Raw genomic sequence first — 57671 nt, forward strand, 5'->3', positions numbered from 1 at the left:
TCGAGTCCACTCAGACGCACCACTTCTTCTCGAAAGAGATTAAAAGCCTGTTCGCAAGAGCAGGCTTTTTTGCTTTTTAATCACAGTTAAACTGTATGAGCTATCGACTAGCACCTACTTACTCCCGCTATTTATCGCGTCAGCGGGATCTTTCCTGTCCTATCATTACTCAATGACATTTATCACCGACATCGTTTCCGACTACGTGCACGAAGCCTGTGTATCCGAGATTAAACACATGGCAATGTTAAGTGCAAAAGTACCTGGCGCTGTTTCGCTCGCATGGGGACTCCCCTCTTTCAGAACACCGCAATATATTCGGGAAGGCGTCATTGAAAGGCTTAATCAGGATCCAGACGCAGGAAAGTATACCTTGCCCGACGGACTGCCTGAGTTTCGGGAACTTGTCGCAGCAAAACACCTTGCTGAAACTGGCATTCAGGTATCACCCGATGACAATATCATGATCACTGCAGGAAACATGCAAGGGCTCAACACCATGTTCCATACTATGCTTGATCCCGGCGATGAAATTATTCTTACCGATCCCTGTTTCCCTTCCCACATTCAGCAAATCATTCTATTCAATGGCAAGGCTGTTTACTGGCCTCTAGATGAAGCAAATAACTGGCGCTTAAACCTTGAAACATTACCAAGCCTAATTACAGACAAGACTCAGGCCATCGTGCTTGTTTCACCATCAAATCCAACGGGTAAAATCTTCACGAAAGAGGAGTTGCTTCTTGTCGGAGAAATCGCTTTTCAACACAATATCTTTGTCATCATCGATGACCCCTACAGCTCATTTACCTATGAGAACAAAGAAAAGTTCTTCAATCTGGCCAGTGTCAAAAAATACCAAGAGCACATTGTTTATCTGCACTCATTCTCTAAAGCTTATGCTATGAGCGGATGGCGATTAGGTTATATGATCATGCCTCAGGAGCTAAAGCAGGAAGCGATAAAGGTTCATGATGCTACGATGATATGTGCGCCAAGGATCTCACAACTGGCAGGTATTGTCGCACTCTCCTCCCCTTCACCACACAAAGAAGAATACTCGTCTATTTTGGCAAAACGACGAGCTCTAATGGCTGAAAGGCTTACTAATATCCCGCATATTTTTTCATGGCAAAAACCGGAAGGCGCTTATTACATGTTTCCCCAAATTGTGACTAACCATAAAAATTCAACTTCATTCGCCATAGACCTACTGAATAATGCAAAGGTGACAGTTACTCCCGGCAGCGCTTTCGGACCATCAGGCGAACATCATGTGAGAATGGCTTACTGTGTTGACGAAGACACTATTAATATTGCCTTTGATCGTATTGAAAACTACTTTTCCATAAAATAAAATTGTGAATTAATATCCAGAATAACCATCAATAAAATTAAATTCACAAATAAGCAATCAACTAAATCCATTAACCAGTGTAGTTAAAGCTAATACTATCCCCCCCTAAAAGACAGTGAAATTTTATTCACTCTAAACTGAATTAATTTCTCACTGACAATTAATTTTTGCTTATTCCAACCACCTCAAGCACAGATAAAAAACATTCCCCAAAGGTATTCCCCAACCAAACTTCAACAATCGACCAATGTGAAAATAATCACATTTTAAACAAAAAAGAAAATAACAAGAAAATTTATAAATCAATGACATTATTGACAGTTATCACAAAAACAAAAGCACCTTGTTGCAGTGATACATACGCAGTGTGATTATAAGAACAAAATAAACCACTCAATGTTACTATAGTAACAAACAAGGTCGCATAATGGACGTTAAAACGACTCATAAAACTGCTTTAGCGGTACTTATCTCCGCTATTTTCGCTGCTCCGTGCTTACAAGCTGCCACTATTTACCAAGATGATAATGGTGATTATCTGAAATTATACGGTGAAGTCGGTGTTGGTGGTCATTTCGGTGCTGATGTTGATTCTGGTGAATTCTATTCAGATGACAGCTACATTGATGACTCATTCGCAACAATGGGTATCAAAGGTAAAAACGGCGAAATTTTCTATCGTTTAGAACTGGATTACGAACGTGAAAACTGGAAAGGTGGTTCCGGTGATATGACCATGAGCATTGATAAAATGTTCCTGGGTTACCAATTAAATGATTACCACTATTTTGAAGTTGGTCTGACTGATACCGCGTTCGACGATTATGATAAATGGGGTGATTTTACCTTTGATACTACAGTTGAAACAGGCGAAGCCGGTGACCAGGATGCAACTGTAAAATACGAAGGCACTTACGGTGACTTCAAACTTGGCACATCTTACAGCTACAACGCAAAATCTTCTTCCGGTTCCCTTCTTGGTGATGTAGTTAACGGTTACTTCGGTTACTTCGGCGAACGCTTCTCTGCAGTTCTAGGTCTTGAGGGCCGCGGCGGTTCAGAAGGTGAATCTAAATATGGTGAACAATGGCTTGCCGGCTTTGGTATGCGTTTTGCCGTAACTGACAGCGTGCTACTGGGTATTAACGGTTATTACGAAGAAGAAGACATTGCAGATAGCAAAACTGTTGTTGATGTAAGTGATCCTAATAACCCTATTAGTGCTTATAACGATTACCAGAAACAGAAAAATAAAGGCGCATTGGTTTCAGCAAAATACATCTTCAACGAAAAGTGGGAAATGGTTGCTTCATCTAACTATGAAACCTATGAGAAATGGGATGAAACAAGCCAGCAGTGGGATACAAAACACCACAAATGGGGTAGCAGTCGTACCTGGGGTACGCTTGGTGTGAACTTTAAACCTACCCGCTCATCTGTAATTGCAATTGAAGGCAATGTCGGCGAAGCCTCACAAGATGCCTACGCTTACGCACGCGTTTATTTCTAATTCCACTCACTGAAAGACTCCCGCAAAAAACTCACAGTGAGCAATGAAGAGACAGAACAATGAAGAAAAAAGTAACTCTTTTATCCGCTGCGATTACAGCAGCCCTAGCCGCCCCTGCATTTGCAGGCATCAACGATATTATTATTTCTGAATATGTTGAAGGTTCGGATAATAACAAAGCAATTGAAATCAAAAACATTGGAGCTTCTGAATTTTCATTTAATGATGACTATGGCCTTTTTTACAACAATGGCTTACATAACAACATCATAGAAACTGACAAGAAAGTCTCTGTATTAAAAGACATCAAATTAAAACAAAATGAAGTTGCTGTCATTATTGATAAATCAGCAAGTGATGCATTAAAAAAAGCCGTTCGTGATAACATTAGCGACACTAAAAACATTATCGAAGCTGATACATATATCTACGATAATAAAAACTTTAATTCAATGAACTTTAATGGCGATGAGTCAATTTTTATCGCTGATAAAGACAATCATAATGTTAAGCACGATCTTATAGGAAGAGCCACCTATAAAAAATACTGGGGAAGCAATAAAACATTCCGTCGTATTGAGCAAGCAGAAAAGCCTAAAACCACATTTAGCACCACAGATTGGGTTGAAGAAGCAAAAGATACTTTCAGTGGCCTAGGTGACCCAACATTAGCTGATAAACCACCAGTTGAAACCCCTTGTAAGGATGCCGCAGGCACAGTCAATTCAAAAACTATTGCTGACATTCAAGGCAAGGGTTTCCACTCCCCTTTGATCAATAAAGATACCTTACAAAGTGATGAGGAATACCTTGTTACAGGCGTTGTAACAAATGTTACTACCACTTTAGAGAACGGCTTTTATATTCAAAGCTCTGATGGTGACAACGAAACCTCAGACGGTATTTTTGTTGCGACCAAATCCGGTGTCGATTCTGGCATGATTGGCCAGAAAGTTTGTGTTAGGGGGATTGTTAAAGAAGAATCAGATCGTACTCAGCTAGAACCAACCGATGATAAGTGGGAAGTTGTAGAAGCAAAAGCAACAGTTCCTGCCGCTGAGAAAATTGAGCGTATAGCTAAGGATGGTACTAACTTCAAAGCCACTTTAGAGCGCTATGAAGGCATGCTGGTTAAACTACCGAAGGATCTTGACCCCAATGAAGATGGTGCTCAAGATATGCGCGTTTCTCGTACCTTCAGCCGTGACTATGATGTAAGCCGTAACAACATGGTTTTGGCATATAAGCGACCAAACATGCATCCAAACCAGGACAATATTGCAGGTAGTATTGAATCAGCCCTTCAGGCGGAAGAAAACAAAAACTCTCGTTTAATCGTCGAAAGCGATGCATCACCAAGCGATGGTGTGATTCCTTATTTCCCTAAGTTTAAAGAAAAACCTAAAGAAAATTACATTCGAATTAATGATAGTGTGATCGGTCTAGAAGGTACACTGACATATTCAGACAATGAATATAGACTAATCGCAACCAATGAAATATCTGGAACAGTTAAAAAAGTCATTAATGTAAATGACGGCGATGTGAAAATTGTTCATAACCTTGATCGCACATCAAAGCCAGTGCTAAATGATAAAGTTGATTACGATAAATTTGCGCTGAGGATTGCAACTCAAAACGTACTTAACTATTTCAATTCACCTTTCGGTGGAGCTGAAAATAGTCATGGTGAAGACCGAGGTGCTCCATCTGATTTTGAGTTCAGTCGTCAACACGATAAAATCATAAAAGCAATAAATGGCCTTGATGCAGACATCATTGGGTTGATGGAAATCGAAAATAACGGTTTCGGTGACTTAAGTGCAATTTCTCAACTTGTCGATGGAATAAACATAAACTATCACAAAGATTACCTATCAGATAAAAAATATGCCTTTGTTGGTTTCGACTCAGATGGCAATGCGATTATTGACGAGAAAGACTCAATTGGTGGTGACGTCATTACTTCGGGTCTCCTTTATCGCCCAAGCAAAGTAACTCTTGAGTACTCAAAAGTCATCCCAATGCCATCACAACAAGCTCCGATTATTGCTGACGAAAATGGCTCACCAATTATTGAAACGGACAAATATGGTAACACTGAAGTTCGTGAAAACGGTAAAAATTACCAGCGGAACACTGTAACAGCGATATTCAAAGTTAATAATACTGGTAAAAAATTAACTGTTGCTGTTAACCACCTTAAATCCAAAGGTTCTACCTGCTGGGAGGACTGGCAAGGTTGGCAAGAGTGGAAAGAAAAGGAAGGATTCAACCCATCAAAAGATGAGGTAAAAAATGAAGATTTCCAGGGTAACTGTGAGAACTTCCGTATAGCCGCAGCAGTCCAACTCGGTGAAGAAATGGCTAAGATGGGCGGTGATCAAGTTGTAATGGGTGATATGAACTCTTACGCTAATGAAGATCCAATGCTGGTACTGACAAACAACCCAACAGGCAAGGCGCTAAAAGCAGCAAGCTATACATATATTGGTAAGATGCCTCAGTTTGGTCCAAATGGAGCAACAATTACTAAATCATATGGCTTCCTTAACACTGTCAGCATTAAAGACAAAGAAAAAGGCCACTCAAGCTGGAGTTATTCTTACAATGACGAAATTGGCTCACTGGATCATATCCTGATAACAAAAAGCCTAGAAGATAAACTGCTTGATGCTACTGATTGGCATATCAATGCTGCCGAGTCAAACCTGTACGATTACAAAGATGCGTATAAAGGCTATAACGGTAATGGTTTCTATGAAAAAAGCCCATATCGCTCATCCGACCATGACTCTGCAATAATGGCATTATCGTATAAATATGGTGAAACTGACGGTGCACCAATCCTAATTCCAAGCAAAAGCGGTGTTATTCAGGTTGCGTATCCAATTGCTAGTAAAAATGCTAGATCTGGTGACATTGCCGAAATTTCTTTCTCTCCAATGCCTGAAGATATGCAAACAGCTAGCTTGCCTCAGAAAGAACTTACTAAAGATGGTGCACAAACAGTCATGCTGGATGTTGCAGGCGTTACTCCTGGCATTTACACCGTTACAATGCAGTTGAAACGTCCGGTAAGTGTTAAGTCTGCAAACTCTGTAGTTCCAGATTCAACTGTAACTATGCAAGTTGAAGTTGAAAAGCGTGACTCACTGGCACCAAAAGCAACAGTTCAGCCTTACGATGGCACCGGTGGTTCATTCGGTATCTTCGGTCTGCTGTCTATGCTTGGTCTTGGCTTCCTGCGTCGTAGTAAGAAGTAAAGAATCAACATTGTAAAAAGCAATAAAGAAAAAGAGGCTTAATAAAGCCTCTTTTTTTAATTCGTATAAATTACCATTTTAGTGAACAACTATTTTGTACACCTTCTTTACCCAAATTAATATTAACAGCTAGAAATAGGCTTTATATTCCACAGGTAGTTCAGTGTCAGAAATAACCTGATGTATATCTGACAACTTACATACAAATGCTGACTTTACTTTTCCAAACTTAGAATGATCTGCAGCCAGTATTACATTTTTACCTTGTTTTATTGCCCGCATTTTATATGGTAATTCATGAAAAGAGTAACAAGTGATACCATGTTCAATATCAACACCTGCGGCTGAAAGAAATACTAAGTCAAACCGTATATTATCTATCTCACTGTTAACACCGAGCGGATAGAAGTTATTAAACCTGGGATCATAACCGCCCCCACACAATACTGCTTTGCAATTTGTTTTGCTCTTCAAAGCCAGAAAAACATTTAACGAAAAACAAACACCAGTAAAGCTGACTTTATCGTTAATCGCTTGAATTATGTGAACTATTGTCGTTCCATTGTCAAAAAAAACAGTTTGATTTTCAGCAATTAAGCTGGCCGCGTGACTGCCTATTTTTATTTTCTCATTTACGTTATTTATTGTTTGTTCATTAATTACATACTCACGTTCGGCTGTATTAACTTGCTTATTGATAATATAGCCACCAATAAGGCTGATAAAGGGGTTTGAATCGCTTAAATCGCGTCGAATTGTCATTTCAGATACAGAAAGACTATCGGCTGCATCTTTTAAATGTAACTTTTCGCGTCCAACCAAAAGCTCAGAAAGCTGTTTAAGTCTTTTATCTCTCTTTGTCTCAGACATCTATCTCCCTGATACTTAAACATTTAGCCATGAATTTAATAAGGTACTGATGGCATTTATATGCAATTACATCAGCATATGATTTTGTTCTATGAAAATAATAATATAACAGCTTATTTTAACCAGAAAGCCAACCAGTTCAATCTGGATAACAGTAGAATCTGGGATTAAGCACAAAATCACTAGCAAATAAAAAGCTCACCACAAAAGGTGAGCTTTATATTTGTATAAAATCACAAAACAGGGCTTACTCGTTAACCGCTTTCTGCTCTGGCTTCTTCTTCATATTTTTTGCAGACGCTTTCTCTTTCGGTGAAAGTTCTACCACTTGCTCTTTTTCTGCCGGGTGAGTGCTACCCAGGAAGCAACCACCGCGATCGATGCTCAGATCGTCACAGTAAATCGTACCCGTTACTTTTCCCTTATCCAGAATCTCAATTGCGTTAGCATAGCAAGTACCTTCAATCAGACCGTTTACCACGATCTTGTCGGCGTAAATCTCACCTTTCAGACGGCCAGAGTTACTAACGACCAAGGTTTTCTCCAAGCGCAGCTTACCTTCAATGATACCATCAACCTGAATATCACATGCTAGCTGGAGCTCTCCTGTGATGTTACAGCCCTTTGCGATGACAGTTGTAGTTGCGTGCTGACTCGTTGTTCCACCTTGTTTATTAAAGATACCCATTTTATTTTTCTCTCTTTTTCGAAAATATGTTCAAAGTTATCCATTCCCCAATCAACAAACGGGCGTGGATTTAATGGCCTGCCAACAAACCGGATTTCATAATGCAGATGCGGCCCGGACGACAAACCCGAATTGCCAGAGTAACCAATCAGATCGCCCTTATTGACAAAGTCTCCGCTACGGACAGCAAACTTCTTTAAATGTGAATAAGAAGATGTAAAGCCAAAAGAATGCTGAAGCCGGATGAAATTACCCGAACCTTTATTACTTGGACGAACAGTTTCAACAACACCATCAGCCGGGGCATAGATAGGGGTTCCGATATTGACCGCAAAATCTAAACCAGCATGTAAGCGAACCTTACCGGTAACCGGGTGCTTCCTTTTACCATACTGTGATGACTGTCGGGCATTTTTGACCGGAGCACCATTCGGTAAGCTCTCGAGCACTGCAACTCTGACTGCAGAATTAATGGCTGCGACATCTAACCGCGCTTCCAGAGGCGCTTCACCGTCAGCATTCACACCGAGCAAGTTTTCCAACTCCCCCAGCCTGTCAGAAACAAGGGTTAACCGAGACTCCCTTTCACCAAGATCATGTTCCAGCTCATCTTTTAGATCTTTAAGCTCATCAAGTTCTTCATTCAGAGAGTAAGAACGCTTTTCCAATTCTTCCTGTTTGATTTTGGCAAAATCGACCTCATTCATTAGATAGAAGATCGAGCCAAGGGTGACGAGTGATACGGTTACAGCAGCAGCCACGGCCCAACGAATCCCCTTTTGTGCTTTCAGCCCCAAATGGAAATGCCTGGATCCGTTAACCGTGGATACCGAAATAATGATACGTTCCTTCATGGAAATGCGTTTCTCTATAAATCTCTTCATAGATAGGCGACCACATCCTGATACAGCTTAAGGGCATTTTGTGAATCAGGATGTAAAGTTAACAATGCAGCCAATAAACGAGGCGATAAATTGCTATCATATTCAACTTCATAACAGCGCAGTTGGCATAAAAAATTTCACTCCTCCTGTGTAGCGACCAAAGATCCAACAAAATGCTGACAAGGAAAGTAGCAAATGATCCCATTCAAACAGACAATCTCACGAAACCCCTGGATAATTTCCATTTTTATCCTGCTTGCAATTGGTATTTGGTTGCTAAGTGGTATCAACAGCACTCCTGAACAGGAGCCCTCAGACTCCTCGGCAAACACCCAATCTACATCCTCAGCCCCTCTCGCAAAAGTTGTTATCTCTACCCTCGAAACCCAACCAATTAGCCGCTCGATTTCTCTTTACGGTCGAACAGCTCCGGATAGACAAGCTACCTTGGGAGCTGAAGTCTCCGGAAAAGTTGATGCATTGCGTGTGCGTAAGGGAGACAGAGTAAAAGCAGGTCAGGCACTGATTCAGCTTGATAAAGCTGACCGTCAACTTCAATTAAAGCGTGCCGAAGCACTGCTAACTGTAAGAAAAAAAGAACATAAAGCGGCAAAATCGCTCAGGGACCGCGGTTTGCAGGGCGAAGTCGCTTTCAGTCAGGCAGAGGCAGCACTTATTGAGGCCAAGGCAACGGTTCGAAACCTTGAGCTGGCGCTGGAAAATACCGTAATTACAGCTCCATTCGATGGCATTGTAGAGATCCTGCATATAGAAAAGGGAGATTTCCTTGGCATAGGTGATCCGGTTGCCACTGTAGTCGACCTTGATCCACTTGTAATCAGCGCCGATGTTAGCGAACGCCATATACTGCAAGTTTACAACGGACAAGAAGCGTCAATTTCACTGATAACCGGCCTGACGGCCTCAGGTATATTACGCTACAAAGCAACAGTTGCTTCTGAACAAACCAATACCTTTGCAGTTGAGATAGAAATCCCCAACCCAGAAATGAAACTCTCAGCCGGAATCAGTGCTGATGTCGCCCTTGCGCTGGATACACAGCAAGCAGTCAAGATCACTCCATCCATGCTGGCATTAGATGAAGCCGGCAACCTTGGAATCAAAACCATCATCAATGATAACGAAGTGAAATTTATTCCTATTTCCATCGTCAAGGTTGAACCTGACGGAGTATGGTTAGGCGGCGTTAAAAATCAGGTTAATGTCATCACCACAGGTCAGGGCTTTGTCCGTAACGGCGACCGTGTTATTCCGGTCAGAGACGCGGAGAGTAACTGATGTTTGCGATAATAGATGCGGCCCTCAGCCGCTCCCGAACAATGCTCACCCTGCTGGCACTCATCCTGACAGCCGGAATCGTGGTGTATCAGGTGATCCCAAAAGAATCGAATCCAGACGTCGCTATTCCGATCATCTATGCTTCTGTCACCCATGAAGGGATAAGCCCTGAAGACTCTGAACGCTTACTGGCGCGACCTCTGGAGAAAGAATTACAGTCGATTGAAAATGTAAAAGAGATGCGTACGACGGCAGCAGAAGGATATGCTTCCGTCGTCCTTGAATTCAACGCCGGAGCCAATCTGAACGAAGCGCTGACCGATGTTCGTGAAGCGGTGGATATCGCCAAAGCTCAGCTACCCGATGAAAGTGACGAACCCACAGTACACGAAATTACCATTGCCAGCTTCGACCCTATCCTGTCGATGGTTCTTTACGGTACCGTTCCTGAAAGGACCACAATTCAAATTGCCAGGGAACTGCAAGATAAACTAGAGAGCTTCAAGCAAGTATTGGAAGTCGATATTGCCGGTGACCGTGAAGATGTGGTCGAAGTGCTGGTTGAGCCTTTACTGATGGAAAGTTACGGACTCGACCAGAATGATGTTTTTAATCTAGTCGCCAGGAACAACCGGGTTGTTGCTGCCGGCTTTATCGATAGTGGCCACGGTCGATTCTCAGTTAAGGTCCCGTCGGTATTTGACTCGCTCAAAGACATCCTTGAACTGCCCATAAAGGTTGACGGCAATACTGTTGTAACCTTCGGCGATATAGCGACCGTTCGTCGCTCATACCGAGATCCAAACAGCTTTGCCCGCCTGAATGGTCAACCCGCTGTAGTACTCGATGTTAAAAAGCGCGCTGGTGAAAACATCATTGAAACGGTTGAAATTGTTAAAAAGGTTGTTGAAGAAGCCCAAAAGACATCAATGTGGCCGGATAACCTTCTGGTCGAATACACGCTGGATCAATCCAAAGATGTCAAAATTATGCTCAATGATCTGCAGAACAATATTTTGTCTGCAATCATTCTTGTGGTTGTGGTGATTCTGGCAATTTTAGGTTCCCGTACAGCTTTACTAATCGGCATCTCGATTCCCGGCTCCTTCCTGACGGGTCTACTGGTTCTGGCGATGGGCGGACTGACCATCAATATCATGGTGCTGTTCTCCTTGATCATGGCGGTCGGTATGCTGGTAGACGGGGCAATTGTTGTTACTGAGTACGCTGATCGACGGATGCAGGAAAGTATTCCTCGTAAACAAGCTTACCAGGAAGCAGCTAAGCGTATGGCATGGCCAATAACCGCTTCGACAGCAACGACACTGGCAGCGTTTGCTCCTATGTTGTTCTGGCCTGATGTTACCGGTGAATTTATGCGTTATCTGCCGTTAACCCTGATAGCTACGCTTAGTGCTTCTCTTGTCATGGCAATGCTGTTTGTTCCAGTTTTGGGGAGTGTTATCGGCAAACCTCAACATATCAGCAAACCGGAGCGACAACGGCGAATTGCCCTAGAAAGAGGTCACTTTGACCAGGCTAAAGGGCTGACTCGTATTTATCTGTCCACCCTTGCCGTTGCCATCCGTCACCCAGGGAAAATCTTGATTGGTGCCCTGCTCTTTGCTGCTGCCATCGGTTTTAGCTATTCAAAAGCCGGGCTTGGGATGGTGTTCTTCCCTGAAGTCGATCCCCCGTTTTTTACAATTAAGGCCCGATCTCATGGCGATTTATCTATTTATGAAAAAGATAAGCTCATGCAGAAAATTGAAAGCCGGGTTCTGGGTACAGAAGGTTTGAGCAGTGTTTACACCCGTACCGGCGGTGATGATCAGATCGGCTACATTGTTCTTAACCCATTAGACTGGCAATACCGCCCGCCAGTGAAAGAGATCATTGCTGAATTACGTGAAAAGACAGCAGATTTGGCAGGCGTTGAGCTGGAATTTAAATTCCCTGAAGCCGGACCGCCAAGCGATCATGATCTGGTTATTGAGATCAGCGGCACCAATACCGTGCAGATGTCGAGAGCCGTAAAACAGGTACGTCACTGGATTGAATCTCAACCGGCTTTTACCAATATTTCAGACTCAGACAACAAAGAAGGAATCGACTGGGAAATCAACATTAACCGCGATGATGCGGCACGCTTTGGCGGCGATGCAACATTAGTCGGCAATACCGTTCAGTTCGTTACCAACGGCCTGAAAATCGGCGAATATCTGCCTGATGATACCGATGATGAAGTTGATATCTTGGTCAGATACCCAAGCAACCAGCGTGACATTGGCCGTTTTGATGAACTGAGAGTCAAAACTCAGTATGGTTTGATCCCTATTACCAATTTCGCCACGGTTCAGCCATCACCAAAACAAGGAACTATCAGCCGTATTGACGGGAAACGGGTCCTCGAAGTCATGGCAGACATGGCTCCGGGCTATAACCTCAGTCTGGAACTACCTAAAGTACAGGCTGAACTGGAAAAGCTCCCACTTGGAGAGAACATCTCGTTCAAACTCAGGGGGCAAAATGAGGAGCAGGAAAACTCATCGGCGTTCTTATTCTCGGCATTTTTAGTCGCACTGGCCGCCATCGGACTGATCCTTATCACTCAGTTCAACAGCTTCTATCAGGCCTTATTGATTCTGAGCGCCGTCCTGTTCTCAACCATCGGCGTTTTCCTCGGATTGCTGATTTTCCAGCGTCCATTCGGAATCGTGATGTCCGGTATCGGGGTCATTTCCCTTGCTGGAATTGTTGTTAATAACAACATTGTTCTTATCGATACCTATAACCAACTAAGGAGAAAAGGCTACGACAAAACCCTGGCAGTCATGCACACCGGCTCCCAGCGTTTAAGGCCAGTGCTGTTAACCACTATCACCACCATACTTGGTCTAATGCCAATGGTACTTGAGATGAACATTGACCTTATAAGCCGTAAAGTAGAGTTCGGAGCGCCAAGTACCCAATGGTGGTCACAGCTGGCAACAGCCGTGTCCGGTGGCCTTGCATTTGCGACCGTACTTACGCTGATCCTCACCCCTTGCCTGCTGATGCTGGGGCGGGATAAACAGCGAAAAGAGCATATTCCGGAAAAATATCCGGCGCCAGAGACAGAACTGCAAAGAGAGAAACAAACGCAAGATGCAGACATAAAAGCAGAAGAAGTTCTATAAGAACTTGACCACTGTCTTTTGACTCATTCGCTCTAACTTTAGTCGGATCATATCCACTTATGATCCGGCTATTATTTTCCTTCTGATTTTAAACAACTGCATGCTCTCAGGCTGGAGACAACACCCAGCGTATTATCATAGCCAGCAGCAACACAGATAAGACACCGCCACACCATAACGCAATAAACCACAGCCATCGTTTAAAGCAGGGATTCATTAGTGATACCCCTCATCTTCATTCAACTTGCCGCGGAAAACCCAATAAGAATAAGCGGTATAAGCAATAATTAACGGCAGCAGAATCACTGCTCCGCTCAACAAAAATTTCAGGCTGGTATCGGGCGCTGCGGCTTCGGTATAAGTCAGGCTGTGCGGCACAATATACGGGAATGTACTTACACCGAAGCCTAACGAAGCCAGGAAAAACAAGCCTAAACTCGCCAGATAAGCTTTCACCGGCTTGTGCTCAATCAGGTCTTTAAACAGCAGGTAAACCAAATACGTTGAGCCCGCAGGAATTAGCAGGAACAATAAGGCCTGCGGAAATGAGAACCAACGCTCTGCAATCTGGCTGTTCCCCAAAGGCAACCAAATGCTGAGAACAACCACCATCACAACCATAATCAATGCACACTTTTTAGCTATTGAATAATAACGAGAGAGATATGGTGTAGGCAGCTTAATCAACAGCCAACAAGCCCCCAGCAAACTGTAGGCTGCGACAGTCACGAATCCACAAAAAACACTAAATGGTGTAAACCAGTCAAACCAACCGCCACTGTACTGACGTCCTGCAACCTCTATACCCTGCAACAAAGTCCCCAGCATCATCCCTTGGGTAAAAGTTGCCACCAGCGAGCCGATGAAAAAGGAACTGTCCCAAAGGAACTTTCCTCGTGTTGTCCGGAACCGATATTCAAAAGCAACACCGCGAAAGATCAGCCCGAGTAACATCATAGTCAGCGGCGCATACAAAGCAGGCATAACTACTGAATAAGCCAGCGGAAAAACTGCAAATAAACCACCACCGCCCAGCACCAGCCAGGTTTCATTACCATCCCAGACCGGAGCAACACTGTTCATCATCAGATCTCGTTCCTTTTCTGACTCTCCGCCCAGGAACAAGATGCCGATCCCCAAGTCAAAGCCATCCAGAATGACATAAGCAAATACAGCTACGGCAATTAAGATGTACCATATCAGCGCGTAATCCATATGGCCTCCTAAGGATTCAAGTGAGTAGTGGTGGTAATTCCTGGGCTGGCTTTGGCTGATTTACTATCCAGTGCCTCCTGATATTTCGTCGGCGACTTACGCATCAAGCGCAAAATGTAAAAGAAACCGGCGCCAAAAACACTGAAATAGACGACGACAAAAGCAGCCAATGACACACTGACAGCAGCAGCGTCAACAGGAGAAACCGAGTCCGCCGTTCTGAGTAAGCCATATACGGTATACGGCTGACGACCAACCTCTGTTGTTATCCAGCCACATAAAATGGCAATAAAGCCGGCCGGTGCCATCGCCACACAAGAGCGATGGAACAGTTCGTTATGGTAGAGCTCATTTTTCTTTCGCAGCCAAAGACTATAAAGCCCTATAGCCAACATCAGGAAACCCAGGCCGACCATAATTCGGAAGCTCCAGAAAACTATAGTTACCGGGGGATGTTGATCTTCAGGGAAGGCATCCAGCCCCTTCACTTCACCATTCCATTCATGTTTGAGAATGACACTACCCAAGTGAGGTATCGCGATTTTGTAATCAACTCGTTTAGTCTCTTCATTCGGAATCCCGAATAAGATCAAAGGCGCGCCTTTCTGAGTTTCAAAATGCCCTTCCATCGCAGCAACTTTAGCAGGCTGGTGCTCCAAGGTATTCAAGCCATGTAAATCCCCGACGACAACCTGTATAGGCGTGACAATCGCCGCCATCCACATCGCCATCGAAAACATGGTTCTGGCCAAATGGTTATGCTGGGATCGCAACAGATGATAAGCAGCAACACCGCCAACAACAAACGCTGTTGTCAGGTAAGCAGCCAACACCATATGGACTAATCGATACGGGAAAGAAGGATTAAAGATAACCGCCCACCAATCCTCTGGAATGAATTGCCCCAATTCATTAACCGAGTAACCAGCAGGTGTCTGCATCCAACTGTTAACGGATAAAATCCAAAATGCTGACAGCAACGTGCCTATTGCGACGATCAACGTTGAAAGGAAATGCAATTTTTTACCAACACGATTCATGCCAAACAACATCACACCAAGAAAACCGGCCTCAAGGAAAAAGGCAGTAAAGACTTCATATCCCATCAGCGGTCCCAGTACCGGGCCTGTTTTATCAGCGAAAACGCCCCAGTTAGTACCAAACTGGTAGCTCATCACAATGCCGCTGACGACACCCATACCAAAACTGATGGCGAAGATCTTCACCCAGTAATGATAAAGCTCGATGTACTTATGTTTACCGGTTTTAAGGTAAAGGCCTTCAAGTACTGCAAGGTAACTTGCCAGCCCGATAGTGAAAGCTGGAAAGATGATGTGAAATGAGACGGTAAAAGCAAATTGAAATCGTGCCAGATCAATCGCGAGTTCATCCATGTCGGCTCCTTAACCCGCACCGATAAGGTCATAATGATGCGAGTGTAATCAATGCCAAACGCTAGCAATATAAACTACGAATAAAACAATTTAGTTAAAGATACGTTTAAGTATCTATTATGGTTCAATACTCACAACTCGGTCGAAGTTTAGTCCTTCTATAATCGAGAGATGACAAAATAAGCTTACTTAGCTTAAATAACTTCAACTTTATATTATATTTTCCACACAGCCTAATACCACACATTATTTAGTGTTATTACAGCAAAAAATACAGCACTAATAATGTGGTTATTGTCTTAACCAAATTAAAAACAGCGAAGAAAAAGCATTAAGAGCCTGAAGCTTAGACATAAAAACACAAGAAACACAAGAAACACATCAACTTGCAGTTACACTCACCAATAGAATAATTGAGTAATATTAACACCACATCTATATTTAAATTAACTCGCCTAAATGAACCACTCAGCCCCGACCTTCGTAACTTACAACAGTAATTTACATTGGTTAACTTCATACGCTTATTATTTAGTGTCTGATATGAGGGCTGTTAAATGGGACTTAAACGCACTCTTGAAAAAATGGAACCGGCTTTTGAGCCCGGCGGTAAATATCAAAAATGGTATGCCGTGTATGAAGCTGTCGCTACGATTTTCTATACTCCCGGTCAAGTAACATCCGGACAAACCCATATTCGCGATAGTGTTGATTTGAAACGCATCATGATAATGGTCTGGCTGGCTACCTTCCCGGCTTTATTTTGGGGAATGTACAATGTCGGTAATCAGGCTATTGTGGCTCTCAATAGCATCTACACACCGGAACAAATTGCTTCACTTATTGATGAAAACTGGCGTTATGCTGCAACCCTATCACTGGGCGGAACGTTGGCTGAATCTGCTGGTTGGGGAAGTAAACTCCTTTTGGGAGCTATGCATTTCCTGCCAATTTATATTACGGTATTCATTGTCGGTGGCTTCTGGGAAGTATTGTTCGCTGTAGTACGTAAGCACGAAATCAACGAAGGCTTCTTCGTCTCATCAATTCTGTTTGCCTTAATCGTGCCCCCTACTCTACCTTTATGGCAGGCAGCACTTGGTATCACCTTTGGTATTGTTGTCGCTAAAGAAATATTCGGCGGTACAGGCAGAAACTTTGTCAATCCGGCGCTGGCGGGACGAGCCTTTCTGTATTTCGCTTATCCTGCGCAGATTTCAGGCGGGCTGGTCTGGACAGCGGCAGATGGCTATACCGGCGCAACAGCCTTAACCCAATGGGCCGACAACGGATCAACCGCACTGATTCATAATGCCACCGGAGAAGTCATCACCTGGATGGATGCCTTTATAGGCAATATCCCCGGATCCATTGGTGAAGTATCCACTTTAGGGTTGCTCCTTGGCGGTGCCATGATCATTTTTATGAGAATCGCATCGTGGCGTATTGTAGTCGGCGTATTTATTGGCATGGTCGTCACAGCAACATTGCTCAACATTATCGGCTCGGATACCAACCCTATGTTTTCAATGCCATTCTGGTGGCATCTGGTACTCGGAGGCTTTGCTTTCGGTATGTTGTTTATGGCAACAGATCCAGTTTCTGCCGCTTTTACTGATAACGGGAAGTGGGCTTACGGATTGTTAATTGGTGTAATGGCGGTATTAATACGAGTTATCAATCCGGCTTATCCGGAAGGCATCATGCTGGCAATACTGTTTGCCAACCTGTTTGCGCCTTTATTTGATTTTGTCGTAACCAGATCGAATATCAAGCGGCGAATGAAGCGTATTAATCCGGCAAGTTAGTAACAAAAATAGGTATGGTTCAATGTGAACCATACCCGCGCTATTCGAGGTTTCCGGTTTTGAAGGCCGACATTAAGCCATGCTTTCGACAAAAATAACCGGATCCTGATAACTTATTGCCCAACCGTCATCCATCAGTTCCTCAATGACATCGTCATTCATATCTGTAAATGCTTCACTCAGAATTCCGCAGATCGCCTCGCCACCCGGAGTCAAAGCTAATGCAGAGAACCAAGGCATCAAACGAATATTTGCCTCAAGTAAGCGCAAGTGAAGATGCTTAAGGTCATTACGAGCAATATTAATGATTGTATTGGCTAAACTGGTGGCTATGCCCTGTCTTCTGAAAGAAGTTGAAACAAAAACAGTATGCAGAGACAACTCATAGCAAAGTTCACCACGATGAACCGGAAAACGGTGATCTTCAATATAACGACTGAATACCGCAGTCGCCACCAGTTGCTCATCTCGATAAACCATCAGGGCAATGTCATTCTCTTCATGGTAAGAACGACTGAATGGTGAAGCCAATACCTCAGCTTCTAAAGACTGAGTGAGCTCTTCTGCACCACAAAGCCTGTGGATTTCAGAGTAAGCATCTGCCAACGGCAGAACCGTCATAACAGCATTATCCAACATCAGAGGCTCAGTTACTCCCAGCAACGTCAGTTCATTGATCGGGGTTAGTTTTACTTGCTGGTACAATGAACGAGCCAAATGGCCATTACTGACTGGATGACCGCCCTCATCAATGCGAAATACATCTTCAGTATTGGTGTTGGCATCAGTGTCAAAAATATAAACTCGGGTGTTTAACTGAGTCTGCTTCGAAGATGCACAAGTCACCGCTTCCTGCCAAAAGCGGCAAGACTGGAAAAATTGATACGAAGTATCTTCCTGAACATAGATGTGATAACGATTTGATGGCATCAACAACGCTCCCTGCTTATAAACAAACCACAGCAATTAAGCCGGTTGCATAATAGCAGAATACTTTCCCCACAGCTGCTGTTCTTAAAGAAGTTGTGAGGCATTTGCTATTTGGTGATCCTGATCGCTTATTTTTAGCTCAATTTATTTGCTAATCTGTCGGGTTATTGGCGACAAAATAATGACAGCAAAAATTATTTTTTGACGGTTAAAAATTTATCAGATTTATATCAATGGATTGAATTTATGGTGTTTAATATTTAACCACCTTAGAACAAATCCGACCACAAAACTGGTTGAAAATTGTTCGGCCATTTATTAAAGTCAGCAATGTCAGAACGATGTCAAAACTTATAAAAGTCGCGATGACGTATCACTTTAATCATTAATCCAATGGACAAGGAACCATATGAATAAGTGAATTTATCCTCTGAATTATTTAGCAGTGTCACCCTATATATAAAACCTAAATAAAAATAAGTAGTTAATGAAAACCCTATTACTATCATTATTACTGGTTATTTCACAAAGTGTTTTTGCATTTAGTGACAGACCAACAGCGGATTACGTTCTGGTAAAAAAAGCTGAAAGGAAACTATTTCTAATCAAGAACAACCAAATATTTAAAGAATACAATATTAGTCTTGGAAAACAGCCAGTTGGGCACAAATTCAAGCGTGGTGACTATCGTACACCGGAAGGTGTTTATGAAATTGACTTTAGAAACAGACAAAGTAAGTTTCATTTGAGCCTTCATATTAACTACCCGAACCAACAGGATATTGAAAGAGCCAGAATGTTAGGTGTAGATCCGGGTGGAGATATTTTTATCCATGGCTTGCCTAATGGCAAAAATAAACCTTTACTTTATAAGGGTGTTGACTGGACCCGAGGCTGCATTGCAGTAAATAACCCACAAATAAGGGAAATTGCGCAATTTGTTCCGGATGGAACACCAATTCAAATATCTCCTTAGTCAGACTTCAATGTCTTACTAAAAAGACAAAATAACAATAATATTTATGTAAACCATTTGATGAGGGCTAACGCCCTCATTTTTTTATCTTTTATTTCTGAAGATAAGTACTTATCCCGATTGGTATTAACTTTCGAATGAAAGCTTTTCACCAAATGCGTTTTCCCAGTCAAGACTGAACTGCGAAACAGCAGGCTCAACCGCCGGGTGTCCCAACATCTGGCTCATCACATCAACTGGCAGGGTAATCGCACCAATGCCTAACTTCATCACTTCAGTGACCTGTTGAGTATTTTTGAAGCTTGCCGCCAGAATTTTGCTATTCAAACCGTGCCTTTCCAGCAACTGCTGCAAATCAGCAACTGCCTTTACACCGTCCGCTCCCATACCATCGATACGATTAACGTAAGGAGCAAGATAGTCTGCACCAGCCAGCGCCGCTAAGAATCCCTGATGTGCAGAGTAGATCGCGGTTGCCAGCACCTGAATACCTTCAGCCTTCATTTTACGGATTGCAGCAAGGCCTGTTTCTGTCGCAGGTACTTTAACAACCATGTCATATGGCAATTCGTTAATTTGTTTTGCTTCCTCAACCATGCCATCAACCGTCTTACTGACAACCTGCGCATGGAAACGTGCATCAGCACCTAACACTTCAGCCATCTCGGCCAGCACTTCATTAAGACCCTTTCCACCTTTCGCCAAAATTGTCGGATTGGTGGTGATCCCGCGTAACGGCAAACATTCGTTAAAACGTGCAACCTGCGCTACATCAGCTGTATCAAGATAAAACTCTAACATCGTACATACCTCACCTTGTTCTGTTGTTGCTAACTATAGCTGGCATGAGTTAACGACAATTTGATCAAAATCAACTCAACTTTCGTTCACAACAACTAAAGTTTCGATAAACGAAAGATGCCAATTTCATTTACCAGTTAAAAACCGCCAAAACTAAAAGGCCGAGGTGAACGTGTATTTCAATATTCAACGCTTCTCAACCCATGATGGCGACGGGATCCGTTCGATCCTTTTCTTAAAAGGATGCAGCCTCGCCTGCCCATGGTGTCAAAACCCGGAAAGCCGCAGCCCTGATCTGTCATTACTCTATGATCAAAGGCTTTGTCTTTCTGACTGCAATTTATGTCAGGACAAAAGCGATCATATCAACCGGGACGACAACGACGTTCTCACAATCGACCGTGACTGCCTGACAACCAATGACATTGAAAATCTCAGAGACGTCTGTCCGAGCCAGGCATTAACTGTCTGTGGCAAAGAAGAAACCGTTGATGAGCTGTGTGAACAGCTACTGAAAGACAAACCCTTCTATCTACAAAGCGAGGGCGGAGTAACATTTTCCGGTGGTGAGCCCCTACTCCAGCCGGATATGGTCAGCGCCATTGCCAGCCGCATGCACGAAGAAGGTATCAACACGGCTGTCGAAACCTGCCTTCATGTGCCGTGGAAGAACATCGAAAAGGTGCTGCCGCACATTGACTGCTGGCTGACCGACCTGAAACACACCGATAACGACATTTTTCTAAGCTGGGCACACGGCTCGCTGAAAAGGATTCATTCAAATCTTGAGAAACTGGCAAAACATGCCAAACGGATCATTATCCGTGTGCCTGTTGTTCCTGGATTTAATGACAATGAAGTTGCACTGAAAAAGATTATTGATTTTGCAGCAGGGCTGGACAACTGCGATGAGCTCCACCTGCTGCCCTATCACACCCTCGGCATCAATAAATACCAGCTGCTCGACATGCCGTATTTATGTGCCGACAAACCATTGAACAAACCGGAACTGCTGGAGACAGCCTGTTCGTATGCAAGCACACATCCAGTACAAACAATTAACGTGAAGATCAGAGGGTAACAAGATGAAACTGAACCATTTACCAGAGCGAATTCAGGCCCATAAACATGCGTTGATCAATATTGTGACACCGCCGATTTGTACCGAACGGGCTGAAGCCTATACAAGAGCTTATCAGGAAAACGAAGATAAGCCGGTTGTCGTTCGACGCGCACTGGCACTGGCCGAACACCTGCAAACCCGGACGATCTGGATTAAACACGATGAACTGATTGTTGGTAATCAGGCCAGCAAAGTAAGGGCTGCACCTATTTTTCCTGAGTACACCGTACGCTGGCTTGAAGCAGAAATTGATGATCTTGCCGATCGTCCGGGTGCTGGTTTTGCAGTGACTTCGGAAGACAAAGATGCCATCCACCAACTAACACCATACTGGCGAGGAAAAACAGTACAGGATCGTTGTTATGGCCTGTTTACTGATGAGCAACAAGCAATCCTGGCTTCAACCATTATCAAAGCAGAAGGTAACATGACATCTGGCGATGCCCACCTTGCCGTAGATAATGAAAAACTGTTAAAAATCGGCCTTAACGGACTGCTTGAAGAAACACGCCAGCATCGTTCTGCGCTGGATCTGGCTGACTGGAACGATCTGAAACGCGAACAGTTTTTGAAATCTGTCGAAATTGTGTTGCTTGCCGTTCAGCAACACATCCTGAAATACGCCGACCTTGCTCAAACGATGGCAGATCATGAACCCCGCGAGCAGCGCAGTAAAGAACTGCGTACCATTGCTGAACACTGCCGTCATATTGCTACTGAGCCGCCGCGTAATTTCTGGCAGGCATTGCAGCTTTGCTATTTCGTTCAACTGGTGCTTCAAATTGAATCAAACGGCCACTCTGTGTCATTTGGACGTATGGACCAATACCTTCACAGCTTCTACGAGCAGGATGTTAACCTTGAACAAACCATCAGTCGTGAGTTTGCTATCGAGCTTCTACAAAGCTGCTGGCTCAAACTGCTTGAAGTTAACAAAATCCGTTCAGGCAGCCATTCAAAAGCCTCTGCCGGAAGTCCGCTGTATCAGAATGTCACCATTGGCGGTCAACAACTTGATAATTTTGGTGAACCAAAAGACGCCGTCAATAGTCTGTCATGGGCAATATTGGAATCCTGTGGTCAGCTTCGCTCAACCCAGCCAAACCTAAGTGTTCGTTATCATGAAGGCCTGGATCAGGACTTCCTGATGGGCTGTATCGATGTCATCAAGTGCGGTTTCGGCATGCCAGCCTTCAACAATGATGAAATCGTCATTCCTGAATTCATCAAAATGGGTGTCGAACGCCAGGATGCCTACAACTACTCTGCTATCGGCTGTATCGAAACTGCCGTTCCGGGCAAATGGGGTTACCGCTGTACCGGTATGAGCTTCATTAACTTTGCCCGCGTATTGCTGGCTGCACTTGATGGTGGTCGTGATGCTACAACCGGTGAGACTTTCCTGGAGCACGATAAATCACTCAGCAATAACAACTTCCAAAGCTTCGACGACGTTATGCAGGCATGGCGTGACCAAATCAGCTATTACACCAGAAAGTCAATCGAAATTGACTGTGTGGTTGACTCCGTACTGGAACAACAGGCTCACGATATTTTCTGCTCATCATTGGTTGATGACTGTCTGGCACGCGGTAAAACAGTGAAAGAAGGCGGCGCAAAATACGACTGGGTATCCGGCCTTCAGGTAGGTATTGCTAACCTGGGTAACAGCCTTGCAGCAGTGAAACATATGGTCTTCGACCAGCCGCAAATCAGCCAGCCGGAACTGGCCGATGCTCTTGCTAATGATTTTGCCGACAGCGAGGGAGAACAGCTTCGACTTCGCCTGCAAAACTTTGCACCGAAATTCGGTAACGATGACGACACAGTGGATAACCTGCTGATTGAAGCTTATCAGGCCTATATCGATGCTCTGTCAAACTTCCATAACACCCGACACGGACGCGGCCCTATTGGCGGAGGCTACTATGCCGGTACATCCAGTATTTCGGCTAACGTGCCTTTCGGCTCCGCTACCATGGCAACACCTGACGGTCGTAAAGCGAAAACTCCGCTGGCTGAAGGCTCAAGCCCGTCATCTGGTACAGATATTAAAGGCCCGACGGCGGTATATAACTCGGTAGGTAAACTTCACACCGATAAAATCCTGGGCGGTGTTCTGCTTAATCAGAAACTGTCACCGGCTTCAGTCGAAAGTGAAAGCGATAAACTGAAACTAAGCATGCTGCTGAGAACCTTCTTCAACCACCACAAAGGCTGGCACGTTCAGTACAACATTGTGTCACGAGATACATTACTTGCCGCTAAAGAAAATCCAGAGCAATACCGCGACCTGGTTGTCCGTGTTGCCGGTTACTCGGCATTCTTCACGGCTCTGTCACCAGAAGCACAGGACGATATCATCGCCCGTACCGAGCATAGCCTGTAATTCTCAGGCGTTAAGGCACCCAAACTAAGCAAAAGAAAATCCCCGCCAGAAGCTGTACTCTCTGACGGGGATTTTCATTTTCAGGCAAATGAATGCTTTTGTATGGCTGAACTATTTCTTTATATAGCTAAACCGGCTTAACTCACCCACTTGCTGGCTAACGGCGAACCCAATGCCGCCTGCAAACACTCCTGCTGCGACATTGGCTGATAGAAATAGAAGCCTTGAAGCTCTTCGATTTTCAGCGCCTGAAGTGCCAGTTTCTGGCCTTCGGTTTCGACACCTTCTGCCACCGTTGAAAGTCCCAATGCCTTAGACATTCTGACTATGTTACTCATCAAAATTTCGCCCTGATGATCAATGCCGATGCGCTTCACAAAGCTCTGGTCTATCTTGACCACATCCAGCGGGAACTCACACAGTGAGTTTAGGGCTGAATAGCCGGTTCCGAAATCATCTAACGCCAGCTTAACTCCCATCGATTTAAGCGACTGCATGTGATGGATAACCTGATGGGTTGAACCTATCAACATGCTTTCAGTGATCTCAATGGTTAGCATATCAGGTCTGATATCGTAACGTTCAAGGCATGATTTCACGGTCGGTAACAGTTCAGGATCAGAGAAATGCGGACTCGACAGATTCACATGCATGGTCAAAAGCCCTAACCCGCATTCCTGCCGCATGCGATTGACTTTTGCAAGAAATTCGCAGGATTTCTCCAGAATCACACAACCAAGAGCAATGATTAGTTCACGAGACTCAGCCATTGGAATAAACTGCGCCGGAGACACTTCACCAAGCTCAGGGTGATGCCAGCGAGCCAACGCTTCAAAACCACAAATTTGTTCATCAGCGGCTTTTACCAGCGGCTGAAACTTAGGGTAAATGTCCCCGTCCCTGATGGCTCTTGCCATATCCCGCTGAATAACAATGTGACTTTTGAATTGCTCAGCGATTTTTTCGTTAAACAGCTGAATCCGAGATTTTTCATAACCGGCCCGATAAGTTGAATATTCACCGGCATTCATCATAGCTTCCGGTGTTGGGGTCATCTTCGTCTTTAATACAACACCAACCGACACCGACAAACGAACCTCAAGACCTTCAACCATCAGCGGCTGTTCAAGAGCAGAAACAATAGCTCTTGCATATCGGTACGGAGCAAACCGGCTATTCGTATTAAGGATAAAAGCAAATTCACTCTCAGACACCCGCCCTAATGTACCGATGTCAACAATCTGTTTTAATTCACTGGTCGCTGCGACTAGGATCTGTTCTGCCATATGATGACCAAAAGCGCCGGCCACGATATTAAAACGTTCAATACGGATATAAAGGAGAGACGGTGAGAACAAAGTGTCGTTTTTCTCACTCACCTTCATCTGTTCAGCCAGTTCTTCGAACAAAGTGCTTCTGTTCATCACACCGGTCACAGGGTCATGTTTCTCCAACTGTTCAATCAGGCCTTCCTGCTCTTTTTGCTGACTCTGATCTTTAATCGATAGCATTAAAGCATCAGAATTCTGCTGTTTAATCGGTGTAATCTCAAGCTTGCAGGGAATCAGGCTTGCGTCAGCCGCAAGCATTTCAACATCAAAATGCCGCTCTCCCTTTTCCGCAGCCCGGTAGAGCATCTCAATCGTACATGGCTTACTTCCCAACTCAGGGCAGAGATTTAGTAATGGCTGGCCAATCAGCACTGCTCCCGACGGATAACGCAAAATCCTGGCTATAGTGTCATTTGCATCGATCACTTTATCATCGAGAATCATTAACAGCCCGAGGTTACTGTTTTTATAAAGGGCTTCAAACTTCTCCGCTACATCATTCAGTGCTGAGTATGTATGTGACGATTTAGCCAGTATCTGGTTAATCACTTCACCTACCATAGAAAACTCATCGTTTCCCTCAACATTCATACGGGTCTTGTATTGCCCTTTAACAACCGCTTCCAACCCTTTTTCCAATTCGGTGAACCGCACTCCGACTTTCAGCCGGAAGACAAGCATAGTGATTAAACCGATCACAACAGAGGCAGACAGTATTGATAACGCTAACCAGGTGATCAGCTTGTTACCTTCAAGGAAAACAGTCCTTTCCTGTGCACTTTTCAAAACAGCTAAAGGCTTACCATTGAAGCCATCGAGCAAACGACAAGCAGTCAGGGATTGCCCACTGTCCTCTACCTGAACCAACGGAAATACCGTTATGTCTTTCACTTTTTCAGGCGAGAAAACAGACAGTGAACTTTTCGCAGCCAGGATTGATTCATAATGGCTTGGAAAAACCGTTGATAAATAGCGTCCCCAGACCAGCCATCCACCAACAGGGCTTTCGCCGAGACTATCCCGAATAGGCGTAACACTGATAATCCAGATATCTCCGTCCATCACAATAAGGCCGGCACGTTCGTCTGAATCGGGCACTTTCCCTATTACAAGGGCATCAACAAAAGTCCCTATACCATCATCTGACATCAGTTGATTTCTCAATGAAACAGGTAAGTCATCCAACTGATGCGCAGCCGAAGCCATTACACTTTCTACAATCTCTCCCTGATGATCAATGAATACCATCATGTCGAGATCAAGTGTTTTCATGCCTTCGTAATAAAGGTTTCGGTCTCTGTAAGCATCATCACCTACTGTTACCAATTGATAACTTTCATCCCATGTTGCCCAGTCATAAGCACGCTTTCCCTGGCTTTGAACCAAGATATTAATGACAGACTCAGCCTCACTGTTGTGCTGAAGGATCTGCTGCTGCTCGATATCATTCAGGTTCATCAGGAAAAAATAGCGGGCACTAAACAGGCAAATTGCAGAGATAGCAAACAGACCGACACCAAACAACAGTGCAGTAAGCGTACTAAGTCTATTTACCGGGGTTAAATCTTTTATTCTCATTATCGGCGACAACCAGGGACTCATTCCCATTAAGGATATCAATGTAACAACTTTTAGGGTAACACATCTTAAAAGGAAACAATTCTACTAACAATTAACACAATTGCCATCAGATATGATTAACCATCTGTTTTTGCCTAATAAAAAATTTTGAATGCGTTAATCCATGACTTTTTTACATTAAATCGTTAGTATTTCCCTTTCATAAGAAAGCTTATTGAAATTAAAAACGAAAGACTAAGATATATCCAACCTTATTTATCTCAAGGCGTATCATGAACCCTCGTCACAGTGAAATTCTTGAACTTGTTAATGAACAAAAACGTGTCCTTGTCGCTGAACTGGCCACCCATACTGGTGTATCAGAAGTGACTATCCGACAAGATCTTAGTCTGTTGGAAAAACAAGGGTATCTGAAGCGGGTTCATGGTGGAGCAACTGCGTTACAAAGCGATGACATGAATAACCGGATGAATATCCGTTTTGATGTTAAGCAACAACTGGCTAAACGTGCTGCTGAACTGGTTCAACCCGGTGAAACGGTGATGATTGAAGGGGGAAGTGCCAATGCGCTGCTCGCCAGAGAATTAGCAAACCGCAGCGATGTAACCATTATCACCCCAAGTGCCTACATTGCTCATATGATCAGGGACTGCAAATCAGACGTCATCCTGCTGGGCGGCATATATCAGCACCAGGGAGAAAGCCTGGTCGGCCCGCTGACCCGCCTTTGTATCGAGCACACCCACTTCAGCACGGCTTTTCTGGGTATTGACGGATTCCACCGAGATACCGGCTTCACCAGCCGCGATATGATGCGAGCTGATGTTGCTAATACCATCCTGAATAAGAACATGCGCAATATTGTACTAACCGACTCCAGCAAATTCGGGCAAATCTATTCCACCAGCATAGGGAGACTAAACCAGTTTTCGGTTCTGGTAACTAATAACGATGTCGATCCTGCCGATCTGGAGTGGATCAGAAATCACGACATTCAGCTGGAGCTGGTGGAAAGCTGATAACCATTACGGCCTGCCGATTTCACGTTATACAGCGCTTTATCGGCAGCCTGTAACATCGACTCCCAATTTTCCTGTAACGCTTCCGGCGTTTCGGACACTGCGGCACCAATAGAAACCGTTACCGTAATATCACCACCATTAGTTGTAAACTTTGAATCTGATACCAATAACCTTAAGTGCTCAAGAACAGATTCAGCTTCGGTTTTGCAAGTGTTGATGATCAGTAAAAACTCCTCCCCCCCCCAACGCACCACAAGATCGTCGCAACAAATGGTTTCTTTCAATCGCTGAGCCAAAATAATCAACACCTGATCTCCAACGTCGTGACCCAACTTATCGTTAATCGCTTTAAAATGATCAATGTCCAGCAACGCCAGAAGACTGGTCGGTTGCTTAAAATGTTTCGGCGCACTTTTCAGCCACAGCTGTAAATAGCGGCGGTTGTGTAATTTAGTCAGCGGATCCTGTATCGATTGAGTTGTCAGCTCTGCATTAGATTGCTCGAGAACTTCGTTATCACGTCGAACATCTTTGTACCTGCGATAAAGCAGATACAAAACAAACAAAATAAACAGAACGCCAACCCGAAGTGAGTTTTCCCTCGCTTTTTGCTCAGCAATGCGAGCCGAATTCAGTTCATTTTCAGTTTTAAGCAGCGTAATTTCCTGCTCTTTTACTTTTGCATCAAACCTTTCCTGAAGATCGAACAACTCTTTTCTTCTGACATCAAAGAGATACTCTTTATCATCATTGGCATAGGTCTTGTAGTATTTCAGCGCCTCTTTATAGTCCCCGGCTTCCTCGAAAATATCAGCAATCAGATTACTGATATAAATGTAACGTTTTCGGTCTCCAAGCTTTTGATAATTATCCCGGGCAAACGAAGTATGTTTCAGCGCGGCTTCAAGCTCACCTAACTTAAAATAAGCCTCACCTAAACTCTCATTGCAATATGCCACACCTCTTGGCTCACCAACCTTTTCAGCCAGGTTCAGACAAGCCATGGCGTTTTCCAGTGCTTTTTGCGGTCGATTTGCATCCAGATAAACGGCAGACAAATTCATCAACGCTGTCAGTTTTACCCGGTAAGAACTCGTTTTCGAAGCCAGCACCATTGCTTTTTTAATATGCTTAATCCGCTCTTGGGGCCGATTAAGGTATTTATCAATTACACTAACATTAATATAGAGAATCGCTTCAGCGAACGGGTTTGAAAAGTCATGCTTGCGATAGATATCAAGCGCCTGCTGAATATAAAAATCAGCCTTTGGCCACTCCTCCATTCGGATGTGAAGTGTCGACATATTGGACAGCACTTGAGCAACCTGTAATGTGTCACCACACTCAATAAACAGGTCATAAGCTTGCTGATACCGCTTCAGGCCTTCTTTATATTCAGAATGATCAATGTCGATGTTAGCTTGCCATTTAATCGTTCTGGCCAGCAATGATGCATATCCGAGCTCACGCGCATCAGCCTCAACTTCCATTAATAAAGCTGCTGCATCAGCATATTTTCGTTTATCAACCCACTCTACAGCTTGCAGAAATGACGCTTCTGCTTGTATCCATTTTATTTGGGTTTCCTCACCGAGCTTGTGCAGTTTACTGATATACCCCTGAACTTTAACATCATCATCCCCTTCCGCCTGTTCGATATTGTATTGAATCAACAGATAAATAGCCTTACGAAAGGGTGAATAGTCAGGTAACAGCATTTTGGTTACCTTAGGCAAGCGCTTTATGGCTTTTTCTGGCTGAACAGTAGATAACGCATACAACTCCAGATAGGGCTTATCCTGCTTTTGCGCTATCGATTTCAAAAAGCGTATACAAGGGAGCGGTGAGGCCGGATTAGCGACAACCTGCCCGGGAATGCAAATGATGACAAGAAGAAAGACTTTTGGCATAACGCCAAATATGTTGAGCAATTTAGGCATAGAATACCTGACTGATAATTAATAATTATATTCCTTCCCTGACGCCCATCCATCGAGAGCGTATTATTACCAGATATTCTATTATAAATACAAATATATATTAGCTGAGCCAGCGCACAACGTAAAAAATCGCTCACATGAAAAATCACAATAATACGACTAAATAAAAAATAAGATAAATACGAACCCAGTGTTTGATAAGCAGGGTAAATGCATGCGGTATCAGATTCACTTTCCTTTTTTACAACAAACCTTACTCTGCTTATCCGACACTAAATAAGAATCACTTATACAAGCTAAATTTCTTAGTAATTCTTTTAAGCGTTTCTTCGTTTCCAAATAAACATATACCTAAATATTCGAACTCTTCCTCTTTAGTTCGGCTCGTGACTTGTTGCTGAATAACAGACCCGCCCTCGATCATAGTATGTGTAAAATCAGTAAATTTAATCCCATGTTCAATGGCTTGCACTCTAGCCTTCCTGATTTTATTTGAATTATCTGACTTCAAAACAATAAAAGGATAATGAGACAGACTAGGGTGAAGACCACCATCTAAATCCAGATAATCAACAAATATAGCCTCATCCTCTTCGAGCCTGTTTGAGAGCCCGGCACTCAGATGACCAAGTACATTAAGTGCACGCCCTGTCTCAATTTTTTTGTTCAAAATTGCAACGAATCGTTTTTCAGTATCACCAGGTAAATATGCCATTGGGAGTTTCCTCTTGTTGAAATTGGGGTTTCGGCAGCAATTGAGATAATCTAACTTGGCACTCATACCATCATTAAGGTCGAGACAAGTAGCAACGCAGCCATACCATAATTAAAATATTTAGTGTTGCTTTGGCTGCTTAGAAGTAGTTGGCACCTTTCGCCGACAAGTGTCCAAACACTTGCTGCTGGGATGTTTATTGCAGCAAAAATCAGTGAAACAATAATGACACCCTGCCAACTATCTGAAATGTTATAAACACTTATGGCACTCAGAGCCATAGACCAAGCTTTTGGGTTAACCCACTGAAAGTTGGCCGCAGCCCAAAAGCTCATTGGTTTATAATCAAATTTTTGATTTTGTTCCTGCTTGCTTAATGCGATCCTTATCGTTAAATATAATAAATAGCCTATACAACTAACCTGTAAAATATTGTGAGTTAATGGGTAGCGGTTAAATACTTCTATCAAACCAAGACCGACTAAAACAATCATCAGGCTGAACCCAAAAACAATTCCAAATACATGAGGAATAGTGCGCCTAAAGCCCACATTAGCACCTGATGCCATCAACATAATATTGTTAGGGCCCGGTGTAATGGTTGAGACGAAGGCGAATGTAACTAAAGCTATAATTTGCTGTGCTTCCATATCAATTTCTTACCATACGTGATGAATTATTGATATTTTAATGCGCAATGAGGTAAATTTTGTTTCTATCTCAGCCATCAAACATGGGTTACTCACAACAAATCACACTTATGGATAGGTTTGACGAAAAGATATTGCGCGAGCTGGAATCGAACGGCCGCCTGACAAATGTAGAACTCGCCGATAGGATCGGTTTATCACCCTCTGCAACCTTGCGGCGAGTACAAGAGCTTGAACGCAGCGGCGTAATCAAAGGGTATCGAGCTGTTCTTGATAGAAATAAGCTCGGAATGGGCTTTGTTGCTTACGTTACAATTGGCCTCTCAAGTCATAGCAAGCAAGCTCAATTAGAGTTTGAAGAACACATAACCGATGCTAACGAAGTCAAAGAATGCCATAACATAACGGGGGCAAGTGAGTATCTGCTCAGGGTTGAAACGGAAGATTTAGTTGCATACAAACGGTTTCACTCCGATGTGTTGGGGGAAATACCGCAAGTAAACTCAATTACAACGATGGTAGTAATGGAAAGCCCCAAAGAAACAGGGTGACAAGCTTTATTAAGTATCCATGCCTTTCGGTACGATAACCGCCCCGTAATCATAAAAACAATGAAAACGAAAAAGCCACCTTGTTCATGTGACATTGATAAACAAGGTGGCTCCGTAGCTTAAATATTCTTTCAAACAGTCATAACAGGTTAGTTACCGTTAATCGTATTATTGTCCTTCAGGGATTACATTACCGTTTTCGTCATAAGCCTGAACATTGAAGTGGTGCTCAACGCATTTTTCATAGTCGCCTTTGAACAGCGCATTAAAGGCATACTGGTACGGTACTAACTTACACCTAAAGCTCTTGTTCCCCGGAGTGTTGGCATTCCAACCCCAGTCTTTATCCCATGTGATCATCAAAGCACCAGCCCCATCAGTATCAAATGGCTTCATGTTCGCGCAACCAAGCTTCTCGCCGCTGATATCCAGGTTTAGCTCTTTGGCAAACAACTTGTAATAGTCGATCCGGTTCTGTGCCAATGCCGTTTCTGCCCCCTTGTTGCACTCAAAAGCACCGTTGATGATCTGGATAGTTGCCCCGAAACCATGTTCGATACCGGCCGCTTTATCGGCAGCATTCGGTTTCCAGGTACCGTCGATAACATGCAACATACTTGGCTTAGGCGGTTGCGGGTAAATATAGAAGAATACCGCTGACGCCAGATTCAACCAGGTATCTGCCACCAGCGCCGGATTTTCCAACAGTACATTCTTATCGCCGAACATGGCTTCAGAGAACGGACCATAGTTATAGTTCCAGCTTAACTGTTTGGCACCTCGGCCAAAGTAGCTTTTACCCGGCGCACAAGGCCAGCGCTCACCCTGCCAACCACTGCACTTGCTGTATGTTTTATCCAGCTTATCTTCTGATTTATACATTTCCCGCAAGTAATAAAGCCCCTGACGCCACTCAGGTACACCTTTGCTGGTTTCCCAGCTTGGTGCATGAGCACCAGTCTCCTGCACGAAATGCGCGAACATGGTGGTAAGAGAGCGCTTACAGATGTCATCTGAATTTCTGCCATCAGTGTATGTTCGGCAGAATGCCGGGAACTTGGCGATAGCCTGTAAAAAGCGAGTATAGGTATATTTTTCATTGCGAAGCGGGAACAGGTATTCCCACATGGCTTCATCAACAATAGATTCTGCTCTGCGAACGTTTTCAGGGTTAGTCGCTTTGAGTGGAGCAACAGCTTCAACTGATGCATTATCAAGCGTGGCGATATCGGAGCGTACCAACTTAAACAGCTCGGTATTTGTCTGCTGTTCTTCAATTGCTTCCAGCTCGCTGCGCGGCATCAGGTATCCACCTTTACCGTCAGGAATGATGGTCAATTCGCCGGGATTTGGGTTCGGGTTCGGGTTCGGGTTCGGGTTCGGGTTCGGGACAGGATTACCGCTAGTCGGACAATCTACAACATCCCAAAACCAACTATTTGCTGATGGTGAATCCCAACTGCCTGGACGGTTTTTCGCCTTGTAACAGACCTCCTTAAACTTAACGATATCGCCATTACTTACCTGAGTCTTACCGGGCTCCCAGTTCACTACATCACCGGGCACTGCCATCGGTGAAGCCAGTGCGTAACTACTGGCACACAACCCGAGCACCAGCCCGGCAAGATACTTGCGTTTCGACCCTTTTGTTCTTTGAAACATAATTTTAGCCTCCTTTGTTTCCTCTCGGTATGAGGCTATTATTTGTTCAGGAAATTCAAAGGAGGCGAACGGTTTAACGGGTTTATTTCTTTCTATCGAGGCAATTCACACCGATACGAAATTTCTTTTCATGACAACAGATGAAAATGGATTCCGGTCGACACAACAAAACTTAAAACCAAAACTACAAATCACCATTTCAAATCAGGATCTTTGGTTGCGATAATTGCCCTGCTATTAACACCGTCACTTAACATCAGATCTATTACCAATGCCGACTCCGGTATCAACTTTTCTCCGCTCCAGTAATCAATCCAATACACGGGCTCATCAGCTTCAAGAATGACATCCCTTGCCTTCTGTCCGTCAAAATTAAACAACATATGAAGTTTGGCATCAGCTGCAATTTCAAGTTGAGCATGATGAAGCGATAGATCAGCAAAAGTCGCAGCGTTTTGATTTCCAGCTTGCCGCTTAATTAACTGCTTCAGGCTCTTGCGACTCTTTTTATGAAGTGAATACAAAGGATCACCTGATAACAGCAGACCACCACAAGCCAGTAAAACATCCCGGTGGAACTGATAGGCTTCCTCTGTCGTCTCCTGCCCCGGAATCGATACCAGAGTGGCGCAGTCTGGATCAATCTGCCACAACTTACGGTGCTGCCAGGAGCGATAGAAAGTCTCACGGGCAATCTGAGAAAAACGATGAGGCCGACGCTCTACATCATCTGATACACGCATAGCATCGACTAATCCCAGTGACGGCCACATAGGTGCATTACATCCCAGCAGCCAGGCAGAACCTGCACCTTCAGCAATTGCCTCCATCCCCATCCGGTAAGCTTCAACACCGGTCACATCCTTCCGGTAACGCTTCCCCTTCAGGGTTCCCCAATAGTTAGCGTCCAGCTTAAACAGCTCCACCCCCCAGTCATTACGCATTGTTTGCGTCACTTCTGTCAGATAAGCGCACGCATCCGGGTGACTGGTATCGAGAATGTACCAAGGCGTACAGCGCCAGCCCCCATACGTAATATCTTCGGCTTTCAGAAGCTCGCCATTATCATTGGCAACAAACCAATCCGGATGGTAGCGGAACAGAGCTGATTCCGACTGAGCAATAAACGGAGCCAGCCAGATCCCCGGCTTCTTACCTTTTTTCCGGATATCTTCAATAAGTGATTTCACACCACCGGAAAAACGTTCAGACGGTGTCAGCCAGTCGCCCATGAAAGCCTGATAACCATCGTCGAGCAAGACCCACTCAATATCATCAAGATCACCCTGCATTTCATCGACATTCTTCTGGATATCCTGAGCAGATACACCCGCATAATAGGCATACCAGGAACACCATCCGACAGGTGCCGGTTGGTTGATTGTTTCCCGGGACGGGTGATGACGTTTTATCTGCTCAGCATATTGAGAGAAAACATCATCTAACGAATCGGATTTAAGCACTACGAAAGATTCAAGGTTACAGCCTTTCTGTGAATCGTTAACTGCAACGCCTTCTCCGTCCAGAAAAGCAGAAATATAACCGTCGTGGCATTCAAAATAGCCGGCAAAACGACGACAGGAGGTAAATCCGAACAGACAGAATCTACCGCAGTCCTCAACAACCAAATAGTTGTAATAACGCTTAGGGTCATTCTCACCATAAATACGGTAACTATTGTTGTTATCCGGACATCGCCCGACATCAGCCGGTTCTCTGAGCGTACCAACTGTCTGTGCCAGCATCTGGAAACCATCACCATAGACCAGAGCTTTTGATGATGCTTCAAACAGAATGTCTGCAATGCGCATCCTTTCAGGAAAAAAATCAAATTCGGTTGCATCCAAAACAGCGGTAACTATTTCGCCATCCGGCACAAAAGAAAAGGGAGATGATGAGCTGGCGATAACGCCCGAAGGAAATGAGAATGACTGCATATACTTATAACTCCGACAATAGTACTCGGAGAATAAAACACGCAAGGGACTACAAAGCGTGCTGAAGAGCACGCTTTGTAATGAAAAACATCAGGTAACGGAAAATACCTGACTAAAGTTGGATTAAATACCGCCCATCAGCATGTACTTCACTTCTACGTAATCCTCAATGCCGTACTTAGAGCCTTCACGGCCAAGGCCGGATTCTTTCACACCGCCGAACGGCGCGACTTCTGTAGAGATAATCCCCTGATTAATGCCGACGATACCGGACTCCAGACCTTCAGCCACTCGCCATACCCTGCCGATGTCACGGGCATAGAAATAAGCGGCAAGACCAGATTCTGTGTTGTTCGCCATTTCCAGCACTTCTTCTTCTGAGCTGAATCGATAACAAGCCGCCACCGGGCCGAATGTTTCCTCATTGGCAATCAGCATTTCATGATCAGTATTGGCAAGAACAGTCGGCTCAAAGAAGTTACCGCCCAGCTTGCTTCGCTTACCACCGGTCAACACAACCGCACCTTTGGCGACAGCATCTGTAACATGGCTCTCCACTTTATCGGCAGCCATAGCGTTGATCAGCGGCCCCTGAGTTGCCCCGTCTTCAAAGCCGGATGCAACCTTCAGCTTATTCACCGCCTCAGCCAGCTTAGAAGTAAAGGCGTCATAAACACTATCCTGAATATAGAAACGGTTTACGCAAACGCAGGTCTGTCCGGTATTACGGAATTTAGATGCCATTGCGCCTTCAACCGCAGCATCAATATCCGCATCATCAAAAACGATAAAAGGCGCGTTACCACCCAACTCAAGCGACAGTTTTTTCACTGAATCGGCAGCCTGACGCATCAGCAACTTACCGACTCGGGTTGAACCTGTGAAAGAGATCTTACGAACCGCTTTGGATTCCATCAGCGCACCGCCGATAGCTGTCGCATCACCGGAAACAACGTTAAACACACCAGCAGGAATACCGGCTTTTTCAGCCAGCACTGCCAGTGCCATTGCACTGAGCGGTGTTTCTTCAGAAGGCTTCAGCACCATAGTACAACCGGCAGCCAGGGCCGGCCCCGCCTTACGGGTAACCATTGCCAACGGGAAGTTCCACGGTGTAATCGCACCCACAACACCAATTGGCTCTTTGGTAACCACAATGCGCGAATCGGCACGGTGAGACGGAATTACATCACCGTATATTCGTTTGCCTTCTTCTGCAAACCATTCGAAAAAGCTGGCTGCATAGCTGACTTCCCCCAACGCCTCAGCATAAGGCTTTCCCTGCTCCGTAGTCATGATCGTCGCCAGATCCTGCTGGTGTTCCATGATCAGTTCACCCCAGCGACGCACAGCCAGACTGCGTTCTTTGGCGGTTTTCTTACGCCACTGTTTGAACGCGGCCTTTGCGGCCTCTATTGCGGCCAGAGTTTCACTTTCACCGGCACTGGCAATTTCAGTAATGGTTTCGCCATTAGCTGGATTAGTGACAGCGTAACGGATGTTACTTTGCTGCCATTTACCGTTAATGTAAAAGCCTGTCTGCAATAGTTCTGATTGTTTAATATTCATCATCATTCCTGCTGAACAGTTCACTCGATGTGTTCACTAAATTTAGCTAGCAACACATCAATGTGCTATTCGATCGTACTTGTTAATTCAGAAACAGAGTAAGCTTTCTCTTCGTTAGTAAAGAGATAATCCACCTGTAAACAGATAAATCAATAACCCCCTGCCGCCACTCAATATACGCCGATTAATGCTGAACGCCAGTATCAAAAACCACACCATGTAATATCTGACCAAATATATTCCTATCATGCATTTAGATGAACAAACTCAAACCAGTGCGCATGCAATTTAAACACTGATTACCGAGAGACACAGCTTGTGCTTTAACAAATGACGATGAATTTAGGGTTGTGAAGCAGCTTTAGATAAATTTCAAACATTCAGGTCAAAATTAAAACTGTGATCAGGTGAACAGTTCTATATCTTTTATCGAATATTCACTGAATATTCGACTGGAAATCTATTCAGTCCCTACGAATGAATCATATAAAAATAATGGCAACACGCCTTGAATATTGATTTATGGCTGGATATTTAATCGAAGGGCTATTTTCATTTCATTCCATAACAAAATAAAGTGAATATTTTTTTTTGAAATTTGTCACATTTACAGAGCGTTTTTTTATTTAATCTAGCCCTGCTTTCCAAAGCAATCTTCAAATTAAAATTAAAACAAAACTCAAGTTAATCAAAGAATTAACTGTACCTTACTAGATAAAAGCACTCTTTTAAGAGGCGGAGATACGATCATGCGCATAGTACTAGCTCTGGGCGGAAATGCCCTATTAGCTCGCGGACAAGCATTAACTGCTGAAAACCAGAGAGAAAACATTGTTAAAGCAGCTGCAAGCATTGCTTCAATTGCCAAAGAACATGAAATTGTAATTGTTCACGGTAACGGCCCTCAGGTTGGTCTGTTAATGGAACAAAACAGTGCTTATCAGGAATATTCGCCTGAAACTACACCATACCCAATGGATGTACTGGGCTCTCAGACTTGCGGTATGGTGGGTTACATGCTGCAGCAGGAACTGCGTAACATCAACGCAGAACTGAATATTGCAACTCTGGTAACTCAGACTCAAGTCAGCAAAGATGACCCGGCATTTGCTAATCCGACTAAGTTTGTCGGTCCGGTTTACACCGAAGAGCGCGCTAAAGAAATCATGGCCGAGAGCGACAAGATCTTCAAAGCTGACGGTGAATACTACCGCCGTGTTGTTCCATCACCAATGCCAACAGCTATCGTTGAAAAACAGCAGATTGAAACCCTCCTGAATACTGGTAACGTAGTTATCGCTTGCGGTGGCGGCGGTGTTCCGGTTTGTGCTGAAGGCGACCGTCTGGTTGGTGTTGAATGTGTTATCGATAAAGATCTGACCGGTGAACTACTGGCAGAAACTATCAACGCCGATCTGTTCATTATCCTGACCGACGGTTCTATTTACCGTAACTTCGGTAAAGAAGATCAGGCAGAAATGAAAGTGGCAACACCAGAAGGTTTGTCTCACTTTAACTTCCCTGCCGGTTCTATGGGACCTAAAGTGGATGCTGTATGCAAATTCGTTGAAAGCGGCCGCGGCAATGCTGCTATCGGTTCACTGTTTGAATTAGACCGTATCATTACTAATGAAGCAGGCACACTGATTACCCAAGGTGAAGGTATCGAATATTATTAATAAAATCTCTTAATATTCTTTATCTTCAAAAAAATATAGCCTCCTTCGGGAGGCTTTATTTATTCATTTATATAAATTCAATTTATATGTTCGAATATTGAATTTATACCTATTATCTTCTCACTCTGCTGCGAGCATTAGCGGCAACAATAAGCCTGTTGACCAATACTTTCTTTTTCGTATCAGATGCCGAATTTAACTCCCGAATAACCCGGCTGATTTCAGAATCCAGATATTTTGCCGTTTTGGTTCGAATCATTGCACTGATAACTTTATTGGCATTATTCGGCAGTGGCTGACGGAGTGCCCATTGATAACTGTAATCTTCACCTTCGGTTTTAATAAAAGCCGCCGCACTTTTTTCCGGAGAGGCCTGCATGTCTTCGCCACGACCAAGACGTCGATAGTACTCTTCCACTACCGGAGATCGGGAATATGGCAGTTCCCCGTCTTCGTATAATTTAGGCCCCAGCTCTTTAGCCAGATCCACTTTTGCTTCCAACACAAACTTACTAGCATTCGTGGCCTTAACAGATTTCTTTTCCGGCTCGGTGTAGTAAATGGTGGCCAGTTCTTTTGCACGGGTCAGCCCGACATAAGCCAATCGGCGTTCTTCTTCAACATCAGCCGCAATACTGCCCGCCGCTTTATTCATGTAAGGAAAGGCATCCTTATCCCAGAATGGCAGGTGAACATGATTATATTCACAACCTTTGGCACGGAAGATGGTTGTCAGTTGGATACCATTACTGACTTGCTCGGCATCATGCCTGCTCGATTGCTGGGTATAATATTCAAAATACTGCAATGCTTTGTCGCAGTTCTGATCCATGCTCTCGAGTACCGTTGCGACACTGTCGAGCCTTTCTACCGCTTCTTCAACTTCTGTCGCCGTAGCTTCTGTCTTCCAGATCCAGTTATCCAGGCCGCTTTCATTACGGTACTGATTAAACACCTCAAGCGCCTTGAAGCTCCCCTTTCGTTGCAGGCGAACCAGAAGACCCAGCCGTTCAATCAGGTTGTCCAATTTTAGCGATTCGTTCGCTTTGTCATAGCGGGTGATAAATACCGACCAGGCAGATGATTCCATCCCGGCAAGCTGATCGCAAAGCGGTCTTAAGATCTTATTCGGCACATAACAGTGCGGAAAACTGAGCAAATTAAACAGCAATACGCACTTTTGTTGTTGTGGTGCCTGCTGATAGCGGCCGGTCGCCAACGCCATCAGTTCAATTAGTAGCTTCACTTCCCGGCTATTACCCAGCACCGACGGCACCGGCATCTGGTAAGGCAATTGTTTGCTAAGGAAAGCCAGTTCAAACAGCAGCGTCTGTGACCAACGGCGAACCAGAATCGCAACATCTGACGGGTCCCCACCATCTTTGATATAACGCTGAACCGACTGGGCAATTTCACCGACCTGCCGCGGCGTGCCCGACAGCTCAACACGGGTGTCCGACACACCCGGCTCGGAAATCGTCAGAAAGTCACTAAATCGCTGCTTGTTATTCGCAATCAAGTGGCTGGCAGAAAGCGCCAGGCTGTGACCAAAACGAAAGGTATGGGATAAGGTATAGGTGGTCGCCGGGGCAAAATCCTGCTCAAAATTCAGCATGAACTGCGGCGCACTACCCCGCCATTTATAGATACACTGGTCAACATCGCCCACAGCTAATAGTTGTGTCTGCGGGCCAAGCAACTGTTTAAGCAAACGGTACTGAGCGGTATTGATATCCTGAAATTCATCGACCACCACCAGCTTGCAATGCTGATGATAATGCGCACGAATGAGTTCTGAAGACTCCAGCAACTTCACTGACTCTACCAACCAGTCATCAAAAAACAGCAGCTTTTGCTGCTTACGCAACGTCTCAAACTGCTCAAAAGCATCAATGATAAAAAGGTAGTCACGGCTGATTTCCGACATCGAAAATACTTCGCGCGGCGAGAGCATGTAGGCTTTCACCAAACCGATAAAACTCAGTAACAGCTCAATGGTTTTCGGATCTTTGATCATTTGCTGGCGCTGGTAGGTCTTCTCCTGACCAGCAATTTCTCGCAGTACCGTTTTCACCAACGCTTTATCACTTTCACCGCTTTGATAATCAACCCGGTAGCCGGTTTCATTGAGGTAGCCTGTCTGATTCAACAACTTCAGACAGAAACTATGGAAGGTATGCACAGGCACCGGCTGCGCGATTCCCCGCTCCTGAAGCTTCTGCTTAAAGTCTGTACGGATATCTCGGTTAAACATCATAACCAGCATTTCCTGCGCCGGAACCTGAGTCAGCTTTTTCTCAATCAGACCGACAAGCGTTGTCGTCTTGCCGGTACCGGCACCGGCAATACAAAGCGCGTTGCCTGCCTGGTGATTGATAAATGCGGTCTGTTCAGGTGTGTACTGAGTCATTTTGTTTCCGGGCTGAAAATGAGAGTTGGACGATCTTGCCATAACTTAACGCGCCAGACTTAGTAAAATCATCGACTGTTTCCCGAAGCGGTTATCAATTCTCCGAAAATATTTACGCAAACGTTTGCCTTTCTTGCTGAAAGGGAAAAACAGTTCTGATATCATCAGCCGCAGTTACAGGCTAAGCGGCCTTTTAACAAGGTTTTTTAACGACAGTTTCAGCTTAGTCTGCATGGTTTTATCTTCACTTTGAAATAGGAATTCGCCATGAGCCTTGCTGATCAAGTTCTCGCTGTAAATGATGACCTCCCAATCCGTACCGACCAACCCGTTCACAGCGGTAAGGTACGTTCTGTGTACTGGTTGACTGAAGCTGACAGCCGCCGTCTGATCAAGGAAAAAGGCTACAATGTAAAACCGGATGCGCCACTGGCAATTATGGTGATCAGTGACCGCATCTCAGCTTTCGACTGCATCTGGCACGGTGAAGGCGGTATCAAAGGTGTACCGGGCAAAGGTGCAGCCCTGAATGCCATTTCAAATCATTGGTTCAAACTGTTCCGTGAAAATGGTCTGGCAGACAGCCATATCCTCGACATTCCCCATCCTTTCGTCTGGATCGTCCAGAAAGCCAAGCCGGTTAAAGTTGAAGCGATTTGCCGCCAGTATATTACCGGCTCAATGTGGCGCGCATATTCCAACGGCGAACGCGAATTCTGTGGTATTACGCTTCCTGATGGCTTAGAAAAAGATCAGATGCTATCGGAGCAACTTATCACCCCGTCAACGAAAGGTATTCTGGAAGGCATCCCGGGCGTTCCTGCGGTTGATGATGTCAACGTGAGCCGCAAAGATTTGGAAGACAATTTTGCCGCATTTAACTTCAACTCTGCGGAAGATATTGAACGTTACGAGACCTTATTGAAGCAAGGCTTCAATGTGATCAGTGAAGCGCTGGCAAAACTTGACCAGATTTTTGTCGATACAAAATTCGAGTTTGGTTACGTTTCTGATGCCGAAGGTAATGAAAAGCTTATCTATATGGATGAAGTCGGTACACCGGATTCATCACGCATCTGGGACGCGGCAGCCTACCGCGAAGGCAACATAGTGGAAAACTCAAAAGAAGGCTTCCGCCAGATGCTACTAAGCCACTTCCCGGATCCGGATATTCTGCTGAACAAAGACCGTATGGAAGAACGCTTCGCCCTTGCTCGTGATAACGCACTACCAGTAGAAGCTTTAATGGAAGTATCGAAAGTCTACACTGGCATTGCCGAGAAGATCACCGGTGAAAAGATTGTTCTCAGTGAAAATCCTAAACAGGAAATCATCGACGTGCTCCGCGACGGGTACGGCTTGATTGATTAACCTGACTCACGATTAAATCTTATGACAGAAGGCAGCCTCTCATGTGCTGCCTTTTCTTTTGGGCTCTCTAAAACAATTTCTGCGCAATCGCATTTATAAGCGAATATCACACCGAATGTATAAGATGAAAATATCGCCTATAGATTAAAAAACGAACGTTTATAACATCGAGACAAAAATATTTAATTTTTGATCACAAAGTGCTCAAAACGGTATTAACAAATCCCTCAGCATGCCGACAAAATGACCAGGACAATTACTACTATTCGTGTGCTCGTTGAGGTTTCAATCCATGAAGTTCAGTCACAAAATTGTAGCAACATCGTCGGCAATACTGCTTGCTGCTTTGTCGCTGTTATCTGCAAATCAGTATTTCAATACTAAATCCCAAATTCAGTCGCTGGTGATCCAGAGCATTGATGAAATCGTCTCTGGCATGAGCAATACCATCACCGCGGAAATAAACAGCCGTACTTCTCTTGCCAGCTATGCCACCAGCCTGGTCGAAGAAGACTTATCTGTTAACAGTATTAAAACCGTAATCAGCCAGGCCCCGCTTAAAGAAGCCTTCCTGCTGACAGGTGTCGGTTTTGAAAAAGATGGCAGACACACAAGTAACGACCCGACATGGCAACCGGGTGCCAGCTGGGATCCGCGCGCTCGCCCGTGGTACAAAGACACCAAACAGGCGAAAAAGCTAATCATCACCGCCCCTTATGCAGACTCTGTCACCAAAGAGATTCTGGTCTCTATTGCGACACCACTGTTTAAAAATGGTGAGTTTACCGGTGCCATCTTCTTCGACATGAGCCTGGGCGGCCTGGCAACGCTGGTAAATCAGGTATCGCTGTTTGATGCCGGTTACCTCTTTATCGTTGCCGAAGACGGAACTGTCATTGCGCACCCTGATAAAGAGCTTAACGGCAAACCAATGGCAGACTTCCTCGGTAACCTGCCAATTTCAGACAAGGTGGCAACCTCTGAACTAGACGGCGATACCGTAAAAATCTCGTTCACGAAAATTAAGGGGCAAGACTGGTATATCGGTGCCATCCTCGATGAAAACAAAGCCTTTGCCGCTGTCAATGAGCTGAAAAATGATTCCATCATCTACTCAATTGTTGCTCTGATTGCCGGTATTATTGCTCTGCTGCTTCTGATCAAAGTACTGATGCGTCCACTTCAGGACCTGAATGTTGCTATTCAGGATGTAGCATCAGGACAAGGGGATCTGACTCGTCGTCTTGATACCAATACCGATCCTGAGTTTGCCGAGCTTGCAAAAGGCTTTAATGCCTTCACCGAAAAGCTGCAAAACCTGATCATCCAATCTAAATCACTCAGCCACAGCATTTTGCAGGGCACGGAAAATACAGCGCAGGGTGCTCAGCACTCAGCCAGTGCTATGGCCAGCCAGCTACAGGAGCTGGAACAGCTGGCGACTGCGATGCATGAAATGGCAACCACTTCTGCTGACGTGGCGAATAACGCTCAAGGCGCAGCTTCTGCCGCACAAAATGCAGATGTCGCGGTACAGGAAGGCGGAGAAATTGTTTCGCACACAAGCGATGCGATTGCCGAACTGTCGGATCAGATTGATCATGCGGTAGACGTAGTGAAACAGCTTGAATCAGCAACCTCGAATATCGAAACGATTCTGAAAGTAATCAACGACATTGCTGATCAGACTAACCTGCTGGCACTGAACGCCGCCATTGAGGCTGCCCGTGCGGGTGATTCAGGCCGAGGCTTTGCCGTTGTTGCCGATGAAGTTCGAACGCTTGCCCAGCGCACCCAGGAATCTACCACTGAAATTCGTCAGATGATTGAACAGCTTCAATCAGGGGCAAGTTCAGCAGCAAGTGTGATGGGGCTGAGTAAAGAAACCGCCGGTAACACGGTAGTTAAGGCACAGGAAGCTGACGAAGCTCTGCAACGAATCAGCTCGGCGATCCAGCAGATCAACGACATGAACCTACAAATTGCTTCAGCGGCTGAAGAACAAAGCCTGGTTGCTGAAGAGATCAACACCAATACCACTAACATCAAGGAGCTATCTGTACAGGTTGCTGATGCTGCAAACATGGCTAACGATGCAATGGAAACACAAATCCAGAATGTTCGCGAGCAAGACAGCATCATGAATAAGTTTGTTGTGTAACAGGTACAACAATTAGACAAGGATACGCATACGAAACAAAAAAGTAATGGTCTAAGAAAAATGCCACCCTCAAATGAGGGTGGCATTTCTTTTTCTGACGAAGCCAACGAGCACTGAATCTCAGTACTCGCCTAACGCTTGCTTAGCTGAGCTTAAACTTACTGACAATGGCTGCAAGCTGCGTATTCGCAGACGCCAGTGTCTGACTGCTTTCCAGGTTATGACGACCGCTTTCTGCCAGCGTGTCAGCCATATGGCGGATGGAAGCCATATTCTTGCTGATTTCTTCCGAAACCGAGCTTTGCTCCTCTGCGGCTGTCGCAATTTCAACAGCAAGGTTGTTAACCTCATTAATCGAACTCGCCATCTTATCCAGATCCAGGTTCACTTGTTCAGTGTTGCTGGCTGTCTCGTTACAGCTTTCCTTAATGACGTTCATGTTGGTAACCAGCTCATCAGCCCCTGATGTCAGCCTGTTAAGCATCTGTTCGATCTCAGAAGTGCTTTGCTGAGTACGGGCCGCAAGGGCGCGAACTTCATCAGCAACTACCGCAAAACCACGGCCCTGCTCACCGGCACGTGCAGCTTCGATAGCTGCGTTCAGTGCCAACAGGTTGGTCTGTTCTGCAATATCACCAATCACTTTCAACACACCGGCAATATCAATGCTGTTACGGTTCATTTCGCTGATGCTTTCAGCCATTGACTCCACATCACCGATCAGAGCTGAAACAGAGCTAACCGCATTGCTGACAATGATCTTAGACTCCTGAGCCTGATCGTTAGTCTGATGGATATGTGATGACGTTTCAGCAGCATTGGCAGAAACATTCTCGGCTGTAATGCTCATCTCATTAATAGCGGTGACAACCTGATCGGTTTCATCGACGTGAGACTGAAGCACACCCGTGTTTTGCTCTGACTGCTGCCTCAAATCTTCAACACTGGCTGAGATATGGCTGGTCGCCTGTTGCACTTCCAGCATCATTTGTTGCAGGTTGCCGATAAAGATATTCACACTTTCCGCAATCTGGCCAAGATCATCTTTACTATTTACTTCCAGACGACGAGTAAGGTCACCTGTACCGGCAGAAAGATCCTGTACGGTTTCTTTCAGTGCCGTAATCGGGCGGTATAGCTGGTTTAAAACAAAAATGACAATCGCCAACGCAATAAGCAGCATAATGACAGATGTAGTCACCGCTTCTTCGAAAGCTTTTTCCACGTCAGCATACACAATTGATTTGTTCACACCGACATACAGGTACCATTTGTTGCCATCAACAAGCGGTATTTCAGTGAAGTAAGCTCGTTTATCCGCTCCGTTCCATTGGTAATCCGCCGCGCCTGTACCCTGAGTGGCCATTTCGCGCTCAAGATCTGGAAGACCAAATGCAACACCCAGTTCTTCCGTTGGATCCGTTGATGCCAGCTGAATGAAATCTTCGCTGAGTATTAAGGTCACAGCGCCCGGGAAGTCAACATGACCAATCGTTTCATTCAGGCTTTTCAGTGATATGTCACCAACCACAACACCTTCTTTGTTACTACTGATTGGTGTTGCCACACTTACCATCAGACTTCCAGTAGTCGCATCAGTATAGAAATCAGTCAGGATGGTTCGGTTCTTTGCCATCGCCTCTTTGTACCAACCACGGGTACGCGGGTCATAATCACTGACTTCAAACACCCCATCATTACCACCGGAATCACCGTAAGCTCGTCCGTCAGTGTAACCGGCTGTAAAACTGGCATAATCTGCCGCCTTGGTAATCAATCTGGCAACTTCCACATAATCGCTGTCCGAGTGCTCTCCTGCATAAAAGCCTTTTGTTGATTCCAGGGCATCAGCAGCCAGGTTCATTGACAGTTCAATTTCACGTTTCGCACTATCGACAATAAGCCGCGACTTTTGTTCGATCGTGGCAACTTTATCTTCTTTGAAATGCCGGTAGGAAAGCCAGTTGGTTATAGACAGAGCAACTGCCACCAGGATTGCAACGGTAAGGATAATCCGTTGTTTGAAACCTAAGTTACTTAATGAGAGGTTCATAGTTATCTTGCCTGAATCAATTTGAAATTGATGGATTGAGCAAGTCTAATCACGAGGGTTTCTATTGTGGAGTGTTAAAATTTTGACTCTTTCAGCCAATTTTTTATATCAAAGAAAAATTACTCTCTATTCCATTTCATACATTTTGTCTTCACTCGAAAAGACATATATTCATTTTCGCTACAGCTTTACTCGTTTTATCGCCTTTAACAATATCTTTCCCTATTCAACAAATTAGTTATATTGATGAAAAAAAAGTTAGATAAAGTGAATATGGCATCAAATATAAACCTGGCTAACACTTTCTTGCAATTTCCCAATTTATGATATGCATCACAATCAGATAGTTACGCACTCCTACACCTTCCACCTTTTTCTTACCCGGTTATATTTTAAAAGCTTTAATAACTGATTAAACAATTAAAACATTATGCTCAGAACAAAAATAAAGGGACCAATCCTAATGGCCCCTTATATTAACAATTATATTTTTATGCTGTCGGCTCTATCGGTTCACCAGAAAGATCTCTTGCACCTGATGATGACTTACCGAAAGACTTGTAACGTTTCTCCCAGTAGTCGGCATTCTTGATGCCAAGCTTCACAGGGTTGAATGTATACTCTTTCACGCCAGCTTGTTGCTGATTCTCGTAATCTTTCAAGGCAACCATTGCTGGTTTTGCCAGGAAGAAGATAATCAGAATCCCAACAATGTTCAGCCACGCCATCAGACCAACACCGACATCACCCATCGCCCAGGCCAGATTGGCTGCCTTCACCGTTCCGTAGAAAACCGCAACAGTAAGGATAATTTTCAGCACAAACATCATACCCGGAAGCTTTAGTGAGCGGCGAATATAGGCAATATTGGTTTCTGCAATGTAGTAGTACGCCAGAATGGTTGTGAACGCGAAGAAGAACAGAGCAAAGGCAATGAATGGCTTACCGATACCTGGCATTGCGCTCTCAATCGCCAGCTGAGTAAACATAGGGCCGTTAGCACTGATATCTGCCGACAGGTTCTGAACCAGGTAAGCGCCTTCGGCACCACCATGAACATTGTATGCACCGGTAATGATGATCATAAATGCTGTCGCAGAACAAACCAGCAAGGTATCAATATAAATCGAGAACGACTGAACCAAGCCTTGCTGTGCCGGGTGCTGGACATCCGCAGCAGCTGCTGCGTGAGGACCAGTGCCCTGACCGGCCTCATTTGAGTAAACACCACGCTTAACACCCCAACCGATTGCAGCACCGATACCCGCCATTGGTGTGAAGGCATCACCGATAATCATGGAGAACACAGTTGGAACCATGTTGATGTTCAGCAGGATAATAATGAAAGCAATAATGATGTAAGCCAAGGCCATAAAAGGCACAACAATCTGGGTAAAGCTGGCAATACGCTTAACACCACCAAAGATAATGAAAGCCAGAATAATTGATACGATGGTACCTGTTACGATTTTCGCCAGGCTGATCGTGCCAATTGTTGTTTCAATCATTTCACCGGAACCAAACGCTGCCTCAACCGCATTACCGATACTGTTTGACTGCACACCCGGCAGTAACACACCACAGGCAAAGATAGTGGCAATAGCGAAGATCCATGCATACCACTTCTTACCCATCGCTTTTTCGATATAGTAAGCCGGACCACCACGGAACTGACCGTCTTCATCTTCTTCTTTGTAAATCTGAGCCAGTGCCGATTCGATATAAGCTGTTGCTGCACCGAAGAAAGCAACCACCCACATCCAGAACACCGCACCCGGACCACCAAAACCGATAGCCGCAGCAACACCGGCAATATTACCTGTACCCACACGGCCTGATAGTGAAACAGCTAATGCCTGGAAAGATGAAATACCTTTGTCAGAGCTCTTCCCTTCCATCAGCAAACGCCACATTTCCCTGAAGTGACGGATCTGTACAAAACGTGTGGCAATGGAATAGAACAAGCCGGCACCTAAACATAAGTAAATCAGCACCGGGCTCCAAATGATTCCATTCAGAAAATCTACGAACGACTGCATTAAATTCTCCCTGTCATCTAGATTGTGATTAATGCGTGGTTCGTATAATAAGCAGAATGTAACTCGATTGTTAATTGTTTTATTTTGTCACTCAATTAACCGTGAGTGGCAGCACGATTCAGCAACATTACGATAACAGCTGGCAGTTTGGACTGGATTTTGAACAATTATGAGCTACTAAAGCCAATCGTGATTAAATTTTCATCGGTAAAATTTTCTAGCGATAGACTACATAAAGCCATTTTTATGCCAAAGATCACATAATTAGCAACATAAGCACCAATAAGAGCAGAGCAGTTAAGCAGCCTTTTCCAGAGAAGTAGATAAGTTTTGTTCTTAGAAAAAGCTAACAATAGAAGTAACAAGGAAGGGATATAGAATTTCTGTCATAACACAGGAAATACTATTCAAAGTAATAGATTGATTTGAGATAGGACAGCTCGAACACACAACTTCAGTTTATGAACACAAGCATCGATTTGAACTAAATTGCATTAACAATTCATTAACCACGAGTTTAAGAAAAAGCGCTAACAACCAACAATAGAGCGCTCTTTGCATAGTTCGCGCTCACGAAGTGCAAGCTAGCTACACCGCAGATAAGTTAACAAGCTGACGGGTATAATCCTGTTGAGGATCATTAAAAATCTGTTCTGTTTCACCCTGCTCAACCACCTTGCCATCTTTTAATACCAGTGTGTAATGGCACAAAGATTTCACCACACTGAGATCGTGGCTGATGAACAAGTAACTTAACCCATATTTCTCCTGCAGCGATTTCAGCAAAGTCAGCACCTGAAACTGTACCGTCCGATCGAGGGATGATGTCGGTTCATCAAGCAAAATAAACTCAGGTTTCAATACCAGAGCGCGGGCAATGGCTATCCGCTGACGCTGGCCGCCGGAAAACTCATTGGGGTAACGATGGCGGGTTGCAGGATCGAGCTCAACTTCACGCATCGCTTCACAAATCACCCGGTCTTCTTCTCCCTGTGTCAGCGACTTATGAATTTTCAGCCCTTCTCCGATAATTTGAGCAACCGACATCCGCGGATTTAATGCCGAAAAAGGGTCCTGAAAAACGACTTGTAGCTTACTTCGGTAAGGAAGCATTTGCTTACGGCTTAGACCAGATATATCAACACCTTCAAAATTGATCTGCCCATCACTATTCATCAGACGGAGGAGTGCCATGCCGGTCGTTGACTTGCCGGAACCACTCTCCCCTACCAAGCCAACACTGTGTCCTTTCCTAAGTACAAAGTTAACATCGGTCACGGCTTTTATATGGTCTTTTACCCGCTTGAGAATACCGCCGGTGATTGGAAACCATACTCGTAAATCACGAATATCAAAAAGTGGGGATGATTTAGCATTAACGGGAACCGGACTACCGCTGGGATCGGAATTAATCAGCTTAATGGTGTAAGGATCGGAGGGGTTGTTGAAAATCACGTCCTTGGTATCAGTTTCCACAATTCGTCCCAACTGCATAACGGCGACGCGATCCGCGATCCGTTTAACAATACTCAAATCATGGGTAATGAACAGCATCGCCATTCCCAGTTCTTGCTGAAGTTCTTTAAGCAGATCCAGTATCTGAGCCTGAACGGAAACATCCAATGCCGTCGTCGGCTCATCGGCTATCAATAGTTCAGGCTCATTAATCAGCGCCATCGCTATCATTACCCGCTGACGCTCACCACCGGATAACTCATGAGGATAAGCGGTTAAACGTTTTTCGGCGTTACGTATCCCGACTTTTTTTAGCCATTCCAATGCTTTTTCTTCGGCTTGTTTGGGGCGCATTCCCCGATGTATCGACAGCGTTTCAAAGAGCTGACGACCAATCTTATGCAGAGGATTCAACGACATCATAGGTTCCTGGAAAATCATCCCGATGCGATCGCCGCGCATCCGTCGCATTTCCCGTTCACTGCATGTCAGCATGTTGGTTCCGTCATACTCCACTTTACCGCCAAGATAATGAGTAGATGACTTAGGCAGCAAACGTAAAATGGCATTGGCGGTAACTGACTTTCCGGAGCCACTCTCTCCCACCAGTGCCAGCGTCTCACCACGCTGAATCGACAGACTGACATCATAAGTCACCTGATTTACCTCAGCGCCACTATGAAAGCCGACAGACAAATTGTCGATAGTCAGAATTGAATTCGCCATTGTTACCTCTGCTGATGGGGATCAAACGCATCCCGTACCGCTTCACCGACAAATACCAGCAGGCTCAGCATCACAGAAAGCACGACAAAGGCAGACAACCCTAACCATGGCGCCTGCAGATTAGTTTTACCCTGAGCCAACAGCTCACCCAGTGACGGCGATCCGGCTGGCAGGCCAAAACCAAGAAAATCAAGCGAAGTTAATGTGGTAACCGAACCACTGAGAATAAATGGCATCATAGTCAGTGACGCAACCATCGCATTAGGCAGCATATGACGGAGCATAATGCGACCATCACTCACACCTAACGCCTGCGCAGCCCGGACATAATCGAAATTACGACAGCGAAGAAACTCAGCACGAACAACACCCACCAGCCCCATCCAACTGAACAGCACCATAATACCCAGCAACCACCAGAAGTTGGGTTCAACAAAACTGGAAAGAATAATAAGCAGGAATAAAGTCGGCATCCCAGACCAGACTTCAATAAACCGCTGGCCGAACAAATCAATCCGGCCACCGTAATATCCCTGACATGCACCGACAATCACGCCAATAATGGTTGAGATAATAGTCAGTGCAAAACCGAACAACACCGAAATACGAAAACCATAGATGATCCGCGCTAGTACATCCCGTCCTTTATCGTCGGTTCCCAGCCAGTTAACCCCGTCCGGCGGTGACGGTGCAGGTCCATCAAGATCATAATTGATGGTGTCATAACTGAAGCGGATAAGCGGCCAGATCATAAAACCGTCGGCTTCAATCAAATCGACCACGTACGGGTCGGTGTAATCAGCTTCTGCTTCAAATTCACCACCAAATTGCGTCTCTGAATACTGCTCCACTATCGGAAAATACCAGCCGGATTTGAAATGAAGCAGCAAAGGTTTGTCATTGGCAATGATCTCAGCAAATAGGCTGAGTACAAAAAGCACAGAAAAGATCCAGAGCGACCAATAGCCTCGCTTATGTGCACGAAATCTGGCCCAACGTTCCCTTGTCAGTGGATTCATCGTCACTAGCGCGCCTCAAAGTCAATCCGAGGATCTACAAAGGTATAAGTGAGATCCGAAATAATGTTCAGTAATAGCCCCAGCAAAGTCATGATGTACAGCGAACTGAAAACAACCGGGTAATCACGCTGTATCGTTGATTCAAAACCGAGCAAGCCAATCCCCTCAAGTGAAAACATCACTTCAATCAGCATGGCCCCGGTAAAAAAAATACTGATAAAGGCGGCAGGAAAGCCAGCAATAATAATCAGCATGGCGTTTCGGAAAACATGGCGGTAAAGAATACTGCGCTCGTCCAGTCCTTTAGCCCGTGCCGTAACTACATACTGTTTGTTAATTTCATCAAGGAAAGAGTTTTTGGTCAGCATGGTCAGAGTTGCGAAGCCGCCTATCACCATCGCCAAAATAGGCAGGGTTAAATGCCAGAAGTAGTCACCGATCTGCTGATACCAGGTCAGTTGTTCAAAGTCAGAAGAAACCAGCCCACGCAACGGGAACCAGCTGAAATAGTTGCCACTGGCAAAAAAGATGATAAGCAGGATTGCGAACAGAAAGCCGGGAATGGCATAGCCTACAATCACTATGGCACTGCTCCAGATATCGAAACGGGAACCGTGTTTGATGGCTTTCGCGATCCCTAACGGAATGGAGACAAAATAAATGATCAATGTGCTCCACAATCCGAGGGAAATTGAAACAGGCAAACGATCGATAATCAAGTCAATGACATTGCCGCCTTTGAACAAACTATCCCCAAAATTAAAAGTGGCGTAGTTTTTCAGCATGTCCCAATAACGCTCAAGCAACGGCTTATCAAAACCGAACTGCTTTTTGATCGCCTCAACAACTTCAGGGTCTAAGCCTCTGGAACCTCGATAGCCACTCGAACTTTCACCGGGTTCAACCGCTGCTACCTCCTGCCCGCCGCCAGTAAAGCGTTCCATAATGCCGGAAGAATGGCCCTCCAGTTGGGCGACAGCCTGCTCAACCGGGCCACCGGGCGCAATCTGGATCACGAAAAAATTAATCGTAATGATTGCCCATAATGTCGGGATCACCAGTAACAGGCGACGGATAATATATGCAGTCATCTTCCCTGTACCTTATGATTGCACCTTCCCAAACACTTCTGGTTCATAATGGCTACCTGCGTTTATCTGGCAACTTTGCAGCTTTAACCGGATCAACCCACCAGGTATCTTTACCCAGGGAATACTTCGGCCTGACCTCCGGACGAGAGAATTTATCCCAACTGGCAACCCGGAATTTACTGATGTGCCATTGGGGGATAACAAAGAAATTCCACTGCAAAACCCGATCAAGTGCCCGCCCGTAATCCAGCAATACATCCGGGTTCTGTTGGTTCTCGACAATTTTCTCTGTCAGGTAATCAATAGCCGGATCTTTAACGCCAGCCTGGTTGTAAGTACTGTCGATAAACTTACTGTTCCAGGCAATCAACAAATTCGGATTCGGATAAGGGTTCGCTGAATACCCTGCCGAGACCATATCGAAATCACGATCCCGTACCCGCTTTATATATTGAGTGGTATCAACAGTACGGATCTTCATGTCGATTCCCATTAGCTTAAGATTCTTTTGCACCGGAATCGCCAGGCGTTCTGTCGTCGGGCTATATATAAGCAGTTCAAATGCGAACGGCTCACCAGTTTTAGTATTGGTCATCACCTTGTTTTTAAGTTCCCAACCGGCATCTTTCATTAACGCTATAGCTTTACGCAACTGGGTTCGAATACGACCGGAACCGTCCGAGACTGGTGGCTGATACTCTGTAGTAAAAACCCGTGGCGGCACTTTATCTTTAACCGGAGCCAATACGTTCAGCTCACCTTCTGACGGCTTATCTTTAGCTTCATAATCAGTATTTTGAAAGTAGCTACGAGTACGGGTGTACTGATTATAAAAGAGACTTTTGTTCATCCATTCAAAATCCATCGCATAGTTCAGAGCCTCTCGCACCCTGACATCGCTGAAATATGGACTCTGGATATTGAAAACAAAAGCCTGCATTGATTGAGGGATTTGGTGCGCGATTTCTTCTTTGAGAATATAGCCTTTATCGAAATTGGTTCCCTGATATAAGGTTGCCCAAAACTTAGCGACATTCTCCTCGCGGATGTCATACTCCCCAGCCTTGAAAGCTTCCAGCGTGACGGTTTCATCGCGGTAATAATCGTATTTAATATTCTGAAAATTATGACGGCCAACATTTACCGGGAGCTCTTTCGCCCAGTAATCATCAACTAATGAGTAGGTCACGCTCTGACCGGGTTTATAAGCGGTAATTTTGTATGCGCTGCTGCCGAGCGGAGGCGCTGTAAGCGGTTCACCTAAGTTTTTGTCTTTCCAGAAATGTTCAGGCAGAACATTCATACCTTTTACTAAAGCAAACAAAATCTCACGGTTTGGTGTCGCCATTTCTATACGTGCCGTCAGATCTGATTTAGCAGTTACCGATTTCACGTCTTTAAAATAGACCTTATATTGAGGCACTCCTTCTTTCATAAACTTACTGAAGGTAAAAGCGACATCAGAAGCTGTGATTGGATGCCCGTCATGAAAACGTGCCTGCGGATTAATATCGACCTCCATCCAGGAGAAGTCATCAGCGTAGCGAACCTTTTCTGCAATTAATGGATAATGGCTGTCGATTTCATCATCTGAAGAAAGGAATAAGGTATCGTAAATCGCATCTGCACCGGCTACGGATACCCCACGAGTCGCGTAACGGTTAAAACTGTCATAAGTACCAACCTGGGCATAAGTGACCAGTCCACCTTTTGGGGCTTGAGGATTTACATAATCAAAGTGAGAAAAGTCACTGCCGTACTTAGCTTCACCAAATCCGACCAGGCTGGTCGACTCAATGATATTTACAACTTCCTTTGCTTCTGTTTCTGCTTTTGCCGCAACTTCGTCTGCCAGTAACATCCCGCTGGCCAGCAGCATAGTTACAGTCCATGAGAGTTGTCTCAACATTTGCCTCTCCCTGCATCAGCGCAAAATCCATCTCTAAATTCTTTTTGTTTTCATTATTCTACGATAGGACAGGATCCAAGATTCGACAACGTAGCACGAGCAATCGCATTAACGATTTGATCAATACCAATAAGCATCTGCACACAAGAATGGTTCGACAAAGTCATTCGACTATAGCTTGCAGGGCACAATATTAGCCGCTAACATCCACCTCCCTCATCTCAGATGAGGGCACTTTTCTCCGGAACCGACTAAGGCTCTGGATACGCAATATTTAAGGTACACAGGATCAGGTTATGTCTAAATTTTTCTACAAAGGCCGCATAGAAAAAAAGCCAAAGCATGAAAGCTATGGCTTCAACACAAAACGTTCGGCTAAATTAGGCACCGAAGAAAACCCTCTACCTCTGACAGTTCAGAGCGAAACACGTAAAGCTGAAGTCGAGGCGACTCTGGCCGAAAACAAGCTGGTTGGTATTATTACCGTCAACGCAGACGCTGCTGAAAACATCATAGAGCTTGAAACACTGCTAAATAAGCCACAAACGACTGTTTTTGAAAAAACACCTAACCGAAATGACCCTTGCTCATGCGGAAGCGGTAAAAAATATAAGAAGTGCTGCGGCTAATCTTACTGATTTAACAATTGGGTTCTTAACCTATAAAAGAACCCGATTTACCGACTCTCCTCTAGCTCAATCTAGTCTCCCCCTGCATTCTTCCTGAAAAATCCGTATAATCCTGCCTCTTTTTAGATTTAGAAGATGTACAAGTTATGAACAAAGGTTATTCCTGTGTGGGACTTTTCAATCCCAAAACGCCTGAAAATGTTGGTTCAGTCATGCGCGCGGCTGGTTGTTACGGGGTAAATTCAGTGTTTTATACAGGGACGCGATACGACCTTGCTAAGAAGTTCTGTACTGATACTAAAAATGTCTACCAGGATATCCCACTGATTGGCGTACAGGACTTAAAAGAAATCATCCCACACGACTGTGTGCCTGTTGCCGTCGATTTGATTGAAGGTGCCAAACCCCTACCCAATTACAAGCACCCTAAACGTGCTTTTTACATATTTGGTCCTGAAGACGGCACATTGAAGAAAGAAATCACGGAATTCTGCAGAGAAACTATCTACGTACCAACTGAAGGCTGTATGAACCTTGCTGCCGCAGTAAACGTCATCCTGTACGATCGCATGGCAAAAGGCGACAACTTCTCTAATCACTAATCCTTTCTTTCCTACCGGACGGAAGCTTTCACATCAGAACTTGATATTCCGTCCGGTACAGCATCCCCCTCATCAATGACACTGCGCAGCAATCAAAAAATAACTTGCCATAAAACCTTCGAATAAAAGTGCCCAACCTCACTAATAAGTCTATGAAGACCAACTCATACTAGTGATGCCAAACAAATGAAACATAACTGACACCCTTTGGCAAAAGAATAAAAATATGCCTCGTACTGGTAGCTATAGCTGAATCAGACTAGACTTAACGCGATTTAAGTCTTACACATTTTTTATGGCAACCACATTAATGCAGGCAGTTTAAAGCAACAAACCGTAAGCTGGAATTGACACTAAGCGACTTATAACTGGGCAAATTCCCAGTATATAATCTTGCTTCACCATACTTTCTGCACTTTTATTGAGCGTTTAAGCCAGAAATGTGAAAAAGACGGAGCAAAAACAAGCAAATGTTCATTTAATCTTAAATGATCTATGTAATGTTTGTTGGAATCAGTGATATACTCCCCCACCGAATAGTGACAGTAATTGTTTATAGAGAAAAACAATGGCAGATTTATCTAAATACAGAAACATTGGTATTTTCGCGCACGTTGATGCGGGTAAAACCACTACTACTGAGCGTATCCTTAAGCTTACTGGTAAAATCCACAAGATCGGTGACACACACGATGGCTCAACTACTACTGACTTCATGGAGCAGGAAGCTGAGCGTGGTATTACAATCCAGTCTGCAGCGACTACCTGTTTCTGGAACGATCACCGTCTAAACATCATCGATACTCCGGGACACGTTGACTTCACAGTTGAAGTATACCGTTCTCTTAAAGTTCTTGATGGCGGTGTTGGTGTATTCTGTGGTTCTGGTGGTGTTGAGCCTCAGTCAGAAACTAACTGGCGTTACGCGAACGAATCAGAAGTTGCTCGTCTGATCTTCGTAAACAAACTAGACCGTATGGGTGCAGACTTCTACAACGTTGTTGACCAGGTTAAGAACGTTCTAGGTGCTACTCCTCTGGTTATGACTCTACCAATCGGTCGTGAAGACGACTTCGTTGGTGTTGTTGACGTACTAAGCCGTCAGGCGTTTGTATGGGATGACACTGGTCTTCCAGAAAACTACGAAATCAAAGAAATCCCAGCGGATATGGTTGATGACGTAGAAGCTTACCGTGAAGAGCTAATCGAAACTGCTGTTGAGCAAGACGATGACCTAATGGAAGCTTACATGGAAGGTGAAGAACCTTCTATCGAAGACATCAAGCGTTGTATCCGTAAGGGTACTCGTGACCTAGCATTCTTCCCAACTTACTGTGGTTCTGCATACAAGAACAAAGGTGTTCAGCTAGTTCTTGACGCAGTTGTAGATTACCTACCATCTCCAACAGAAGTTGATCCTCAGCCGCTAACAGATCCAGACACTGGTGAAGCGACTGGTGAAGTTGCACTAGTTGACGAAAACGAGCCGCTACGTGCGCTTGCGTTCAAGATCATGGACGACCGTTTCGGTGCCCTAACCTTCATCCGTATCTACTCTGGTAAGATGAAGAAAGGTGACACAATCCTTAACAGCGCAACTGGTAAGACTGAGCGTATCGGCCGTATGGTTGAGATGCACGCTGACCAGCGTAACGAGATCGATTCAGCACAAGCTGGTGACATCATCGCTGTTGTTGGTATGAAGAACGTTCAGACTGGTCACACTCTGTGTGATGTTAAGCACGAATGTACTCTTGAACCAATGATCTTCCCTGAGCCAGTAATCTCTATCGCTGTTGCTCCTAAGGACAAAGGCGGTTCTGAGAAGATGGGTATCGCGATCGGTAAAATGGTTGCAGAAGATCCATCATTCCAGGTTG

The 57671-nt window shown here is 44.7% G+C and carries 38 protein-coding genes (1 of these 38 running past the window's edge); 17 read left to right on the forward strand and 21 right to left on the reverse strand.

Translation table 11 applies throughout. The features are described from left to right. Nucleotides 1-238: 238 nt before the first annotated feature. From C942_RS11960 to C942_RS11970, 3 genes are all read left to right on the forward strand, one after another. Complete coding sequence (locus C942_RS11960) at nucleotides 239-1357, forward strand: pyridoxal phosphate-dependent aminotransferase (protein ID WP_007466068.1); 1119 nt, start codon at nucleotides 239-241, stop codon at nucleotides 1355-1357. A gap of 427 nt (nucleotides 1358-1784) precedes the next feature. Further along, the gene (locus tag C942_RS11965; protein ID WP_007466070.1) at nucleotides 1785-2867 is read left to right on the forward strand and encodes a porin; all 1083 of its coding nucleotides are present in this window, start codon (nucleotides 1785-1787) and stop codon (nucleotides 2865-2867) included. 59 nt (nucleotides 2868-2926) lie between these two features. Further along, nucleotides 2927-6133, forward strand: coding sequence for an ExeM/NucH family extracellular endonuclease (locus tag C942_RS11970; protein ID WP_007466071.1), 3207 nt, complete (start codon nucleotides 2927-2929; stop codon nucleotides 6131-6133). A gap of 129 nt (nucleotides 6134-6262) precedes the next feature. Here the strand turns inward: C942_RS11970 and deoR are convergent, their stop codons facing one another. From deoR to C942_RS11985, 3 genes are all read right to left on the reverse strand, one after another. Then, nucleotides 6263-7003 (reverse strand): DNA-binding transcriptional repressor DeoR, encoded by a 741-nt coding sequence (gene deoR, locus C942_RS11975; RefSeq protein WP_007466073.1) that lies wholly within the window; start codon nucleotides 7001-7003, stop codon nucleotides 6263-6265. Between the two features lie 247 nt (nucleotides 7004-7250). Then, the gene (locus tag C942_RS11980) at nucleotides 7251-7634 is read right to left on the reverse strand and encodes a bactofilin family protein (RefSeq protein WP_332308697.1); all 384 of its coding nucleotides are present in this window, start codon (nucleotides 7632-7634) and stop codon (nucleotides 7251-7253) included. Further along, nucleotides 7595-8545: a M23 family metallopeptidase gene (locus tag C942_RS11985; protein ID WP_036799917.1), complete on the reverse strand. Its 951-nt coding sequence runs from the start codon at nucleotides 8543-8545 to the stop codon at nucleotides 7595-7597. Before C942_RS11985 ends, C942_RS11980 begins: the two co-directional genes overlap by 40 nt. A gap of 225 nt (nucleotides 8546-8770) precedes the next feature. Between C942_RS11985 and C942_RS11990 the strand changes: the two genes are divergently transcribed. Further along, nucleotides 8771-9874 (forward strand): efflux RND transporter periplasmic adaptor subunit, encoded by a 1104-nt coding sequence (locus C942_RS11990; RefSeq protein ID WP_007466078.1) that lies wholly within the window; start codon nucleotides 8771-8773, stop codon nucleotides 9872-9874. Then, the gene (locus tag C942_RS11995; protein WP_007466080.1) at nucleotides 9874-13053 is read left to right on the forward strand and encodes an efflux RND transporter permease subunit; all 3180 of its coding nucleotides are present in this window, start codon (nucleotides 9874-9876) and stop codon (nucleotides 13051-13053) included. Before C942_RS11990 ends, C942_RS11995 begins: the two co-directional genes overlap by 1 nt. A 216-nt stretch (nucleotides 13054-13269) precedes the next feature. Here the strand turns inward: C942_RS11995 and cydB are convergent, their stop codons facing one another. Both cydB and C942_RS12005 read right to left on the reverse strand, forming a co-directional pair. Then, nucleotides 13270-14268: a cytochrome d ubiquinol oxidase subunit II gene (gene cydB / locus C942_RS12000; protein WP_007466082.1), complete on the reverse strand. Its 999-nt coding sequence runs from the start codon at nucleotides 14266-14268 to the stop codon at nucleotides 13270-13272. A gap of 8 nt (nucleotides 14269-14276) precedes the next feature. Further along, nucleotides 14277-15662: a cytochrome ubiquinol oxidase subunit I gene (locus tag C942_RS12005; RefSeq protein ID WP_007466084.1), complete on the reverse strand. Its 1386-nt coding sequence runs from the start codon at nucleotides 15660-15662 to the stop codon at nucleotides 14277-14279. A 557-nt stretch (nucleotides 15663-16219) separates the two neighbouring features. Here C942_RS12005 and C942_RS12010 point away from each other — a divergent pair. Further along, on the forward strand, nucleotides 16220-17470 hold the full coding sequence (locus C942_RS12010; RefSeq protein ID WP_007466086.1) for an NADH:ubiquinone reductase (Na(+)-transporting) subunit B: 1251 nt from the start codon (nucleotides 16220-16222) through the stop codon (nucleotides 17468-17470). Nucleotides 17471-17542: 72 nt separating this feature from the next. On the opposite strand, the gene C942_RS12015 is transcribed toward C942_RS12010, so the two are convergent. Next, on the reverse strand, nucleotides 17543-18400 hold the full coding sequence (locus C942_RS12015) for a GNAT family N-acetyltransferase (protein ID WP_007466089.1): 858 nt from the start codon (nucleotides 18398-18400) through the stop codon (nucleotides 17543-17545). Nucleotides 18401-18887: 487 nt separating this feature from the next. Between C942_RS12015 and C942_RS12020 the strand changes: the two genes are divergently transcribed. Next, nucleotides 18888-19376 (forward strand): L,D-transpeptidase family protein, encoded by a 489-nt coding sequence (locus C942_RS12020; protein WP_007466091.1) that lies wholly within the window; start codon nucleotides 18888-18890, stop codon nucleotides 19374-19376. Nucleotides 19377-19502: 126 nt separating this feature from the next. Here the strand turns inward: C942_RS12020 and C942_RS12025 are convergent, their stop codons facing one another. Then, nucleotides 19503-20177: a fructose-6-phosphate aldolase gene (locus tag C942_RS12025; RefSeq protein WP_007466093.1), complete on the reverse strand. Its 675-nt coding sequence runs from the start codon at nucleotides 20175-20177 to the stop codon at nucleotides 19503-19505. Between the two features lie 172 nt (nucleotides 20178-20349). Here C942_RS12025 and C942_RS12030 point away from each other — a divergent pair, with 172 nt between their 5' ends. Both C942_RS12030 and C942_RS12035 read left to right on the forward strand, forming a co-directional pair. Next, complete coding sequence (locus C942_RS12030) at nucleotides 20350-21258, forward strand: glycyl-radical enzyme activating protein (RefSeq protein WP_007466095.1); 909 nt, start codon at nucleotides 20350-20352, stop codon at nucleotides 21256-21258. Nucleotides 21259-21262: 4 nt separating this feature from the next. Beyond that, complete coding sequence (locus C942_RS12035) at nucleotides 21263-23689, forward strand: formate C-acetyltransferase/glycerol dehydratase family glycyl radical enzyme (protein WP_007466097.1); 2427 nt, start codon at nucleotides 21263-21265, stop codon at nucleotides 23687-23689. A gap of 137 nt (nucleotides 23690-23826) precedes the next feature. Here the strand turns inward: C942_RS12035 and C942_RS12040 are convergent, their stop codons facing one another. Next, complete coding sequence (locus C942_RS12040; protein ID WP_007466100.1) at nucleotides 23827-26598, reverse strand: EAL domain-containing protein; 2772 nt, start codon at nucleotides 26596-26598, stop codon at nucleotides 23827-23829. Between the two features lie 275 nt (nucleotides 26599-26873). Here C942_RS12040 and C942_RS12045 point away from each other — a divergent pair, with 275 nt between their 5' ends. Continuing rightward, a complete protein-coding gene (locus tag C942_RS12045) occupies nucleotides 26874-27620 on the forward strand; it encodes a DeoR/GlpR family DNA-binding transcription regulator (RefSeq protein ID WP_007466102.1) in 747 nt (248 codons plus the stop codon). Here C942_RS12045 and C942_RS12050 read toward each other — a convergent pair. From C942_RS12050 to C942_RS12060, 3 genes are all read right to left on the reverse strand, one after another. Then, a complete protein-coding gene (locus tag C942_RS12050; protein WP_007466104.1) occupies nucleotides 27596-29563 on the reverse strand; it encodes a GGDEF domain-containing protein in 1968 nt (655 codons plus the stop codon). The two genes, C942_RS12045 and C942_RS12050, sit on opposite strands and share 25 nt — an antisense overlap. Nucleotides 29564-29846: 283 nt before the next feature. Continuing rightward, nucleotides 29847-30278, reverse strand: coding sequence for a DUF2000 domain-containing protein (locus tag C942_RS12055; protein ID WP_036799922.1), 432 nt, complete (start codon nucleotides 30276-30278; stop codon nucleotides 29847-29849). Between the two features lie 62 nt (nucleotides 30279-30340). Further along, a complete protein-coding gene (locus C942_RS12060; protein ID WP_007466106.1) occupies nucleotides 30341-30928 on the reverse strand; it encodes a LysE family translocator in 588 nt (195 codons plus the stop codon). A 110-nt stretch (nucleotides 30929-31038) separates the two neighbouring features. Between C942_RS12060 and C942_RS12065 the strand changes: the two genes are divergently transcribed. Then, nucleotides 31039-31479, forward strand: coding sequence for an Lrp/AsnC family transcriptional regulator (locus C942_RS12065; RefSeq protein WP_036799942.1), 441 nt, complete (start codon nucleotides 31039-31041; stop codon nucleotides 31477-31479). 168 nt (nucleotides 31480-31647) lie between these two features. On the opposite strand, the gene C942_RS12070 is transcribed toward C942_RS12065, so the two are convergent. The 3 genes from C942_RS12070 to C942_RS12080 all read right to left on the reverse strand — a co-directional run bounded on the left by C942_RS12070 (nucleotide 31648) and on the right by C942_RS12080 (nucleotide 36647). Beyond that, nucleotides 31648-33141, reverse strand: coding sequence for a chitinase (locus C942_RS12070; RefSeq protein WP_007466110.1), 1494 nt, complete (start codon nucleotides 33139-33141; stop codon nucleotides 31648-31650). A 191-nt stretch (nucleotides 33142-33332) separates the two neighbouring features. After that, nucleotides 33333-35078 (reverse strand): glycoside hydrolase family 36 protein, encoded by a 1746-nt coding sequence (locus C942_RS12075; RefSeq protein ID WP_007466112.1) that lies wholly within the window; start codon nucleotides 35076-35078, stop codon nucleotides 33333-33335. 123 nt (nucleotides 35079-35201) lie between these two features. Next, nucleotides 35202-36647, reverse strand: coding sequence for an NAD-dependent succinate-semialdehyde dehydrogenase (locus C942_RS12080; protein WP_007466114.1), 1446 nt, complete (start codon nucleotides 36645-36647; stop codon nucleotides 35202-35204). A 749-nt stretch (nucleotides 36648-37396) separates the two neighbouring features. Between C942_RS12080 and arcC the strand changes: the two genes are divergently transcribed. Then, nucleotides 37397-38326, forward strand: coding sequence for a carbamate kinase (gene arcC, locus C942_RS12085; RefSeq protein WP_007466116.1), 930 nt, complete (start codon nucleotides 37397-37399; stop codon nucleotides 38324-38326). A gap of 112 nt (nucleotides 38327-38438) precedes the next feature. Here the strand turns inward: arcC and C942_RS12090 are convergent, their stop codons facing one another. Continuing rightward, complete coding sequence (locus tag C942_RS12090) at nucleotides 38439-40736, reverse strand: ATP-dependent helicase (RefSeq protein WP_007466118.1); 2298 nt, start codon at nucleotides 40734-40736, stop codon at nucleotides 38439-38441. 267 nt (nucleotides 40737-41003) lie between these two features. Here C942_RS12090 and C942_RS12095 point away from each other — a divergent pair, with 267 nt between their 5' ends. Together C942_RS12095 and C942_RS12100 are read left to right on the forward strand one after the other, a co-directional pair. Beyond that, complete coding sequence (locus C942_RS12095) at nucleotides 41004-42107, forward strand: phosphoribosylaminoimidazolesuccinocarboxamide synthase (protein WP_036799925.1); 1104 nt, start codon at nucleotides 41004-41006, stop codon at nucleotides 42105-42107. Between the two features lie 292 nt (nucleotides 42108-42399). Continuing rightward, entirely contained in the window at nucleotides 42400-44268 is a 1869-nt protein-coding gene (locus C942_RS12100; RefSeq protein WP_007466124.1) for a methyl-accepting chemotaxis protein, read from the forward strand. Between the two features lie 142 nt (nucleotides 44269-44410). Here the strand turns inward: C942_RS12100 and C942_RS12105 are convergent, their stop codons facing one another. From C942_RS12105 to C942_RS12130, 6 genes are all read right to left on the reverse strand, one after another. Then, a complete protein-coding gene (locus C942_RS12105; protein ID WP_007466127.1) occupies nucleotides 44411-46321 on the reverse strand; it encodes a methyl-accepting chemotaxis protein in 1911 nt (636 codons plus the stop codon). A 491-nt stretch (nucleotides 46322-46812) separates the two neighbouring features. Continuing rightward, on the reverse strand, nucleotides 46813-48360 hold the full coding sequence (locus C942_RS12110; RefSeq protein ID WP_007466129.1) for an alanine/glycine:cation symporter family protein: 1548 nt from the start codon (nucleotides 48358-48360) through the stop codon (nucleotides 46813-46815). Nucleotides 48361-48948: 588 nt separating this feature from the next. After that, nucleotides 48949-50541, reverse strand: a complete 1593-nt coding sequence (locus C942_RS12115; RefSeq protein ID WP_007466130.1) for an ABC transporter ATP-binding protein — start codon at nucleotides 50539-50541, stop codon at nucleotides 48949-48951. 2 nt (nucleotides 50542-50543) lie between these two features. Continuing rightward, nucleotides 50544-51560: an ABC transporter permease gene (locus C942_RS12120; protein ID WP_036799929.1), complete on the reverse strand. Its 1017-nt coding sequence runs from the start codon at nucleotides 51558-51560 to the stop codon at nucleotides 50544-50546. Nucleotides 51561-51565: 5 nt separating this feature from the next. Beyond that, nucleotides 51566-52651, reverse strand: a complete 1086-nt coding sequence (locus C942_RS12125) for a microcin C ABC transporter permease YejB (RefSeq protein WP_007466134.1) — start codon at nucleotides 52649-52651, stop codon at nucleotides 51566-51568. 52 nt (nucleotides 52652-52703) lie between these two features. Then, nucleotides 52704-54512 carry an extracellular solute-binding protein gene (locus tag C942_RS12130; RefSeq protein ID WP_051035810.1) on the reverse strand — a complete coding sequence of 603 codons (1809 nt, stop codon included), beginning with the start codon at nucleotides 54510-54512 and terminating at the stop codon, nucleotides 52704-52706. Nucleotides 54513-54856: 344 nt separating this feature from the next. On the opposite strand from C942_RS12130, the gene C942_RS12135 reads away from it, so the two are divergent. The 3 genes from C942_RS12135 to fusA form a co-directional block, all read left to right on the forward strand. Beyond that, a complete protein-coding gene (locus C942_RS12135) occupies nucleotides 54857-55189 on the forward strand; it encodes a PBPRA1643 family SWIM/SEC-C metal-binding motif protein (protein ID WP_007466137.1) in 333 nt (110 codons plus the stop codon). A gap of 146 nt (nucleotides 55190-55335) precedes the next feature. Further along, complete coding sequence (locus tag C942_RS12140; RefSeq protein ID WP_007466139.1) at nucleotides 55336-55791, forward strand: RNA methyltransferase; 456 nt, start codon at nucleotides 55336-55338, stop codon at nucleotides 55789-55791. Nucleotides 55792-56359: 568 nt separating this feature from the next. Beyond that, nucleotides 56360-57671, forward strand: partial view of an elongation factor G gene (fusA, locus tag C942_RS12145; RefSeq protein WP_007466141.1) — the 5' portion only. 776 nt of this gene lie beyond the right edge of the window; 1312 of the gene's 2088 nt are visible here — the first part of the coding sequence; it begins with the start codon at nucleotides 56360-56362; its stop codon lies beyond the right edge, outside the window.

It is taken from the genome of Photobacterium marinum (assembly GCF_000331515.1).
Classification (GTDB): Bacteria; Pseudomonadota; Gammaproteobacteria; order Enterobacterales; family Vibrionaceae; genus Photobacterium; species Photobacterium marinum.

Coding starts and splice junctions, on each gene's coding strand:
- C942_RS12130 (WP_051035810.1), bottom strand. CDS start 54,512: ATGTTACTGGCAGACGAAGTTGCGGCAAAAGCAGAAACAGAAGCAAAG.
- deoR (WP_007466073.1), bottom strand. CDS start 7,003: ATGTCTGAGACAAAGAGAGATAAAAGACTTAAACAGCTTTCTGAGCTT.
- C942_RS11985 (WP_036799917.1), bottom strand. CDS start 8,545: ATGAAGGAACGTATCATTATTTCGGTATCCACGGTTAACGGATCCAGG.
- C942_RS12135 (WP_007466137.1), top strand. CDS start 54,857: ATGTCTAAATTTTTCTACAAAGGCCGCATAGAAAAAAAGCCAAAGCAT.
- C942_RS12010 (WP_007466086.1), top strand. CDS start 16,220: ATGGGACTTAAACGCACTCTTGAAAAAATGGAACCGGCTTTTGAGCCC.
- C942_RS12105 (WP_007466127.1), bottom strand. CDS start 46,321: ATGAACCTCTCATTAAGTAACTTAGGTTTCAAACAACGGATTATCCTT.
- C942_RS12090 (WP_007466118.1), bottom strand. CDS start 40,736: ATGACTCAGTACACACCTGAACAGACCGCATTTATCAATCACCAGGCA.
- C942_RS12120 (WP_036799929.1), bottom strand. CDS start 51,560: ATGAATCCACTGACAAGGGAACGTTGGGCCAGATTTCGTGCACATAAG.
- C942_RS11965 (WP_007466070.1), top strand. CDS start 1,785: ATGGACGTTAAAACGACTCATAAAACTGCTTTAGCGGTACTTATCTCC.
- C942_RS12100 (WP_007466124.1), top strand. CDS start 42,400: ATGAAGTTCAGTCACAAAATTGTAGCAACATCGTCGGCAATACTGCTT.
- arcC (WP_007466116.1), top strand. CDS start 37,397: ATGCGCATAGTACTAGCTCTGGGCGGAAATGCCCTATTAGCTCGCGGA.
- C942_RS12115 (WP_007466130.1), bottom strand. CDS start 50,541: ATGGCGAATTCAATTCTGACTATCGACAATTTGTCTGTCGGCTTTCAT.
- C942_RS11990 (WP_007466078.1), top strand. CDS start 8,771: ATGATCCCATTCAAACAGACAATCTCACGAAACCCCTGGATAATTTCC.
- C942_RS11970 (WP_007466071.1), top strand. CDS start 2,927: ATGAAGAAAAAAGTAACTCTTTTATCCGCTGCGATTACAGCAGCCCTA.
- C942_RS12025 (WP_007466093.1), bottom strand. CDS start 20,177: ATGTTAGAGTTTTATCTTGATACAGCTGATGTAGCGCAGGTTGCACGT.
- C942_RS12060 (WP_007466106.1), bottom strand. CDS start 30,928: ATGGAAGCACAGCAAATTATAGCTTTAGTTACATTCGCCTTCGTCTCA.
- C942_RS11960 (WP_007466068.1), top strand. CDS start 239: ATGGCAATGTTAAGTGCAAAAGTACCTGGCGCTGTTTCGCTCGCATGG.
- C942_RS12045 (WP_007466102.1), top strand. CDS start 26,874: ATGAACCCTCGTCACAGTGAAATTCTTGAACTTGTTAATGAACAAAAA.
- C942_RS12015 (WP_007466089.1), bottom strand. CDS start 18,400: ATGCCATCAAATCGTTATCACATCTATGTTCAGGAAGATACTTCGTAT.
- C942_RS12035 (WP_007466097.1), top strand. CDS start 21,263: ATGAAACTGAACCATTTACCAGAGCGAATTCAGGCCCATAAACATGCG.
- C942_RS11995 (WP_007466080.1), top strand. CDS start 9,874: ATGTTTGCGATAATAGATGCGGCCCTCAGCCGCTCCCGAACAATGCTC.
- C942_RS12125 (WP_007466134.1), bottom strand. CDS start 52,651: ATGACTGCATATATTATCCGTCGCCTGTTACTGGTGATCCCGACATTA.
- C942_RS12065 (WP_036799942.1), top strand. CDS start 31,039: ATGGATAGGTTTGACGAAAAGATATTGCGCGAGCTGGAATCGAACGGC.
- C942_RS12020 (WP_007466091.1), top strand. CDS start 18,888: ATGAAAACCCTATTACTATCATTATTACTGGTTATTTCACAAAGTGTT.
- C942_RS12005 (WP_007466084.1), bottom strand. CDS start 15,662: ATGGATGAACTCGCGATTGATCTGGCACGATTTCAATTTGCTTTTACC.
- C942_RS12095 (WP_036799925.1), top strand. CDS start 41,004: ATGAGCCTTGCTGATCAAGTTCTCGCTGTAAATGATGACCTCCCAATC.
- C942_RS12080 (WP_007466114.1), bottom strand. CDS start 36,647: ATGAATATTAAACAATCAGAACTATTGCAGACAGGCTTTTACATTAAC.
- C942_RS12110 (WP_007466129.1), bottom strand. CDS start 48,360: ATGCAGTCGTTCGTAGATTTTCTGAATGGAATCATTTGGAGCCCGGTG.
- C942_RS12075 (WP_007466112.1), bottom strand. CDS start 35,078: ATGCAGTCATTCTCATTTCCTTCGGGCGTTATCGCCAGCTCATCATCT.
- C942_RS12050 (WP_007466104.1), bottom strand. CDS start 29,563: ATGCCTAAATTGCTCAACATATTTGGCGTTATGCCAAAAGTCTTTCTT.
- C942_RS12055 (WP_036799922.1), bottom strand. CDS start 30,278: ATGGCATATTTACCTGGTGATACTGAAAAACGATTCGTTGCAATTTTG.
- cydB (WP_007466082.1), bottom strand. CDS start 14,268: ATGGATTACGCGCTGATATGGTACATCTTAATTGCCGTAGCTGTATTT.
- C942_RS12040 (WP_007466100.1), bottom strand. CDS start 26,598: ATGAGAATAAAAGATTTAACCCCGGTAAATAGACTTAGTACGCTTACT.
- C942_RS12070 (WP_007466110.1), bottom strand. CDS start 33,141: ATGTTTCAAAGAACAAAAGGGTCGAAACGCAAGTATCTTGCCGGGCTG.
- C942_RS12140 (WP_007466139.1), top strand. CDS start 55,336: ATGAACAAAGGTTATTCCTGTGTGGGACTTTTCAATCCCAAAACGCCT.